The organism is Halalkalibacter akibai JCM 9157 (assembly GCF_000513135.1).
In the GTDB taxonomy this organism is placed as follows: Bacteria; Bacillota; Bacilli; order Bacillales; family Bacillaceae_D; genus Halalkalibacter; species Halalkalibacter akibai.
The window spans coordinates 1-48,222 of the sequence record NZ_BAUV01000034.1; the positions used below are offsets into that span (position 1 = coordinate 1).

At 39.1% G+C, this 48,222-nt stretch carries 53 protein-coding genes and 1 pseudogene; 25 read left to right on the plus strand and 29 right to left on the minus strand.

Annotated features, from left to right (window positions below):
• The first annotated feature begins 368 nt into the window (after window positions 1-368).
• Window positions 369-1,349 carry a metal-dependent hydrolase gene (locus JCM9157_RS16205; RefSeq protein ID WP_035666364.1) on the plus strand — a complete coding sequence of 327 codons (981 nt, stop codon included), beginning with the start codon at window positions 369-371 and terminating at the stop codon, window positions 1,347-1,349.
• Between the two features lie 233 nt (window positions 1,350-1,582).
• Here the strand turns inward: JCM9157_RS16205 and JCM9157_RS16210 are convergent, their stop codons facing one another.
• Window positions 1,583-1,852: a YfhJ family protein gene (locus tag JCM9157_RS16210; protein ID WP_035666367.1), complete on the minus strand. Its 270-nt coding sequence runs from the start codon at window positions 1,850-1,852 to the stop codon at window positions 1,583-1,585.
• A gap of 92 nt (window positions 1,853-1,944) precedes the next feature.
• Between JCM9157_RS16210 and sspK the strand changes: the two genes are divergently transcribed.
• Together sspK and JCM9157_RS24085 are read left to right on the plus strand one after the other, a co-directional pair.
• Window positions 1,945-2,103 (plus strand): small acid-soluble spore protein K, encoded by a 159-nt coding sequence (gene sspK / locus JCM9157_RS24080; RefSeq protein WP_081734216.1) that lies wholly within the window; start codon window positions 1,945-1,947, stop codon window positions 2,101-2,103.
• A gap of 38 nt (window positions 2,104-2,141) precedes the next feature.
• Window positions 2,142-2,306, plus strand: coding sequence for a YpzG family protein (locus tag JCM9157_RS24085; RefSeq protein ID WP_081734217.1), 165 nt, complete (start codon window positions 2,142-2,144; stop codon window positions 2,304-2,306).
• Between the two features lie 20 nt (window positions 2,307-2,326).
• Here the strand turns inward: JCM9157_RS24085 and JCM9157_RS16215 are convergent, their stop codons facing one another.
• From JCM9157_RS16215 to recX, 3 genes are all read right to left on the minus strand, one after another.
• Window positions 2,327-2,650: a YfhH family protein gene (locus JCM9157_RS16215; RefSeq protein ID WP_173401261.1), complete on the minus strand. Its 324-nt coding sequence runs from the start codon at window positions 2,648-2,650 to the stop codon at window positions 2,327-2,329.
• Window positions 2,651-2,718: 68 nt separating this feature from the next.
• Complete coding sequence (locus JCM9157_RS16220) at window positions 2,719-4,377, minus strand: L-lactate permease (protein ID WP_052013199.1); 1,659 nt, start codon at window positions 4,375-4,377, stop codon at window positions 2,719-2,721.
• A gap of 95 nt (window positions 4,378-4,472) precedes the next feature.
• A complete protein-coding gene (gene recX, locus JCM9157_RS16225) occupies window positions 4,473-5,288 on the minus strand; it encodes a recombination regulator RecX (RefSeq protein WP_035666372.1) in 816 nt (271 codons plus the stop codon).
• Between the two features lie 87 nt (window positions 5,289-5,375).
• Between recX and JCM9157_RS16230 the strand changes: the two genes are divergently transcribed.
• The 6 genes from JCM9157_RS16230 (at window position 5,376) to JCM9157_RS16250 (ending at window position 10,035) form a co-directional block, all read left to right on the plus strand.
• Window positions 5,376-6,284 carry a TIGR01777 family oxidoreductase gene (locus tag JCM9157_RS16230; protein ID WP_035666374.1) on the plus strand — a complete coding sequence of 303 codons (909 nt, stop codon included), beginning with the start codon at window positions 5,376-5,378 and terminating at the stop codon, window positions 6,282-6,284.
• 338 nt (window positions 6,285-6,622) lie between these two features.
• A complete protein-coding gene (locus JCM9157_RS16235) occupies window positions 6,623-7,177 on the plus strand; it encodes a GNAT family N-acetyltransferase (RefSeq protein ID WP_035666431.1) in 555 nt (184 codons plus the stop codon).
• 62 nt (window positions 7,178-7,239) lie between these two features.
• Window positions 7,240-7,359, plus strand: a complete 120-nt coding sequence (locus JCM9157_RS24090; RefSeq protein WP_148296901.1) for a YfhE family protein — start codon at window positions 7,240-7,242, stop codon at window positions 7,357-7,359.
• Window positions 7,360-7,701: 342 nt separating this feature from the next.
• Entirely contained in the window at window positions 7,702-8,208 is a 507-nt protein-coding gene (gene ectA, locus JCM9157_RS16240; RefSeq protein ID WP_035666375.1) for a diaminobutyrate acetyltransferase, read from the plus strand.
• 81 nt (window positions 8,209-8,289) lie between these two features.
• Window positions 8,290-9,573, plus strand: a complete 1,284-nt coding sequence (gene ectB, locus JCM9157_RS16245; protein WP_035666376.1) for a diaminobutyrate--2-oxoglutarate transaminase — start codon at window positions 8,290-8,292, stop codon at window positions 9,571-9,573.
• Window positions 9,574-9,642: 69 nt separating this feature from the next.
• A complete protein-coding gene (locus JCM9157_RS16250) occupies window positions 9,643-10,035 on the plus strand; it encodes an ectoine synthase (protein ID WP_035666379.1) in 393 nt (130 codons plus the stop codon).
• Between the two features lie 958 nt (window positions 10,036-10,993).
• Here JCM9157_RS16250 and JCM9157_RS16255 read toward each other — a convergent pair.
• A complete protein-coding gene (locus tag JCM9157_RS16255; protein WP_035666380.1) occupies window positions 10,994-11,950 on the minus strand; it encodes a 2-hydroxyacid dehydrogenase in 957 nt (318 codons plus the stop codon).
• A 20-nt stretch (window positions 11,951-11,970) separates the two neighbouring features.
• Window positions 11,971-12,267 carry a hypothetical protein gene (locus JCM9157_RS16260; protein WP_035666381.1) on the minus strand — a complete coding sequence of 99 codons (297 nt, stop codon included), beginning with the start codon at window positions 12,265-12,267 and terminating at the stop codon, window positions 11,971-11,973.
• A gap of 83 nt (window positions 12,268-12,350) precedes the next feature.
• On the opposite strand from JCM9157_RS16260, the gene JCM9157_RS16265 reads away from it, so the two are divergent.
• Window positions 12,351-13,112, plus strand: coding sequence for a (S)-benzoin forming benzil reductase (locus JCM9157_RS16265; RefSeq protein WP_035666382.1), 762 nt, complete (start codon window positions 12,351-12,353; stop codon window positions 13,110-13,112).
• Window positions 13,113-13,231: 119 nt separating this feature from the next.
• Window positions 13,232-13,495: a hypothetical protein gene (locus JCM9157_RS16270; RefSeq protein WP_035666383.1), complete on the plus strand. Its 264-nt coding sequence runs from the start codon at window positions 13,232-13,234 to the stop codon at window positions 13,493-13,495.
• Window positions 13,496-14,044: 549 nt separating this feature from the next.
• Here JCM9157_RS16270 and JCM9157_RS16275 read toward each other — a convergent pair.
• Both JCM9157_RS16275 and rlmD read right to left on the minus strand, forming a co-directional pair.
• Complete coding sequence (locus tag JCM9157_RS16275) at window positions 14,045-14,956, minus strand: alpha/beta hydrolase (protein WP_035666384.1); 912 nt, start codon at window positions 14,954-14,956, stop codon at window positions 14,045-14,047.
• A complete protein-coding gene (rlmD, locus tag JCM9157_RS16280) occupies window positions 14,957-16,348 on the minus strand; it encodes a 23S rRNA (uracil(1939)-C(5))-methyltransferase RlmD (RefSeq protein WP_035666385.1) in 1,392 nt (463 codons plus the stop codon). It abuts the gene before it with no gap.
• Window positions 16,349-16,481: 133 nt separating this feature from the next.
• Here rlmD and JCM9157_RS16285 point away from each other — a divergent pair, with 133 nt between their 5' ends.
• A complete protein-coding gene (locus JCM9157_RS16285; protein WP_035666386.1) occupies window positions 16,482-16,844 on the plus strand; it encodes a hypothetical protein in 363 nt (120 codons plus the stop codon).
• Between the two features lie 57 nt (window positions 16,845-16,901).
• Here the strand turns inward: JCM9157_RS16285 and pdaA are convergent, their stop codons facing one another.
• From pdaA to JCM9157_RS16305, 4 genes are all read right to left on the minus strand, one after another.
• The gene (gene pdaA, locus JCM9157_RS16290; protein WP_035666387.1) at window positions 16,902-17,705 is read right to left on the minus strand and encodes a delta-lactam-biosynthetic de-N-acetylase; all 804 of its coding nucleotides are present in this window, start codon (window positions 17,703-17,705) and stop codon (window positions 16,902-16,904) included.
• 673 nt (window positions 17,706-18,378) lie between these two features.
• Window positions 18,379-19,920, minus strand: coding sequence for a fumarate hydratase (locus tag JCM9157_RS16295; RefSeq protein WP_035666388.1), 1,542 nt, complete (start codon window positions 19,918-19,920; stop codon window positions 18,379-18,381).
• A 176-nt stretch (window positions 19,921-20,096) separates the two neighbouring features.
• Window positions 20,097-20,738 (minus strand): histidine phosphatase family protein, encoded by a 642-nt coding sequence (locus JCM9157_RS16300; RefSeq protein WP_035666389.1) that lies wholly within the window; start codon window positions 20,736-20,738, stop codon window positions 20,097-20,099.
• An 11-nt stretch (window positions 20,739-20,749) separates the two neighbouring features.
• Window positions 20,750-20,938 (minus strand): SE1561 family protein, encoded by a 189-nt coding sequence (locus JCM9157_RS16305; RefSeq protein WP_035666391.1) that lies wholly within the window; start codon window positions 20,936-20,938, stop codon window positions 20,750-20,752.
• A 163-nt stretch (window positions 20,939-21,101) separates the two neighbouring features.
• Between JCM9157_RS16305 and yfkAB the strand changes: the two genes are divergently transcribed.
• Window positions 21,102-22,214: a radical SAM/CxCxxxxC motif protein YfkAB gene (gene yfkAB, locus JCM9157_RS16310; protein ID WP_035666392.1), complete on the plus strand. Its 1,113-nt coding sequence runs from the start codon at window positions 21,102-21,104 to the stop codon at window positions 22,212-22,214.
• Between the two features lie 54 nt (window positions 22,215-22,268).
• Here the strand turns inward: yfkAB and JCM9157_RS16315 are convergent, their stop codons facing one another.
• Window positions 22,269-23,075: a YfkD famly protein gene (locus JCM9157_RS16315; protein WP_035666393.1), complete on the minus strand. Its 807-nt coding sequence runs from the start codon at window positions 23,073-23,075 to the stop codon at window positions 22,269-22,271.
• Between the two features lie 396 nt (window positions 23,076-23,471).
• Between JCM9157_RS16315 and proC the strand changes: the two genes are divergently transcribed.
• Window positions 23,472-24,281 (plus strand): pyrroline-5-carboxylate reductase, encoded by an 810-nt coding sequence (gene proC / locus JCM9157_RS16325; protein ID WP_035666397.1) that lies wholly within the window; start codon window positions 23,472-23,474, stop codon window positions 24,279-24,281.
• Window positions 24,282-24,447: 166 nt separating this feature from the next.
• On the opposite strand, the gene JCM9157_RS16330 is transcribed toward proC, so the two are convergent.
• From JCM9157_RS16330 to JCM9157_RS16345, 4 genes are read right to left on the minus strand one after another with little or no spacing between them, the layout of a single operon-like run.
• Window positions 24,448-25,146: a YczE/YyaS/YitT family protein gene (locus JCM9157_RS16330; RefSeq protein ID WP_235715039.1), complete on the minus strand. Its 699-nt coding sequence runs from the start codon at window positions 25,144-25,146 to the stop codon at window positions 24,448-24,450.
• On the minus strand, window positions 25,103-26,473 hold the full coding sequence (locus JCM9157_RS16335) for an MATE family efflux transporter (protein WP_035666399.1): 1,371 nt from the start codon (window positions 26,471-26,473) through the stop codon (window positions 25,103-25,105). The genes JCM9157_RS16330 and JCM9157_RS16335 overlap by 44 nt, the downstream gene beginning before the upstream one ends.
• A gap of 37 nt (window positions 26,474-26,510) precedes the next feature.
• Window positions 26,511-27,119 carry a YitT family protein gene (locus JCM9157_RS16340; protein WP_081734219.1) on the minus strand — a complete coding sequence of 203 codons (609 nt, stop codon included), beginning with the start codon at window positions 27,117-27,119 and terminating at the stop codon, window positions 26,511-26,513.
• Window positions 27,112-27,501 carry an OsmC family protein gene (locus tag JCM9157_RS16345; protein WP_035666400.1) on the minus strand — a complete coding sequence of 130 codons (390 nt, stop codon included), beginning with the start codon at window positions 27,499-27,501 and terminating at the stop codon, window positions 27,112-27,114. Before JCM9157_RS16345 ends, JCM9157_RS16340 begins: the two co-directional genes overlap by 8 nt.
• Before the next feature lie 147 nt (window positions 27,502-27,648).
• Between JCM9157_RS16345 and JCM9157_RS16350 the strand changes: the two genes are divergently transcribed.
• The gene (locus tag JCM9157_RS16350; RefSeq protein WP_035666402.1) at window positions 27,649-28,803 is read left to right on the plus strand and encodes an MFS transporter; all 1,155 of its coding nucleotides are present in this window, start codon (window positions 27,649-27,651) and stop codon (window positions 28,801-28,803) included.
• Between the two features lie 106 nt (window positions 28,804-28,909).
• On the opposite strand, the gene JCM9157_RS16355 is transcribed toward JCM9157_RS16350, so the two are convergent.
• The 3 genes from JCM9157_RS16355 to JCM9157_RS24940 all read right to left on the minus strand — a co-directional run bounded on the left by JCM9157_RS16355 (window position 28,910) and on the right by JCM9157_RS24940 (window position 30,518).
• Window positions 28,910-29,227 (minus strand): hypothetical protein, encoded by a 318-nt coding sequence (locus JCM9157_RS16355; protein ID WP_052013201.1) that lies wholly within the window; start codon window positions 29,225-29,227, stop codon window positions 28,910-28,912.
• Window positions 29,228-29,334: 107 nt separating this feature from the next.
• Entirely contained in the window at window positions 29,335-30,297 is a 963-nt protein-coding gene (locus JCM9157_RS16360; RefSeq protein ID WP_052013202.1) for an MBL fold metallo-hydrolase, read from the minus strand.
• Window positions 30,298-30,371: 74 nt separating this feature from the next.
• Complete coding sequence (locus JCM9157_RS24940) at window positions 30,372-30,518, minus strand: hypothetical protein (protein ID WP_162831770.1); 147 nt, start codon at window positions 30,516-30,518, stop codon at window positions 30,372-30,374.
• Between the two features lie 390 nt (window positions 30,519-30,908).
• On the opposite strand from JCM9157_RS24940, the gene JCM9157_RS24095 reads away from it, so the two are divergent.
• From JCM9157_RS24095 to JCM9157_RS16375, 3 genes and pseudogenes are all read left to right on the plus strand, one after another.
• Window positions 30,909-31,055: an FbpB family small basic protein gene (locus tag JCM9157_RS24095; protein ID WP_081734220.1), complete on the plus strand. Its 147-nt coding sequence runs from the start codon at window positions 30,909-30,911 to the stop codon at window positions 31,053-31,055.
• Between the two features lie 454 nt (window positions 31,056-31,509).
• A pseudogene (locus tag JCM9157_RS16370) lies at window positions 31,510-32,843 on the plus strand (cytochrome ubiquinol oxidase subunit I).
• 27 nt (window positions 32,844-32,870) lie between these two features.
• Window positions 32,871-33,905: a cytochrome d ubiquinol oxidase subunit II gene (locus JCM9157_RS16375; protein WP_035666405.1), complete on the plus strand. Its 1,035-nt coding sequence runs from the start codon at window positions 32,871-32,873 to the stop codon at window positions 33,903-33,905.
• Window positions 33,906-33,973: 68 nt separating this feature from the next.
• Here JCM9157_RS16375 and JCM9157_RS16380 read toward each other — a convergent pair whose 3' ends face one another.
• Entirely contained in the window at window positions 33,974-34,693 is a 720-nt protein-coding gene (locus JCM9157_RS16380; RefSeq protein ID WP_035666409.1) for a YebC/PmpR family DNA-binding transcriptional regulator, read from the minus strand.
• Window positions 34,694-35,157: 464 nt separating this feature from the next.
• Here JCM9157_RS16380 and JCM9157_RS24945 point away from each other — a divergent pair, with 464 nt between their 5' ends.
• A complete protein-coding gene (locus tag JCM9157_RS24945) occupies window positions 35,158-35,295 on the plus strand; it encodes a hypothetical protein (protein WP_162831771.1) in 138 nt (45 codons plus the stop codon).
• A 94-nt stretch (window positions 35,296-35,389) separates the two neighbouring features.
• Here the strand turns inward: JCM9157_RS24945 and JCM9157_RS16385 are convergent, their stop codons facing one another.
• Complete coding sequence (locus JCM9157_RS16385; RefSeq protein WP_035666410.1) at window positions 35,390-37,162, minus strand: M3 family oligoendopeptidase; 1,773 nt, start codon at window positions 37,160-37,162, stop codon at window positions 35,390-35,392.
• A 141-nt stretch (window positions 37,163-37,303) separates the two neighbouring features.
• Here JCM9157_RS16385 and JCM9157_RS16390 point away from each other — a divergent pair, with 141 nt between their 5' ends.
• Entirely contained in the window at window positions 37,304-37,753 is a 450-nt protein-coding gene (locus tag JCM9157_RS16390; protein WP_035666412.1) for an Lrp/AsnC family transcriptional regulator, read from the plus strand.
• Window positions 37,754-37,841: 88 nt separating this feature from the next.
• Here the strand turns inward: JCM9157_RS16390 and ggt are convergent, their stop codons facing one another.
• The 3 genes from ggt to rnhA all read right to left on the minus strand — a co-directional run bounded on the left by ggt (window position 37,842) and on the right by rnhA (window position 41,085).
• Entirely contained in the window at window positions 37,842-39,455 is a 1,614-nt protein-coding gene (gene ggt, locus JCM9157_RS16395) for a gamma-glutamyltransferase (protein WP_035666413.1), read from the minus strand.
• A 338-nt stretch (window positions 39,456-39,793) separates the two neighbouring features.
• A complete protein-coding gene (locus tag JCM9157_RS16400) occupies window positions 39,794-40,399 on the minus strand; it encodes a hypothetical protein (RefSeq protein WP_035666415.1) in 606 nt (201 codons plus the stop codon).
• 65 nt (window positions 40,400-40,464) lie between these two features.
• A complete protein-coding gene (gene rnhA / locus JCM9157_RS16405) occupies window positions 40,465-41,085 on the minus strand; it encodes a ribonuclease H (protein ID WP_035666418.1) in 621 nt (206 codons plus the stop codon).
• An 87-nt stretch (window positions 41,086-41,172) separates the two neighbouring features.
• Here rnhA and JCM9157_RS25815 point away from each other — a divergent pair, with 87 nt between their 5' ends.
• Both JCM9157_RS25815 and JCM9157_RS16410 read left to right on the plus strand, forming a co-directional pair.
• A complete protein-coding gene (locus JCM9157_RS25815) occupies window positions 41,173-41,307 on the plus strand; it encodes a hypothetical protein (protein ID WP_268870957.1) in 135 nt (44 codons plus the stop codon).
• A gap of 65 nt (window positions 41,308-41,372) precedes the next feature.
• On the plus strand, window positions 41,373-41,624 hold the full coding sequence (locus JCM9157_RS16410; protein ID WP_035666420.1) for a hypothetical protein: 252 nt from the start codon (window positions 41,373-41,375) through the stop codon (window positions 41,622-41,624).
• A 109-nt stretch (window positions 41,625-41,733) separates the two neighbouring features.
• On the opposite strand, the gene JCM9157_RS25470 is transcribed toward JCM9157_RS16410, so the two are convergent.
• The 4 genes from JCM9157_RS25470 to JCM9157_RS16425 form a co-directional block, all read right to left on the minus strand.
• Window positions 41,734-42,066 (minus strand): polysaccharide deacetylase family protein, encoded by a 333-nt coding sequence (locus tag JCM9157_RS25470; RefSeq protein WP_052013203.1) that lies wholly within the window; start codon window positions 42,064-42,066, stop codon window positions 41,734-41,736.
• 5 nt (window positions 42,067-42,071) lie between these two features.
• On the minus strand, window positions 42,072-42,611 hold the full coding sequence (locus tag JCM9157_RS25475; protein ID WP_052013204.1) for a polysaccharide deacetylase family protein: 540 nt from the start codon (window positions 42,609-42,611) through the stop codon (window positions 42,072-42,074).
• Window positions 42,612-42,708: 97 nt separating this feature from the next.
• Window positions 42,709-43,044 (minus strand): hypothetical protein, encoded by a 336-nt coding sequence (locus JCM9157_RS16420; protein ID WP_035666422.1) that lies wholly within the window; start codon window positions 43,042-43,044, stop codon window positions 42,709-42,711.
• 371 nt (window positions 43,045-43,415) lie between these two features.
• Complete coding sequence (locus JCM9157_RS16425; protein ID WP_035666423.1) at window positions 43,416-44,168, minus strand: YkgJ family cysteine cluster protein; 753 nt, start codon at window positions 44,166-44,168, stop codon at window positions 43,416-43,418.
• Window positions 44,169-44,368: 200 nt separating this feature from the next.
• On the opposite strand from JCM9157_RS16425, the gene glcT reads away from it, so the two are divergent.
• The 3 genes from glcT (at window position 44,369) to JCM9157_RS24105 (ending at window position 47,735) form a co-directional block, all read left to right on the plus strand.
• Window positions 44,369-45,199 (plus strand): glucose PTS transporter transcription antiterminator GlcT, encoded by an 831-nt coding sequence (glcT, locus tag JCM9157_RS16430; protein WP_035666425.1) that lies wholly within the window; start codon window positions 44,369-44,371, stop codon window positions 45,197-45,199.
• A gap of 192 nt (window positions 45,200-45,391) precedes the next feature.
• Window positions 45,392-47,416, plus strand: a complete 2,025-nt coding sequence (gene ptsG, locus JCM9157_RS16435; RefSeq protein ID WP_035666427.1) for a glucose-specific PTS transporter subunit IIBC — start codon at window positions 45,392-45,394, stop codon at window positions 47,414-47,416.
• Between the two features lie 190 nt (window positions 47,417-47,606).
• Window positions 47,607-47,735 carry a DUF2639 domain-containing protein gene (locus JCM9157_RS24105; protein ID WP_081734221.1) on the plus strand — a complete coding sequence of 43 codons (129 nt, stop codon included), beginning with the start codon at window positions 47,607-47,609 and terminating at the stop codon, window positions 47,733-47,735.
• Window positions 47,736-48,222: the final 487 nt, after the last annotated feature.

The window sequence follows — 48,222 nt, forward strand, 5'->3', positions numbered from 1 at the left end:
CACGGTCGGTTTTTACCTATTTGGGTGAACAGCAATGAGCGGAGCCATTGCCCCATACCCAAGCTCGGTTTCTCTACCCTATTTAGCAGCACTTTTTATCTGCACAGTACGGTCGGTTTTAACCTATTTGTTTGAACAGCAACGAGCGAAGCCATTGCCACTACCAAACTTCATTCTCTAACCAGCTCAAAAGAGCTGAATCAACTTGCACCACAGTCGGTTTTCACCTATTAGCTGGACAGCAACAAGCACAACGATTGCCACCACAGCTCACTTTCTACCGACTCACGTACTGAAACAAAGTACCACCAACCAAGCCCATTCTCATCCCACTTGGTAAAACCAAAACAACGAGGAGGTCTTATGCAATGGACACAGGTACTCACGTAGTGATGGGGATTTCTCTTGGAGGTCTTGCCACTTTAGACCCGACAATTGCCAATGATCCATTACTGCCAACATCGATTATGATTGCCACGATTATTGGCTCTCAAGCACCCGATTTTGATACCATTTTAAAATTAAGAAACAATGCAGTGTACATAAGAAATCATCGTGGGATCACTCACTCTATACCGGCAGTCTTATTATGGCCTCTTCTCATTACAAGCGGCATTCTCTTTTTGACCCCTGAGACGAATTGGTTACCTGTCTTGCTTTGGTCGTTTATAGCTGTTTTTCTTCATGTATTTGTTGATATTTTTAATGCGTATGGAACTCAGGCATTACGGCCTTTTTCGAACAGATGGATTGCTTTAGGTGTGATTAACATTTTTGATCCATTTATTTTCTTTAGTCATTTGGCTGCTTTTGCTTTTTGGGCACTAGGTCTTCCACCAGGGAGAACCATTCTTGTTCTTTATCTTGTGTTGATTGCTTATTATATTTGGAGGGTTAGTGAAAAAGGACGCGTTGTGGCTCATGCGAAAAAGCTTCATCCAGATGCTACTCATGTTTTTGTTTCTCCAACAATCAGATGGAATCAATGGCATGTTGTTATTAGAACGCCAGACGTGTTATATGTAACGGAGTCACGTAATCATCAAATTGACTATTTTGAACAATATTCATTTGATCCTATTCCTGATATTCCCGTTATTAATGCGGCTCGTAAAGATCCTAACCTGTCTGCGTTTTTATCTTTTTCACCAACATACCGCTGGGAAATCGAAGAACAGGATGATATCACTGAAGTTCGTTTTGTTGACTTAAGATATCGCAGCAAAGGTCACTACCCGTTTGTCGCGATCGTGAAATTAGACCCTGAGTTAAACATACTCAGCTCATACACAGGATGGGTCTTTAGTGAAGAAACACTTCAGAAAAAGTTAAACATCGTAACAGAATAAAAAAGAAGCCTGTAACTTACCTTGTCGAGAGGTAGTTACAGGCTTTTTCAGTTTTTCCCCTAAACAAATAAAGGATAGATATTAAAATTCCAGCTAGTGGAATGGAGCGGAAGGCACTTGACTCCTGCGGGAAGAGAGGAAAGGGCAAGACCACACTGACGAAGTCGTGGGGGCTTGGCTTTCTCCCCGCGGAAAGCAAGTGCCTGCAGCGCAATGGAACGGAACAGCTTCCTCTAATGATTCACCTGATTATCATCTTTATTTAAATGTGAAAATTTCTCTTTCGTTGGTGCGTATTGATGCAGCCTTGGGCCATATTGCAAAATCCATTTTGCGACAATTTGTTCGGTAACATCTTGCCCTTGGTAGCTCCATCCACCTTTAGCACGTGTCGTTTCAAAATCTTCCCATAAGCTTTCAACCCAAGTTCTCGCTTGAGCTGCACTAATATCTGAATTCACCGAAAGCAATTGTTCCGTTAAACGTTTAAACCTGTCTTCCATTTTTCTTTCCTCCTTTAACAATCTTTACGTCTTATAACTTAATCAGCTTGGTTCATACTATTGTTGAACACGTTGGAAGGGAGGGTTACCAAATGCGGAACAAAGCAAAAGGCTTCCCAAATCACATCAAGTTCGAGGGGAGATCACCAAACGATATTCGTAATAAAAACGAATCAAAACGAGCTGATTTAAGTGTGAATACTCGACCACGAGAGCGCATGAGAAATAGCGACGGTGATACGAGCAATTAGTATGTGTAATTAATCCAACGTTTCTGGAGGTGCCTGCTATGGGTAAGGAGAGAAATAAGTTCAGTTATGACACAGAGTATAAAAGTCCATTTGACTCGCCTCGCGCGAAACCAAAACATGCTTCTAAGCAAATTGGTGGCGAGACACAAATGAGTCAAACGGATATTAAAGTCCGGTTACACAGAAAAGCTGAACAAAGATAACGTTCCAAGGAGAAGTCTAATTAGGCTTCTCCTTCTTCATTAAGAAACAACGAGATCGGAACTCCTTCTAATGTTGGGCTATTATCTCGATATCCCCAGGCGAAGTAGCCATTCATGTAAGAAATCTTAAACGAAGAGCCGCCTTCTATTTTATATTCAGTTCCTGGTTTGAAGTCTTCTGGATTAAGTAAATAAGCTTTTGCTAACAGCACACGGCGTTCGTAAACAGCAAACTCACTCGACATCCCCATCTGTTCGGCTTTTTTCGCTTTTTCATTTAACCTAGCTATTTCTGTTCGCAATTCGAACTCAGTCATTTGGCTAAATCTTTTTTCTGGCTCCATTAAATTCATCCCTCTCTTTTCATCCACCTATATTATAGATGAATCAAGCGTAACAGACAAAGAATTGCTTATAAATAAGCTAATAGTAAGCCAATAACACCTGCAAAGCCTGCGTAATAAAGCATGGGAAGCATTGTCATGCGAATGATCGTCCCTTCTTTTCCAACCAACCCAACAACAGAGGCAGCAGCCACCACGTTCACGACACAAATCATATTACCAGCGTTTGCTCCCAGAACTTGCAACCCTAACACTAATAAAGGATCTAATTGACTTTGATCAGCTACATTAAACTGAAACAGAGAAAACATCATATTACTAAAAGTTGCACTTCCTGAAATGAAAGAACCTAGTGCTCCAATAAAGGGCGCAACGAAAGGCCAAACTCCCCCTAAATAGGATGAAGCTTGATAAGCCAACTCAACAGGCATACTCTCTAACCCGGCTTCATTAACACCAGAATTAATAAAAATTCGAACAAGTGGAACAGCGGTAAATAGCGTGATCGCAGTACCAACAAGTGCCTTACTTGACACAAACAAAGCGTGACCAAGCTCTCCTGCTTTCATTCGGTGTAAAAAGAAGGTTAACAGAACTACGACTAAAAATACCGTGCCAGGTAAATACAATGGTTGAAAATTTGCGCTAATCGTTGTACCAAGAATGTTTTCCCACCCAACAATAAACGTTAACAACCATTGTTTAACCGGCAAGATGTCTAACCGGGTTATCACTAAAATCAATCCTAAAAGTAAATAAGGCACCCATGCTTGTAGCAATGATAATCTTTCTATTTCAAGCTTAGGCTTAATCGTAAATGACCCTAACCAATCTGTATTCCAAGTCGAAGTCTCCCCAAAATCCCAAGATTCAGCCGGCAGAAACCAGCGTTTTTTTAAAGCGAGCAAAACCAAGACTAATCCTGTTAATCCGCCTATGATCGCAGGAAATTCAGGTCCTATAAAAGTAGCAACGACCAAAGCCGGCACGGTAAAACTCAAGCCTGCCAAAATCGCAAATTTCCACATGACCAGGCCTTCTTTCCATGACCTGTTTTCACCAAAAAACCTCGTTAATATCAACACGATGATGAGTGGCATAAACGTTCCTACAATCACGTCTATTCGCATTACTTGAGCTGACACTAACCGTAGAAAGTCTGTGATCTCTATATTCATTAAATAAGCAGCAGCTACTGGGGCAAGAGCTGGCCCTTCTTGTAAGCCTTGGTGAACGCCCACAATAATCGGTGTTCCTACTGCTCCAAACGAAACAGGACTGCTATCGGCAATTAACGCTAGCACTACGGCAGCTAACGGCGGAAATCCAAGTGCTACAAGCAAAGGAGCTGCTATGGCAGCGGGTGTTCCAAAGCCAGCCGCTCCTTCAATAAAGGCACCAAACAACCAAGCGATCAGGATCACTTGCACACGGCGATCATTACTAATTTTTAAGAAGCGGTTACGAATCGTATCAATAGCTCCACTAGCTTGAAGCGTATTTAATAACAAAATCGCACCGAACACAATATATAAAATAGATAAGCCAATTAATAGACCTTCAATAAACGCTGCCATTAACTGAACGAACGGAACTTTCCATAAAGTATACGCAACAAGCAAAGTAACGATTAAACTAATCGGCATTGCCTTCATCGCAGGCATTCGCAAAATGACTAAAAAGAGTAAAACAGATAAAATAGGTGTTAAAGCAACAAGTATTAACATCAGCAACTTCCTTTTGAATTAATCTCTCCCTATCCGTTATCTTGCTCATTTTTACAAATACCACCACAAAAAAAAGAGAACATTCTATGCTCTCTTTACTCTAGTTGATCTATACTATTGATGTAACGTTCGATTAAGTCCATTGGAAATCCTTTTCGGTAAAGGTTTTGCTTCACTCTCTGTTTAAACTCCCAATCTGGATATTTGCCTTCCAATTTTCTTTTCACTTTGTCTCCTTGAAAACAAATAGCTTCCCATTCTTCTTCTTTATCATTTTCTAGATCGACCTGCCTAACCGCTTCTTTTATCGCATCACGACTAAATCCCTTTGATTGCAATTGAATCGATAATTTCTCTTTTAATGCTTGATTTGATTTTTTAGCACTTGTTGTGTTTTGTTTTTCAAGCCACTTTACCATTGCTTCTATTTGGTCACTCTTAGTGAATTGCTCAAGCGCTCTTTCGATGACGGATTCTTGGACGCCTTTTTGAATGAGTTCTTGCTTTAATTTCATCGGGCCCTTCAAGACCGTTAACTGTTTAGAGCGAACATAAGAAGAAGCAAACTCTTGATCATCAAGTAGTTTTTTTTCAAGTAATTCTTTTATAACCTCATCAATGTGCTGCTCTTCTTTTTCCTTTTTTCGAAGATATACTCGAATCTCATCGACTGATCTCATTCGGTAAGATAAAAAATTAATAGCTAAGAAATAAGCTTTCTTTTTTTCATCTTCATTAATAAGCTGAATTAACTTTTCTTCATCTAGCTCAAGTCCTTTTTTCAACCCGTGCTTTAATAGAAGATCTTCATCGACACTTAAGGCATACTCTTCCCCGCGTCCTCTACTGAGAAACAGGTTATAGCGACTCTTATTTTTTTTCTGAACTGTAATTTTTGAAATAACTGCCACTCATGTCACCTCTTTTTCTTTAATTTTGCAATGTCATTTTATTTAGACGTACACTATAGGTAAAAATATCATATTGGAGGAGACAAGATGAAAATTGCGATTGCAGGCGGCACTGGTTTTATAGGGTCTAAGTTAACAACATTACTTACGGCCAAAGGTCATTCCATCTATATTTTAACAAGAGATCCTTCCAATAGACCAGTACAATCAAATGTCCGTTATGTAAAATGGCTTCAACCGGACGACTCGTCGATTCAAGAACTTGAAGGAATTGACGCTATTATCAATTTAGCTGGTGAATCAATCGGCTCTGGTAGATGGACGACGGAGCGCAAAAATCGTATTTTACAAAGTCGCATTCAATCAACACAAGCGTTAACCGACCTTATTAAACAGCTTTCAAAGAAACCATCAGTCCTTGTGAACGCGTCTGCCATTGGGTATTATGGCAATTCTTATACGGAGACATTTAACGAGGCTTCTGCTCCTGTTGAAGACAATTTTCTATCGACGGTTGTTCAAGCCTGGGAAAAAGAAGCTCAAAAAGCAAGTGAGTACGGGGTTCGAGTCGTTTATTGCCGTTTAGGTGTCGTTCTTGATCGGCAGGAAGGTGCACTGCCACGTATGCTTCTTCCTTACCGACTTTTTGCCGGTGGATCTCTCGGTGACGGGAAACAATGGTTAAGCTGGATTCATATTGATGACGCTGTTCGAATGTTTGAGTTTGCCCTTGAAAATCAAGAGATTTCAGGTCCTTTTAACGTAACAGCTCCAGAACCATATCAAATGAGTGAATTCGGAAAAATCATTTCTCGTGTCATCAACCGACCTCATTGGTTGCCTACTCCCTCTTTCGCTTTAAAGGTGTTGCTAGGTGAGATGAGTACGCTTGTTTTAGATGGGCAAAAAGTTATACCTGAGAAAGCAAAAACACATGGTTTCCGTTACTCATATCCTGCTTTAGAACCAGCCTTAACAAACTTATTGAAAACTTGAAAATTTCTTTAAAATCCCTTTAAAATTTGGTAGTTTTTTTCACAAATTTTTTTAAAAAAAGAGGTATCTTTTTTTCAAAAAAACATTTAATATATAAAAGGATTCAAGAGTATTTGAGCGTATTATTAAATGAGCAGATCATTTCATTAGCATAAACACGTTAGAATCCCCAATATCGCTTTATAAACAATTATATAAGCATTGGGAAGGCAATTGGTGCGCCACCAGCAAGGCTGGTTCTAGTGGGTTCGATTCCCACCCCGAATTTGATATGAACGACTATTAAATTCGAGGGTGGTACTATCTTTCTGCCCTCAAAAAAAGGAGGGCTTTTTATGATTTTGAAAAAACGAGACGTCGCTGATTGTCATGCTTTGTTTGAATTGTTAGTGGACCCGGCAGTGTTTCCATTCGTTCGTCAAAAGGCTTATTCATATGACGAATATGTATTCTTAACAAAACAGACAATTGAAGCTGAAGAACGCGGCGAACTCATCTCCCGCACTATTGTTGATGAGTGGGGCGCACCGATTGGGACGATTAATTTATTTGATATCTCAAACAATAGTGGCTTTTTAGGAACATGGATCGGAAAGCCCTACTTTGGTAAAGGGTACAACAAAGTGGCGAAGGATGCTTTCTTTGATGAGTTGTTTTTTTCCTGTGACATTCAAACTGTCTTCATGCGTATTCGTAAGGAAAATGTTCGTTCCTTTATGGCAGCAAGCAAATTACCTTATTGTTCTCTTGCAAATGACTTCAGACGTGATGTGTACGAACAAATAAATGCTAACCAAGATGTGTATAACCTTTTTCAAATTGAAAAAGATCAATATCACCTTCACCTCATGAGAACAGAGCAAGAAGTTTCTCTTGAAATAAAAGAAGCATAGGCGATTAACTTAGCTCACTTTAGACCATAATGATACTACTCTTATTGAAAGTGGTGATCAGTATGGAAAGTAAAAAACGTCGTGCTCAAGATGAACGTAAAACGTTACGAAAAGCTCAAGAAGTAAACTACGGATCAGAATTTAAAGCTGCTGATCGAGCAGCAAATCGTAGCAAATCATAACCGTATTTATCACTTTACTAAAGAAAACAGCCCGATTTAGGGTTGTTTTCTTTTTTTATGTAAAATCTCAACAAAATTTACCAACCGCCAAACCCCCTATTCTAGCAAGGGTTTCATAAGGTTACGATTGGTCTGTCTTTTTCAATTAGTTAGAAAACTTAACCATTCGGAAGCATTTACAGCAATCATTGCCCTAACGAACCTTAATCCCATCTAAGCCTTTCATTTGCTAATTAATCCCTGTTAACCTAAGTTGCGTCGTTTTCTCACTCCCCTTATGATAAATAAAGTAAACAAAACAAAATAAGTTCACAAAAGGGGGACACCGACATTAAAAGTCAAATGACTCCTGCACTCTCACAAACAGCTGCGGTTGAATTTTTAAAACCGACTGTTGAAGATGGTGCAGCGATGTGGGAATTAGTAAACGAGTCAACACTGGATCAAAACTCTGCTTATAAATATATTATGATGTGTGAGTTTTTCGCAGAGACATGTGTTGTCGCAAAAGAGAACGATCAACTTGTTGGATTTGTCACTGCTTTTATTCCTCCAGAAAAACAAGATGTTCTTTTCATTTGGCAAGTGGGCGTAGACGCTTCACAAAGAGGAAAAGGGTTGGCTTCAAAGTTAATTAAAGAAATTGTTCAACGCTCTTTCTGTGATGACGTTACGTTTATTGAAGCAACTGTTACCCCATCAAATGAGGCATCTCAAGCGTTATTTCAAAGCTTAGCCCGTAGTTATCATACTGAATGTGAAATTAGTGAATGTTTTGCAGAGGATCTGTTTCCTGAAGAAGGACATGAAAAAGAATTAACGTTTCGTGTAGGTCCGATAAAAAAGTAACAACAAACAGTAAGACTAGGGATTTGTGAAAAACGATAAATACACTTACTAGTATAGGTATATATAGGAGGAGAAAAGAAGATGAGTCAAACAGACATGACAATTTTTGAGAAGCTTGAATCCGAGGTACGTAGCTATGTACGTAGTTTTCCAACTGTTTTCACAAAAGCAAAAGGATATAAAATGTGGGACCAAAAAGGAACTGAATATCTAGACTTTTTCTCAGGGGCTGGTGCGTTAAATTACGGCCACAACGACCCAATGATGAAAGCGAAGCTAGTTGATTATATTTTAAGTGATGGAATTACCCACTCACTCGATATGGCAACTGCGCCAAAAGCAGAATTTCTAACTAAATTTAATGAGGTTATCTTAAAACCAAGAAACCTTGAATATAAAGTTATGTTCCCTGGACCTACTGGAACAAATACGGTTGAAAGTGCCTTAAAACTGGCTCGTAAAGTGACTGGACGTACCGATATTATTAGCTTTACAAACGGCTTCCACGGCATGACAATTGGAGCTCTCTCCGTTACAGGTAATGCTTTTAAGCGAAAAGGTGCTGGAATTCCATTACAAAATGTTGTAACAATGCCTTATGATAGCTTTGTTAACGACAACCTCGACACTCTGGAGTATCTCGAGCGTTTCCTAGAGGATGGTGGTAGTGGTGTTGATATCCCTGCTGCAATGATCCTCGAGACAGTCCAAGGTGAAGGCGGTATTAATGCTGCAAGTTTCGAGTGGTTACAACGAGTTGAACAGATTTGTAAACGATGGGGAATCCTTCTAATCGTTGACGATGTTCAAGCTGGTGTTGGTCGTACTGGAACCTTCTTTAGCTTTGAAAAAGCGGGAATTAAACCTGATATTGTTTGTATGTCTAAATCGATCGGTGGTTATGGCTTGCCACTTGCGATTACGTTAATTCGTCTTGACTTAGATATTTGGGAGCCTGGTGAGCATAACGGTACATTCCGTGGAAATAACCATGCATTCGTAACCGCAGCCGCTGCCCTATCCTACTGGGAAGATCCAAAATTTGAGAAGAGTATCGAAGAAAAGTCAGAAAAAATCTTCAACTTCTTAGAAGGAATCGTCGCAAAATATCCTGAACTTCAAGGTGAAGCACGCGGACGTGGATTTATGGTTGGGATCTCGACTGAAATCGAAGGTCTTGCTGCAAGCATCGCCGAAGAAGCCTTCCAACGCGGTCTGATCATGGAGACATCAGGTCCTAAAGATGAAGTGTTTAAACTGTTCCCTCCACTTGTGATTGACAATGAAGGATTAGAACAAGGCTTTAAAATTATTGAAGACAGTGTAAAAGCTGTTCTTGGAGCAAAAGAGTTAGTGATCTCTTAAGTGAACTCATATGAGGAGGTTCATCCCCTCCTCTACATACAACTTATAAATTAATAGGAGGTTTTATAGATGAAAGTCGTAAAATTAGCAGATGTTTTAGGAACAGATCAAGAAGTAGATGGTGGCAATTGGGTTAGCCGTCGTCTTGTCTTAAAAAAGGACGGAATGGGTTACTCTGTTCATGACACGATTATTAAAGCTGGTACAGAAACTCACATCTGGTACCAAAACCACCTTGAATCGGTATATTGTATCGAGGGCGAAGGTGAAGTAGAAACGCTAGCAGACGGTAAAGTATGGCCAATCAAAAAAGACGAAATTTATGTATTAGATAAAAACGATGAGCACCTACTTCGCGCAAGTGAAAAAGGCGACATGCGCATGGTTTGTGTATTCAACCCTCCTATTACAGGAAGAGAAGTACATGATGAGAATGGTGTTTATCCGGTGGATGAGGATTAAGAAAATATGAGTAGGAGCACCGCAGTAGGGCGGTGCTTTTACTTTGCTCTCAATATAGAGAGCGAAGCGGTTCTCCTCCTAAAAGTGAAAAATTCACTTAATAGCGAAATCGCAATTTTAATAGCGATCACACTTTTATTAGCGAAACTTTTCAGCTTATTAGCGATCGCAGACACTCCTTAGACTCTCCATGAGTAGCACTAAAGTTCACTTCTGAATAACATTCTTATTAGCCGATATTACTCACGTGACTACTATTTTTTAAAAGGCTGTTTATGAAATGACTGTTACCGTTGTATTTACTCGTAGTGAAATGGAGCGGAATCCACTCGATTCCTGCGGGACCTAGGGATAAGGGCGAGACCCACGGGCCTAGCCGTGGAGGTTTGGCCCCCTCCCCGATGGTTCAGGAGAGGCTACTCTTATCTTTTTAGGGAAAAGGTTAAAAACCCAATCTTATAAATAAGCGGAGAGATTCCCCTTAATTAATAATTAGCAATGAAAATAGCTTAAATAGGCGGAGAGATCCCGCCTATTGATTCAGAAAATCTGAAAATGGGTAACTTTTCTTTGTATAACCGGAAAAACTCCCCCTATTTATGCCTCCAATGAGCTCTATTCTACATTTAACCGAAAAATCTCCGCTTATTCTACTATCACTCATTACTTGATTATGACAAGTGTACTACTCTAATTTTCAAACGGAAGCATTAGTGAATTATCTGCTTATTTTGTATACTAGTTGTAGTATTAATTCGTTTTGGATTGGAGTGTTAAATGTAATGACCTGTGAATTAATGTTTTCCCTCCCAAAACTGAACCCGATACTGAAAAAGGGTGGTTTCCCCTTTTTTTAGTGGCCTTGAAAGCGAGTGGCTGAAGCGCAATGCAACGAACATGTGAAGAACGCGTATAACAATCTTAAAAGGAGCTTGCTTTTATTCTTAATACTTTAGTTTCACTTCACCTGATGAACAAGCGCCCTACCCTCTAATCCATTTACAAGATTTTTAAAAGCAAGACGCGCCATCGCGACTCTCGTCTCAATTGCTGCACTGCCGATATGAGGTAACGCTGTTACATTTTCTAGCTGTAACAATGGGTGTTCCGAGCTAATCGGTTCTACTTCAAATACGTCTAGGCCCGCTGCCCAGATTTCTTTTGCTTTTAATGCTTCATATAAAGCCTTCTCATCTACATTCGAACCTCTAGACGTATTAATGAATACAGCTGTCGACTTCATCATTTTGAATTGTTCCGTACTAAACATATGGTACGTTTCAGGTGTGGATGGTGCGAGCAGAACAACATAATCGGATTGCTGTAAGAGTTCTTCAAACTCTTTGTAGATAGCGCCTACTTCATTTTCCGCTTCTTCATTGCGGCTTCGATTATGGTATAAGATCTCCATCGAAAATCCTTTCGCTCTCTTCGCAACACCGAGACCAATTCTCCCCATCCCGATAATCCCAATCGTTTTGCCATACACTTCTTGTCCCGTTAGAAAAAATGGTCCCCAGCTTTTCCAAGCATCCTCTTTGATCACATTCGCTGCTTCCACCACTCTTCTTCCGGTTGCCATTAACAAGGCAAATGTTAAATCGGCAGTTGCCTCTGTTAGAACACCTGGCGTATGTCCAACAAGTATATTTCTTTTTCTCGCTTCTTCTAGGTCAATGTTGTCATAGCCTACAGCCATTGTGCTGATCACTTTTAGCTGCTTCGCTTTCTCAAACAATTCCTTGTCTATTTTATCAGCAACATTTGTAAATAATCCTTCTGCATCTGTTATTTCCTGAAGTAATTGCTCACGAGGCATCGGTCCGTTCTCGACTTCAGACATCACAACCTCAAACTTTTCCTTAATAGACTTCAGTAACTCTTCTGGCAACTTACATGTGATGACTATTTTCATTTTACCTCTCCTCATCCGCATTAATGGAGAAAAAGCTGTTTAAACGTTAGCTCTTCTTTGGAAATCCCTAACTGCTCTAAAAAATCATACACATCGCTAAATGTGTTCACAGGGTATTGAGTTGAACACATATTCGAAACTTGGCTGACGTTCTTCAGAAACCGCTCATCTTCGGCTAATTCACCATCTAATTTTAATAAAAGAGCTAACACTTCATTGTCTTTTTCAAATGTGACATACCCATCGCTTTTGTTATAATAAACAATTAGTGGGACATGTGTATGTGGATGAATAAAATGAGCTTTATAAAGATCCATATTATCACTCCTTCATTCTTACTACTGATCAAGATTTATCAAATATGTATGTAACGATCATTTACCTATCAAGGGGGTATACGATGAAATATGTTGTGATTACTGGAAGTTCAAAAGGGCTTGGTGAAGCCATTGTTAAACAACTACTAACCGAAAAAGAGATTGCTGTTTGCTGTATTGCCCGCTCTCGTAACGTTGAACTAGAAGAGTTAGCAAAACGTCATGATGTACCTCTTTACTTTTTCGCTTATGATTTAGAAAACGTCGATCACATTGACGAGCTAATGAAAGATGTTTTCTCCGTTATTAAAGATAACGTTGACTCCATTCACCTCATTAACAATGCTGGCATGTTGAACCCAATTAATCCGATCGACAAGATCACTTCAAGCGAAATCATTTCAAATCTACATGTAAACCTTCTCTCACCTATGATTATAACATCCGAATTTATGAAACATACAACTGATTTCTCTTGTAAGAAGCGAATCATTAATATCTCGTCAGGTGCCGGCAAACGTCCTATCTACGGATGGAGTTGTTACGGAACGTCCAAAGCAGGACTAGATCTTTTCAGTCAAAATACAGCAGTTGATCAACTACAAGCAAAGCATCCTGTTCAAATTTGTTCGTTTGGACCTGGAATTATGGACACACAAATGCAAGAACAAATTCGCTCAACAGATGAAAGCAACTTTGTAGATGTTGAAAAATTCAGAGCTTATAAAAACGACGGACATTTGCTTCCACCTTCTGTAGTAGCAAAGGTTGTAGTTGATTTGTTAGAGAACGAATCATTTCCGAATGGAAAAGTCGTTAGTGTTCAAGACTATTTGACTTCTTAATAGGATCAAAAACTAGATAGCAGAAAACCTCGCATCTCCCTAGTAAATTACCGTCATGTATTCTCTTTTTCTGTAATACGTTTAGGATGAGGGTATTAATTATAAGGGGGGTCACACACATGTCAACTGGTCCTATTCAGCCTCTTAAAAATGCTGGTTTAGCCGCTGTCTTAAGTGCTCTTTGGTGCGGATTAGGTCAAATCTATAACGGACAAATCGCTAAGGGAATTGCCTTTATGATTATTCAAATTATTAACGCCATGCTCATGTTTATTATTATTGGTTTTATTACTTACCCAATAATGTGGATTTGGGGAATGATTGATGCGTATCGACAAGCTGAGGATATTAACAAACAAAGAGCCCGGGGGTATGATGATTAGAACGTTATAAGTAAAAGGCTGGGACATAACTACTTGTTCCAGCCTAGTGGTATTAGGGGTGGTTTGGGGTCTTTCTAACGAATCCGTTCCATTACGCTGCAGGTACTTGCTTTCCGAGGGGTATTGCCAAGCCCCCACGACATTCGTCTGAAGGTCACTGAAAAAGGTTTGTTTTCTCACCTTTTTCAGTGGCCTCTTAGCAATGAGAGGAACCGTTGCATGCTCTTAAGCCTGCTATGATTGGGTTTCTCATAGCAGGCGCGCAACGTGTGGAGCCATTGCTACTTCTTTGAATTAGCTGCTCTGTGGTCTTGCCCTTTCCTCTTTTCCCGCAGGAGTCAAGTACCTTCCGCTTCATTTCACTTTGGTTTTAACTTAAATTAAGGCTTCTAACATTTTTAACGCATAACCTTAGCGGAGGAAATATACGTAGACTCCTGCGGGATCAAAGGCAAGAGTGAGACCCCACAGTGCGAAGCACGAGGAGGCTCACCAGCCGCCCGCGGAAAGCGAAGTATATTTCCGGAGCGATAGCCAGAAAGCATCTCCTCATTTCTCTTTTAAATAATTAAGCAAGATAGAAAACGTCTGCTCTCTAATAACACGGCTCTCGTTTAATAGTTGATGATGACCATTATCCATTAGGATGATTTTACTTTTCGGATAATAATATTTCACTTTCTTTAACCCATGCTTTAGATCAACGGTTTTGTCTAAATTCCCCTGTATCATTAGAAAGGAAAGATCATCTCTCCTTCTCAGCTTGAGAGTTTTCAACCATGCTTGCAGAGCATAAAGCCAGGTAACTGGTAACTTCTTCTCTTGTAATGGATCTCTTTTTGTAAAAGTTAGATATTGTTGATCATGTGAATTAATCTGAAAAATACGTTTTAACTTTTTACTAAAAGGCTTTGTTATAAATAATCCGACCTTTGAAGCCGTCCATAAATAAGGACGAAATAAAGGAGCAATTAAAGCGACTTTAGCAAAAAGATGTTTGTTTTCGCTAATAAACTCTAAAGCAATCAAGGCACCCGTGCTATGTGCAACAAGTAAAGGTCGTTTCTCTAAATGACTTAGCAACTTATCAGAAAGATCTTTCAAAGCTTTTATATAATCTTCGAAACTGGTGATGGTTGCTCTCTCTCCACTTGATAATCCATGACCTGGCAGATCATAACAAATGACTTCATAGCCATTTTTCACTAAGTGATTGATCGTTTTATTTAAAGAAGCTGCATGATCTAGGTAGCCGTGTATCAGAAGTACCGTCTCAATAGAATTGATTGGCTTAAAACGTTGAACAAATAAGTTATAGCCATTCGCTTCTATATATCCATATTCATGGGTGCATCTATTTACTTGTAAATTGTAAAACCTTCTATAAGCTTCAATATAATTCGATTTAAAACCAAAAGGGAGACACTCTGCTTTTATCATCGTTAAAGCTTTTTTGATCATTTACACCCTCACTAACTCCGTTACACTTTCAACTTGTGCGGTCCACGGAAACATGTCAATTGGTTGTACAGATTTCACTTTATAACCTTTTTTAGATAAACGGTCTACGTCTTTTGCTAGAGTCGATGGATTGCAAGAAACGTACACCATACGCTTCGGTTTAACCTCAATAATCGTCTGTAGTAACCTTTCATCACAACCTGTTCGAGGTGGGTCTACAATCACGACATCAGGCTTCCATCCTTCTTTTTTCCAACGTGGTAACAATTCCTCAGCTTTTCCTACTTCATAGCTAGCATGAGTGAAACCATGTTTCTTTGCATTTTCTCTCGCATCATCAATCGCAGCTGGAATGATGTCCATTCCACGGACTTCTGCTGCTTCTTTAGCAAGCCATAATCCAATCGTTCCAACTCCACAATACGCATCGACTATTTTTTCTTTACCTGTTAACTCCGCTGCTTCTTTTACAACATTGTATAATTTAACGGTTTGCGTTGGGTTTAATTGAAAAAATGCGCGCGCTGATAAAGAAAAAGATAACTCACCTAACTTTTCTTCAATCGCTTCTTCTCCAGCTAAATGAATCGTTTTTTCTCCGAAGATGAGCGAGGTTTTCTGACTGTTTACATTTTGAACAATAGAGTTCACTTCTGGTAACCGTCTTTTTATTTCTGCAACGATCGCTTCTTTTTTAGGGAGGTTCTCTTCCTTCGTGACAAGAACCACTTGAACTTGTCCAGTTTCAAAACCAACTCTCGTTACAACCGTGCGAACAATTCCTGAATGCTTTCGCTCATTATAAATCGGAACATTAAGATCCGCTAAAATTTGTTTTACTACTTGTGTTACTTTATTCGTTGATTCGTGTTGGACTTTACAATCAGACAAGTCAATTAAGTGATGAGAATTTAACGCATAAAGCCCTGCTATAACATCTTTACCCTTTTTTCCTAATTGTAACTGACTTTTATTGCGATAATCCCACGGATTTTCCATTCCAATCGTTTCCCGGAGCATTTCATCGGTTAAAGCGATCTTCGTATGACGTTCAAATGCTTGCTTAACAATATCTCTTTTCTCACGCAGCGTCGCTTGATAATTCATATGTTGAAGCTGACACCCGCCACATTCTTGGTAAATCGGGCAAGGCGGTTTTATTCGTTCTTTTGACTGCTTACGTATTTTTATCATTTTCGCTTCAGAAAAACGTGGACTTGCTTTTGTCACTTCAGCAACGACCTCTTCGCCAGGCAGTGCTCCAGGAACAAAAACAACTTGTCGCTTATAATAACCGACGCCTTCCCCGTTAATTCCGAGACGTTTAATCGTTAAAGGAAATTGTTGGCCTATTTTCATGTTTACTGTATTTGTTTCATGTTTTTGTTTCATTTTTTAACTCCGTCCTTTCATTAGCGCCCTTATTATAGCATGTTCGAACATTTCTTCCTAAACTTGCTAGAGCTTATGTGACATGAAATCTGCTAAAATAGGACACAGAAGTACGAAAAGAGGAGAGATGATTTTGTCTATACCTACAGATGTAGCATCATTACAAATTATGGCCCACGTGTTTAAAAGAGAAAGTTTAAAGTCTATCTTTGACAAGACGGTTGAAAGTCTAGTTGAACAAGTACCTTACATTGATTGGGTTGGCATTTATATGTACGAAAATTTAGATCATAAGTTAGTTGCCGCTTCTTCTTTTGAAGATGATTTAAAATGGGAATGTAATGGAGAACTTAAATTTCCTATTAAGAACTCGATGGAAGAAGAAATCGGCATGATGATCGTACGAAGCAGACAACCAATTGCATTTGATGTGACTGATGTAACAACATTAGAAACGATTGCATCAGCTATTGGACAAGAAAGTTATGCGAACTAATGAAAAGAAGGCTGAAACATGAGGATTCCTCTGTTTCAGCCTTCTTTCTTATGGTTTTTATGGAAACGGAATCTCCTGCATATGTTTTGAAAAAAGGAGATCATCTAAACTTTTGAATTCATAGCCTTGTTTTCTAGCTTCATCAATTACGCGTGGCAATGCTTCTGCATTATCACTCGAAACAGAATGAATAAGCATAATAGCGCCAGGATGGATTCGCTTCATGATCTGATTATAAGCATAGTCTCCGCCTTTTTGCTTATCAACTTCCCAATCCTTGTACGCCATCGACCAAAACACATTTGTATACCCAAGTTTCTCTGACAACACTAAAGTGCGCTCGCTAAACTGTCCTCTTGGTGGTCGTAAGTACTTCATTTCTTTGACCCCAGTTATTTCTGTGAATCGCTCCTGAACTTTAGTTAACTCATTCATTAGTCTACCATCACCAACATCAGGTAAGCTCGGATGATGCCAAGAGTGATTTCCAACAATATGGCCTTCCTCAACCATACGTATCACAAGATCGGTTGCATTATCCAAATAATGACCTGTCACAAAGAAAGTAGCTGGAACTTCTTTTTCCTTAAGAACATCAAGCACTTTTTCTGTATATCCGTTTTCATAGCCATTATCAAACGTTAAGTACAATTCTTTCTTAGTCGTATCACCAATAAAATACCCATTTGTTTGTTCAAGTAACTTCAAGAATTCAGGTTCTGTTGTAACCGGCTTATTATCTTTTTCCGGTTTATAGCTCCAATTATGAGTTGTATTATCATAAGCGAACGCTACAGAAGTTAAACAACAAAAAAGAGTGACTACGAATAAGATAGTAAGGACTGGTGTTTTTTTGAACATATGTGCATCATTCTCCCTCTCTTTTTTCTAGCTTTTACTTATAATACCTTTATGTAGGGTGACCCATTTTCTTTGATTTCATGTGTTGAGTTTTTGAAAAAAGAGCTGTTTGTATACTCAGTTTTAGAGCGTCCGTTTAACTTTAGCTCTCTTCGGACCTCAGATACCTTATTTCATTCAAATCGCCTATTCCCACACAGGTTTCGGACCTCAGTTCCTCTATTTGACTAAATAAGCTCTCGTTTGACCTCCATTTTCTCTAATAAGAGCTCTCCTGTCCGCTTAACACACTACACTTGCTGTTTTCTCACAAATAAGGAACCTGATGTCCGCCTCCTCACACACGCGGACCTCAGATACCTTATTTCACTCAAATCGCCTATTTCCACACAGGTTCCGGACCTCAGTTCCTCTATTTGACTAAATGAGCTCTCGTTTGACCTCCATTTTCTCTAATAAGAGCTCTCCTGTCCGCTCAACACACTACACTTACTGTTTCCTCACAAATAAGGAACCTGATGTCCGCCTCCTCACACACGTGGACCTCAGGTTCCTTATTTCATTCAAATCGCCTATTCTCACATGCGCACACACCTGCCCTACCCCAACCTTATCAATCAAAAAAAACCGTCAAATCCACATACAATTTGACGGTCTTAACGTTATATTACTCTTATTTAAACACAGGCTCTTTAAACTGCGCTAACTTCTCAAGCGAAGACTTATCAACATCAGCGTGTAAGCTGTTACCATGAGAGTCCATCGTAACAATCGCTGCGAATCCTTCTACTTCTAAGTGCCACATGGCTTCTGGAATTCCGAATTCCATTAAATCAACGCCTTGGACTTTCTTAATACAGTCAGCATAATACTGTGCTGCACCTCCGATGGCATTTAAGTAAACTCCACCGTGCTCTCCAAGTGCTTTAAGTGTTTTTGGTCCCATGCCACCTTTTCCGATAACAGCGCGGATTCCAAACTTCTTCATGATGTCTCCTTGATAAGGCTCCTCACGAATACTTGTTGTTGGTCCAGCTGCGTTGACGTGCCACTCCCCTTGCTCATCTTTCGCCATAACCGGTCCACAGTGGTAGATTACTTGTCCATTTAAATCAATTGGAGCGTCATGATCCATAAGGTGATGATGAATTGCATCTCGACCTGTGTGCATCATTCCGTTGATGATGACTACATCTCCGACTTTAAGTTCTCTGATTTGCTCTTCCGTAATAGGCGCTTCAAGAACTACTTCTCGAACTTCACTTGCTTCTTCTGTTCCGGCAGCTACCTCTTGTTCTACATTAAGGTCTACTTTTTCGCCGTCTTTATAAAGCCATTCTTGAATCGCTCCTGTTTCTTGATCAAGCACGACACCTAAGCGGCGGTATGCCCAACAGTTATAAGCTACTGAGACGAAGAAGCTTGCTGGTAAGCGGTTCATCGCCCCCACTTTACAGCCAAGTAATGTTGCTTCGCCGCCAAAGCCCATCGTTCCGATTCCAAGCTTATTGGCATTTTCCATTACATAATCCTCAAGCTTTTGAAGATCAGGGTTAGCATTAACATCGTCCACCGTACGGAAAAGTTGCTCTTTCGCTAGTGAGTAACTTGTCGTTCTGTCTCCACCGATTCCAACACCGATAAAACCGGCACTACAGCCTTGTCCTTGCGCTTGATAAACAGAGTGCATAATACATTTTCTAATTCCGTCTAAATCACGCCCTGCTCGGCCTAATCCTTCTAATTCTGCTGGTAAGCTGTACTGAATGTTTTTGTTTTCACAGCCGCCACCTTTTAAGATTAAACGAACATCAATTACATCCTTTTCCCACTGTTCAAAGTGAATTACAGGTGTTCCGTCACCAAGATTATCCCCCGTATTTTTCCCCGTAAGAGAATCAACCGAGTTAGGACGTAGTTTACTATCTTTTGTTGCTCTAGCGATTGCCGCTTTTATTACTTTCTTCATTTCAATTTGATTAACTCCAACAGGTACTTTCACTTCGAATGTCGGCATTCCTGTGTCTTGACAAATTGGTGAAACGTTCGTGTCGGCCATTCCTATATTTTCTGTAATGGTAGATAATGATAATGCTGCTCTTGTTCCCGCATTCTCTTTTGCTTTTGCTTGAGCAATCGCACGTCTCACGTCATTTGGTAGATTAGTAGATGTTTCAACAATTAACTGATACATGCTTTCTTCTAAGTTCTTCATTTCATCCAACTCCCTTTACGTACTTTTATCCTACTCACAATTTCTTTATCATATCTATTATAATGCTAGTCCAAACATTCCGAAAGAGAAAAGTGGAAGCGCGTACAGACCAAGAAAAGGAAATGGTTATATTCAGATAAAATTCCATTAAAAAAAGCTCCTAATAAAAGGAGCACTTAAAGCAAACCATGATTTTTCTTTTTATCAACAATTGGATCTAAATGACTCACTTGATTAACAAAATGAATCAATGGCTTATCTTGCTTTTTAGGCCATTCAATAAAACTCACACTCGTATTTCCAATCTGAAACGGACGATGAAGAGTGTGCCACTGATCTCCAGCAATCAAGTACATGAGAAAAATACTGATGAAACCACCGTGCGATATAATCGCAACATCATGATTTCGATGAGCAAGCTGAAGCTGTTCTACTATGTACTGACATCTAGCAGTCAACTCGTCTACTGACTCGGTACCTTCTACTCCCGAAGTTAAAATCGAGTTCTCCACCGTCTCTGGAAATTTCATTGTAATTTCTGCTCGTGTTAATCCTTGTAACGGTCCAAGGTGAACTTCTCTTACTTTATCCCATTCATTGACAGTTTGATTTTTCTTCCGCGCAATCGCCTTTGCTGTATCAGAAGCTCGTGTTAAGTCACTGCTATAAATAAAATCAAGATGAATGTCACTAAAATAATCAGCCACATACTCAGCTTGTTGTTTTCCCAACTCGGATAATGGGTAATCGTCTGTTCCTTGGATTCTCCCTGCCAGGTTCCCTGTTGATTCCCCGTGTCTAATCAGATAAAGTTTCATCATTTACTCCTTTATTCAGACCAGTCGTGACGGAATTGCTTACACTTTGTTTCAATATCATCCAGCATACTTAAAAGTCGATCAATTTCTTCTACTCCAGCTTCTTCTGGATCCATTGTATCTAATACGTCCATTACTAAATTCAATCTATTATGCAAATAGTTCATTTGTTCTTTTTTATCGTGAATCGCTCCACCCATTGCAATCTCTCCTTTTGAATACAGTTGTGCTCAAATAGAGTGTAACAGATAATAACAGTACACACAATTCAGCCAGAATTAGAATAAAACTCACTCTTTTGTAAGGATGCGTTTTGCGTTATGATGTTACAAGTGAAACTGAAGTTAAAGGAGCACGAGTTTTGTGATCGAGACATCCCTTACTATTTCGCCAACCCATGATCCGTGGGAGGCATATGAAGACATAATAAAATTCGGGAAACCGATGTTAACCAATATTGAGTTTACAACGACAACCTTGTGCAATATGCGTTGTGAGCATTGTGCGGTAGGCTACACCCTTCAACCGAAAGACCCAAACCCGTTACCTTTAGACTTGCTTCTCAAAAGGTTGGACGAAATTCCGACGTTAAGAGCTTTTAGTATTACAGGTGGCGAGCCCATGCTTTCCAAAAAATCTGTTGATAACTATGTGGTTCCACTTCTTAAGTATGCACATGAAAGAGGTGTGCGAACACAAATTAACTCAAATTTAACGATTGATTTGAAACAATATGATAAGATCATCCCTTATCTTGATGTGCTACACATTTCTCATAACTATGGAAGTGTCGAAGACTTTGCTGAAATTGGCTTCGCGGTTATGGATCGCAAACCTAGTTTTGAACAAAGAGCATCCTTATTTTATAAGATGATTGATAATGCTAAAGCTCTAACAAGTCAAGGTGTAATAGTATCGGCCGAGACGATGATCAACAAACGTACGCTCCCACACCTTGAAAAAATTCATGAACAAATCGCAGAAATGGGCTGCCAAAGACATGAAGTTCACCCTATGTACCCAAGTGACTTTGCACGCAATCTGGAAGTAGCTTCATTAGAAGAAATTCGTTCAGGTATTCACCGCTTATTAGATGTAAAGAAAAAAGACATGTGGATGCTTTTTGGAACACTTCCGTTTTATCCTTGTAGTGATAACGATGAAGACTTACGCCTACAAAAACGTTTATATTCAACCGAGAATGTCACTGTTCGTAATGATCCAGATGGCAGATCCCGTTTAAATGTCAACATTTTCGATGGCGACATTATTGTTACCGATTTTGGAGACACCCCTCCACTTGGGAATGTTCAAACGACCACTTTGCAAGAGGCCTATGATCAATGGATGAGATCCGACCTCGCAAAATCATTGAACTGTCATTGCCCATCTGTGAAATGCTTGGGCCCAAATGTTCTCGTAAAAGATGCATACTATCCTAATGTTAACTTCCAAGAAAGAAAAACAAATATTTAGCTTTAAGAAAAAGCACTTGAATAGGAGTTATTCTCCTTTCAAGTGCTTTCTGTATTATTTAGGTTGATTTGCTGCAACGAAACTAAAAGATAAATGATCTTGAACAGGAATCCAAGCACCAATTCCTTGTTGCGTTACATTTTTAACCTCAATTTTTCGTTTGCCACCCTTGAACGTTAAATATACTTCCCCGTATGTCACTTTCCCTTTTTCATTCGCCGCTGGTACAAAGCTATTTAAGTATCCAACTTGCTTAGGAGCGATATTGTACGTGTTGCCTTTTTTCGTTCCCTGACCAATAACGGTTTCAAAAGCTAAAGGCAAGTTCGTATGTTCTGCGGCTTTAATCATCATCATTTTCTTAACCGCTTCACTATTCGGGATTTTAGCCGTTAAGCCCCCACTTACTTTCTTTTGCTGTTCTTGAAAGTACGTCAGTTTTTGCGGGGAACGTCCGCCACGATTGTCTAGATAATTTGTATTAACCTTTTGATATTCCCAATTTACTTCTGTTCCATCTGATTCATAAGCTAAAGGCCACTCTCCTAAATAAATGGAAGCTCTGAATCCTAACGCCAGCTTTGAATCATTAATAGTGGACTCATTTAAAATCCGAATGAGATCAGGGTTCTCAATTTTAATGTCGGAAGAGCCTAGCAATTCTTTTGCTAACTCGCTTGGTTGAAGATACGGCAAATCCTGTGTCGGATTTGTATACGTATTTTCCTTAGATATTTTCACAACAGAATCTGGTACTGTAAATCCTTTTTTCTCTTCTTTCTTCCCATCTTCAGCAGCTAAAACTGGGATGGCTGTTGCTAATAAGAATATCGCAACCATTGCTACGATGATTCGTTTCATCTTGATACCCTCCTCAATTCATTTAGAGACATTTGGTTATCCATATTGTTATCTTTCCTTTAAAATTTATCCATTGCTTTCGGATAAAGGAGTTTTTTGGTAACGTAGAGGAAGGGGAATTAAAATCATTATTTTTGAGTTCTTTTTATAAGGAATTTTTGCGCGTTTAGGTACACTTTCTTACCTGGACCGTTCCATTGCGCTGCAGGCACTTGCTTTCCGCGGGGAGGATGCCAAGCCCCCACGACTTCGTCTGTGTGGTCTTGCCCTTTCCTCTTTTTCCCGCAGGAGTCAAGTGCCTTCCGCTCCATTTCACTATAGTTGTAATCCTAATCAATCGAAACAACCTTGCGAAAAGAGCCACATTTTTTACCGACATACAAAAGGAGGAACCACATGAACAAATCCATACATATTTTATTTATTGGCGCAGGTCGGATGGCTGAGGCGATCTTCTCTGGCATACTTCAGAAGGAAAAAAACTTCGCCATTACGGTAGCGAATCAGAAAGATGCTGAGCGGCTCACCTATTTGAAAGAACAATATCAAATTGAGGTAACATCAGATTGGAGTAAATCCGTTGAAACTTCTGATATTATACTTCTTGCTTGTCCACCTAGTGCCCATGAAAAAGTTTTAGCAACATTAAATCCATTAATCAAACCAAACCAACTTGTTATCACAGTGGCAGCTGGGATTGGCCCCTCTTACTTGGAAAAAGCCCTTCCAGCAAAAACGTCAGTTGCGTGGCTGATGCCAAATACTGCTGCTGACGTAGGAAGATCCATGTCCATTTATGCACTAGGAAATTATATGACAGGTGAACAAACTGAACTTTTCACAAAAATTGTAGGTGCCATTGGCCCCGCTGAACAAGTAACAGAACAACAGGTTCATGATTTAACCGCCATCACCGGAAGCGCACCTGCCTTTCTTTATTATTTTGTAGAAGCGCTAGAAGCAGCCGCATTGTCATACGGAATTACAAAAGAACAAGCGAGAAAGCTTGTTCTTGAGATGGTAATAGGTAGTGCTGCCATGCTCGATAAACATCGCGATCCCGCTAAGTTAAGAGAACAAGTAACATCACCCGGAGGCGCAACAGCAGCTGGAATTGCAACTTTAGATGAGCAACACTTTTTTAGCTTATTAGAAAGTGCTGTCACAGCCACCAATAACCGAGCGAAAGAACAAGGAAAAGCATAAGCGAAGTAAACAGGGGATCGACCTGTTGAGTGCCTGCTACGAAATAACCTGCTTTAAATTACAGAGGCGACTGAATAAGGGGAATTAACCTTTTTCAGTCGCCTCTTCTATATCCTGCAAGTGTTGAGTGAATAAAACAAGTTAACTCTCGTCCTGCATCAACCAATCACAAAAACTCCTTCTCCCCAGCCTCTTTCCAATGAATCCTCTTTTTCATCCTCGGAAAGAAAAATTGAATTAATGGTCCAATTAAAAACGTGATTAACAGCGTTCCAATTCCGATAGGCCCTCCCACGATTAGCGCAGCAACAAGCGCAATTAACTCTGTAATCGTTTTGGCCACCATTAACTTAACCTTTAACAAATCTCTTAACGCAAACATGAATCCATCAATTGGGATAATGGCAAATTCAGCTTGCAGGTAGATAGAAGCTCCGAACGCAATGATCACAATACCTACTAACAACACAAACACTTTTAACATCAGGCCACTAAACAAAAGGTCATTAAACACAATAATCAACCAAAAATCGATTAAATATCCTATTAACACAATCGTTAATAATGAATGAATTACTGGTTTTGATCTTGTTAACAGCGCATTTAAAATAATCAGGAGCATACCAATGAAAATAACCCAGTTCCCTACAGAAAATGGTGTAATCATCGCTAAACCAACATTTAGCGCGTCCCACGGGCCTGCACCAATTCCTGCTAATATCGTCATGGTTACTCCAAAAGAGAGGATAAACAATCCTCCGAGATAACATAAAGTTCTAATCAACATAATTCTTTTCCATTCTCCAATCCTACGATCAATTTCAACTTTTTTCTTTACTTCTCGTTTTTTCGGCAATATCTTCACTTATTTTCCGCCAATTTCCGCGGAAATAATATGCGGTTGCTATTACACTACTAATGACAAAACTCAGCCCCATCCCTAGTGCAATTCCCTGTTCCCCCAACCACTTCGCGAAAATTGCTGTTAGCGGGTATCTTAAAATCCAAAAGGAAATAATGTTCAATACTAAGATTGGAAACATTGCCCCAGCTGCTCGCACGATTCCGTTTAAAACAAAATTAATGCCCAGAAAAGGATAGAAAAAAGCAATTGTTTTCACATACGTAACTCCAAATTGAACGGTTTCCGGGTCTTGAATAAAGATTTTAATGAATCGTTCTGCTCCAAAGAAAATAATCGTACTGATCAAGACTGATACAATAATAATTAAAATTATCGCTTTTTGAGCGATTTCATTAACTCTTTCCCACAGTTTAGCGCCAATGTTCTGACCAGCCATACTATTTACAGCAGATCCTAACGTTAAAGCTGGCAGCATAATTAAACTGTCTAAACGTTGCGCAGCCCCAAATCCAGCTACCACTTCTTCTCCAAAGCTAGTTACAACCGTCATAATAGCTAAGATTCCTGCAGAGATAGCCATCATCGAAAGACCTGCCGGAAGGCCGAGCTTAAATAAAACGATAAAATAGCTTTTCTCTGGTAAATAAGGAATTTGAAAAGGAACTTTTGCTTTATAAATCGAGTAAAGCAAACCGTAAACAAAAGCAATTCCTTGAGATAACACCGTTGCATAAGCGGCCCCGTCGATGCCTAATTGCAACACATAGATAAATAAAGGATCTAATATAGCATTTAATAAAACAGCAATAACAATAAACTGTATCGGTGTTTTACTATCGCCTAAAGCTCTTAATACGGTTCCGATAAAATTGTACCCAAATAAAAACAAAATCCCTATGAAATTAATTTGTAAATAAGATTGGGCCAGCGGCAGTATTTCACCGGGTGTTCCCATAAACCGTAAGATCGAACCAGAAAATACATAACCCAATAAGCCGAGTAATAAAGCTAGAGTCCCTAATACAAAAACAAAGGCATTTAAAGATTCCTTCAAACCTTGTTCATCCTTGGCGCCTCGCCTTTGACTTATGACCGTCAATGTCGCACCATTTAATCCAATAATAAAAGATAGAATGGTAAAGACGACTGTTGCCGAAATCGTAATTGCCCCTAACGCATTAGCTCCAAGTAAATTCCCCACCCAAATTGAATCAATAAGTTGATAGGAAGATTGAAGTAAATTCGTTAAGAAAATCGGCCACGAAAACAGAATCATTTTTTTCAAGATTGGTCCTTCAGTGAAATCTAATTGTTTAGATACTGACATTTCCCTCTCCTTTTAAAAAGAAAAAATGAAGATAACACTATGCTGACATCGCCGTGTCGTCTTCATCTCTTTGAACTTGGTATGAAACAACGTAATTGATTACTTTTGTAGCAATCCACTGTACCAATACTGCGCCAAAAATTAATGTCCAGTCAATGACGTAAGCAATTAGAGAAAAGACAACCATATTCATCCAAAACATGCTTTTACCAGGTAACCATTTAAACAGCACAAAGAAAATATGAGCAATAATTGCTAAACCACCTGACGACGCTCCGTTCCGAAAAAGAATTCCTACCCCTATGCCAAAAACTACAGCACCTAAAAGGAAACTAACGTAAATCGGCGGGAGCATGTCTAATCCGATTGAAAAAGATTGAAGGACGAAGATCGTAAGTGATGTGAAAGAAACCGTATAAACGGTTTTCAAACTACTAAGTACTCCTATCCAACGCACCGCAAATAGCAACAGGATGATATTCAATCCCCAGATTGTATAAGCATGAGATAGGTCGAACCATACTTCAAACAAGATCGCAATGCCCGCCGCTCCACCCGAGGCAATATTAAAAGGAAATAGAAACAAAGCCATGGCGATTCCCTGAAGAATCGCGCCTATTGCTAAGTGAAGAAATTGTTTACGCATGTTTTATTTGTTCAAATGTCTCAGTAATACGAATAGACTTGTTCACGGATTGCACAATCGGACAATTTTTCGCCGTTACTTCTAACGCTTTTTGAATCTTCTCATCGGTTGTGTCTGCACCGATAATGGTAAAGTGAAGATGAATGTCCGTTACTTCGTTTACACCAGCAGCGTTGCGTGTTACATCCGCTTTAATCTTAATATCTGTATATGTAATCCGCTTTTTTTCTAACACTTTTCTTAAAATCCCACCACTACAAACTGCTATCGATGAAACTAACAATTGAAATGGTCGGAACCCATAGTCAGAGTTACCTGATACCTCTAATTGACCGAATTCAAGCTCTGTAACAAAACTGTTTTCTTTCATTTTAAATTCCATCAAACTGCCTCCTTCATGTTTACGCCTTTTATTGTACCAGTCTCTTTGATTGACGTCATGTTCTTTTCCACTCTTACATATGGCTAATAAGGATAAGAGCAGGTAAAATAGAACAGGCACAAATGTGAAAGTGAGGACTGAAATTGAATGGATCGTTTACGATTTTGGATATTAGTTAGTATTGTGGCGATAAGCGGGTTCAGCCAAGGAATGCTCTTACCACTGATCTCAATTATTTTTGAACAAGATGGTGTCTCTGCTGCTTTAAATGGCTTAAATGCTACAGCACTTTATATAGGGATTTTAATTATCTCTCCTTTTATGGAACCACCACTGCGAAAATTTGGTTATAAACCTATTATTTTGACGGGTGGGTTAATGGTTGTAATAGCTCTTGCTCTTTTTCCTTTATGGAAAACGTTTTGGTTTTGGTTTTTCTTACGACTTTGCATAGGAATTGGCGATAATGCGTTGCATTTCGGAACGCAAACGTGGATTACTTCTACTTCTCTAAAAGAACAAAGAGGACGAAATATAAGTATATATGGATTGTTCTTCGGAATTGGGTTTGCAGCTGGGCCTTTAATGACCCCTTTAATTTCGATTAACGAAGCACTTCCATTCATTATTTCGTCTAGCTTATGTTTAGTTGCTTGGTTATTTTTATTGTTATTAAAAAATGATTTTCCAGAAAAATCGGTGGAACTTGCTGGGTTCAGGGATACTGCTAGTCGATTTAAGAAAACACTCAAGTATTCCTGGGTCGCCTTGCTACCAGCTTTAGGCTATGGTTTTTTAGAAGCTTCCTTAAATGGTAGTTTTCCGATATACGGGTTACGAATAGGAATTGATGTCACGAATGTTTCTTTATTGCTCGTTTCTTTTGCGATAGGAGGAATCGTTTTTCAATTACCATTAGGAATTCTAAGCGACAAATTAGGAAGGAAGAAAATCTTATCATTGATCCTTTTTTTCGGAGGGGTTACCTTTCTCTTTGCTAGTTTTTTAGAGCAAGCCGTGATCGGTTTAATGATCTGCCTTTTTATTGCTGGTATGATTGTTGGTTCTCTGTTCTCGTTAGGAATAAGCTATATGACCGATTTAACTCCAAAAGAACTATTACCTACTGGCAACATTCTATGCGGAATTGCCTTTAGCCTCGGAAGTTTAGCAGGTCCTTATTTAGGCGGTTTATTTATTGAATTTAGCGAGGGCATTAGTTTCTTTATGATTATTAGTTCAATGTTGTTTCTTATTTTTGTAGCTGTTAGTACGTACAAACAACCTGCAACTCAATATTGAATCGAAAAAAAATGGTTCTTCCAAAAGATGAGTCACTACCTTTTGGAAGAACCATATTAATCATCGTTTTTTATAGAGACACTATGTAAATTCTGCTTTAACGTTTTCATCTCTGTTGCGGCTCCTCTTGTTGCTTCATGATTTCTTCAGAGCTCTCTTTTAAATGTGACGCCGTTTCACCAATTTTCTTAACATCATTTGTGATGTCACGAACGACTGAAGATAATTCGCTAGCAGTTGTGCGAACCTGTTCCACAATTTCTTCCCGATTATCCCTTATAAAGCCAATGGTCTCTTCTGTCGTTTCTTTTACTTGTCTTAATTCATGTAGAAGCCTTGCTCGCCATTCTTTTTTTGCTAATACAACTGAAAGAAAAATTAAAAGCAATAATACTATTAGTTTCAGAGAATTCATTTTTCCCATAGTAAAGTCTCCTCCTCTTTCATCTTTCTTTATATTCTATCAAGAAATGGCAACGAAAGGAAAGTAAAGACTGATATAATCTACTTTAGATAAAAATGAATGAGTAATCACTCATTATAAAAGATGAAAATGCCATCTTCTTTGCTCATCTTAACTTCATTTCGTTCTAATAAAAGATCAAGGTGACCAAATGTCTCTGAAAAAGTTAATTCTGGCTGCTTCACATGCTTTTCTTTGAACAACTGGTAACTTATTTCATGAGCACTCCATCTATTCGTACTGAGTATTTGTTTAATAAGCTGCGCCCTGTCTAGATGGCCCTTTAATCGTTTGTCAATTAATTGATCAACCTCATTAATCGTTTCTCCGTGCCCTGGCAGTACGCTTGATACACCTAAGCTTTTCATTAACTCTAATGATTTTCGATACTGCAACAGCGTTTTAGGGCGCTCTGCTCCCTCTTCCATTGGCGCTTCTAATAGTGCATTTGAAGAAATAGTTCCTATTAAAACATCTGCTCCTATTGCTAACTGATCTTGTTCTCGAATAAGCATAATGTGATTTTGAGCATGGCCAGGTACTTCTAACACTGTCCAATCTGGATGTCCCGGTAATTGATCTCCGTGCATGACAATAACATCGAGGTCCGTTGGCTCTATATAACTCATATAGACTGAACTAGCATGAAGAACTTTTTGTATAGTCTCACCTGGAACACCGTGCTCACGATAAAATTCTTGGAAAAACTTCCTATGCTGGTCAAAGAAACTTTTATCTTTTTGAAGCCAAGGGCGTAAATAACGGTGACCGATTAATACAGATGAGTGAAAGAGTCCCGCTAGTCCGACATGATCGGGGTGATGGTGCGTTAAAACGACTTGATCAATATCTGCTAATTGGTAGCCTAAAGCTTTCAACTGCTCTATTAACGTTTTTTCACCCTCTTTAGTTAATGGCCCTGTATCAACAAGTGTTAACACCTCTCCACAAATCAAATAAACATTAACAGGTCCAACTAAAAATGGAGTTGGAATGGTTATCTTGTGGATTGTTTCCGTATGCATCTTCATTTTTACCACCTCTTTATTCTATTTTACGAGAAAAAAAGAATGCCCCAAATAATCCCAGGCACTCTTATTATAAGTTAATTATACGCTTGTGTTAAGAAGTGATCTGTTTCTAATTTTTCAAAACCATCATGACCCGACTTCTTCAGTTCATTTAATTCGTTTGCTAAGCGGTCTAATTTTTTTTGCATTTCTTCAATCATTTTTTTCTCTGATACTGTCATGGTACTCTCTCCCTTTTTTTCTCTTTTTATTTTAGTTGATTGAGCAGTCGCTCACTCCAAGGACGTTGTAACGGTTGCTTTTTCTAATTGTTAAAAATATTCTAACAATAATGATTGATCTTGTAAATACTTTTTTTCAAGGACATGCACATTTTTTATCCACACAGTTATCCACATAATTGTTGATAACATTAAAATATTTGTGGGTAACTAGATTCATAATGTGGATACCTTTGAAAGTAGCAATCTTCTATACCTTTCTTGTAAAATTCGACAAAATTTGCTAATGTGAATCTATTTGAAAAATTGTAACAATTCTTTACTTTATTCACGGTTTATCATGATACAATAGTCTTATCATCTCGTTATTAAAAAAGGTGGGATACTAAAATGAGAAGACAGGCAGCCTCCTTTGAGGATTTAGTCTTAGAGAATAAAAAACAACTGCTTAATGATCCAGAAGCATTAGCAAAGATTGAAGAGCGTATCGACGAACGATCGTCTCAACCTTCTGAAATAGAAAAAAAGCAATCATAAATAAAAAGAGCGAGTTTACCAACAGGTAAAACTCGCTCTTTTTATTTGGCTGTTCCGGATACTTTGTTATTTGGGGTTACTCGCTCTCCGTATGTTCGTTCCATTCCTCTCCAGCCACTCGCTTTCCGCGGGGAGGTGCCGAGCCTCCACGCTTAACGCCTGTGGGGTCTCGCCCTTACCTCTTTTTCCCGCAGGAGTCGAGTGGCTTCCGCTCCATTTCACTAAGAGTAAAATCTTCTTTACAGCTATACTCATTTTGAAGAATGCCTTTTATTTTATTAAATTTGGTAATTAAGACGAATATTACTAAGGTTCTTAACGCACAGTAAAGCAGATGGAAACACTCGAACAAAGTGATTAGCTGTCATGACTGCTTTTTTGAGTTGCTGCTTGCATCTTTTCGAATAGACAAGCCTCACATCAAAATTACATCGTTTGGAAAGGAAGTTCGAAGATGGATAATGTTTTGTTGGCCCGTACTATTTTTGGTTCTTCTATTGCTTTTCACATTATCTTTGCAACACTCGGCGTCGGGATTACGTTAATGATTTTACTTGCTGAAATTATGCGCCTCATTAGAAAGGATGAGGATTACGGTACACTGGCAAAACGTTGGACTAAAGGGGTTGCTATTTTACTTGGGGTTGCTATTCCTTCGGGTACGATTGTGGCTGTTATGCTTAGTCTTTTGTGGCCTGGTTATATGGAAATTGTTGGGCAGGTTATTGCTTTGCCTTTCCAAATTGAAATTTTTGCTTTTTTCCTTGAAGCTTTGTTTCTTTCGATCTACGTATATGCCGCTGACAGGTTATCCCCAACTATGAGAATTGTCAGTGTATTTTTCGTTGCCTTAGGTGCAACAGCCTCTGCAGTTCTGATAACTGATGCACACGCTTGGATGAACACCCCTAGAGGATTTGATATGGTTGACGGTCAAATCACGAATGTTGACCCCATTGCTGCTGTTTTTAACCCTAGCTTTTTCATTACTTCTCACCACGTCGTTAGTAGTGCTTATATGACTGGTGCCTTTATTTTGGCCGCAGTTGCTGCTTACAAGTTATTTCGCGGAGGTTTGAGCGAAAGAGAGATTTCTTATCATAAAAAAGGCTTATCTCTTTCCCTTGCTGTTGCTCTAATCATGTCTGTTTACACGTCTAATAGTGGTCACAGTACGGCGATTATGTTACATGAGCATATTCCTGTGAAACTGGCTGCGGCAGAAGGTTTATTTGTCACTCAATCTAACGCTCCTCTAGCGATCATGGGAACTCCTGATCCAGAAGCAGGACGAGTCGTTGGCGGAATTGAAATTCCCGGTATGTTAAGTTGGCTGGCTACTGGTTCTACTGACGGCGTTGTTCGAGGTCTCTATGATTATCCGCAAGAAGAGTGGCCACCCCTATTTGTACATACGCTATTTAACGTAATGGTTGGTATCGGGACATTGCTCCTCGGTCTCGCAGGGTTATACTGGATATTTTGGTTCTTTTCGCGGAAAAAACAGAAGCCATATCCAAAATGGCTTTTAGCCGGGATTGTCGCATCAGGCCCACTTGCATGATTGGTATTGAAACGGGATGGATTTTCAGTTGTACAGGAAGACAGCCCTGGACGATCTACGGCTATCAGTTAACAAATGAAGCCGCTACAAACTCTGGTAACTTAGGAATGCTCTTTGTGTTATTTATATCTCTATACGTTGTTCTATTAGTTATCACAGCTCTTGTTATGCATTTCTATTTTTATCGTAATCCTGTATCGAAAGATCTACACACTATCTCTTAACTATCTTTTTTTCGAAAGGAGTTCTACATGGAATCTGTTTATATTGCGATTACGATTTTATGGATCTTTCTTTTCATGTATGCAATTGCTGGGTCCATTGACTTCGGCGCTGGATTTTGGGCGATGTTTTATCGAAAAAGAACCGATACAAAAGCCGCTAGTATCGCGAATCGCTATTTATCCCCTTCATGGGAAGTAACCAATGTATTTTTAGTCTTGCTTGTCGTGGCTCTCGTTAGCTTTTTTCCAGGGGCTGCGGCTACACTTGGAACGTTAATGATTGTTCCTATCTGCCTTGTGTTGTTTTTATTAACCATCCGTAGTGCCTTTATGGTCTATTCTTATACCGTGCAAAAGTATACGAATATGCTTGTGATTATTTCAGGGGTAACCGGGCTTTTAATTCCTGCTTTGTTGATTAGTATTTTACCAGCTGCGATTGGTGGCTTTGTTGAAACGGTTGGCGACAGACAATATATTCTGCTTAACCAGTTATTCACAAGCCCTACCTTTTACACTCACCTAGGGTTCGGCCTTAGTACAGAGTTATTTTTGTCTTCGTTGCTATTAAGTGATTATGCACGCGAAGCCAATTCAGAGGAAACTTATCATGTTTACCGTAGAAATGCGATTATCTTAGGGCCGATCACCCTTTCCTTTGCTGTTGGGGCGATCTTCACTTTAATTCCTGAAGCATTTTGGATGTTTGAAAATATGGCAAATGAATGGTTGCTCTTTACCTTGTCACTTCTTGCCTTTGCTGTTGGATACAGTGCGCTCTGGTGGCCCTCTAAAAAAGTCGATATCGGTCAGCCCAGAGTTGCTGTTTTATTAATCGCTTTACAGTTTGGTTTAGCTAGCTTTGCATACGGCTCTGCTCATATGCCGTACTTTCTTTATCCAGATGTCACCATTTACGATGCCTTCACTAACGAGATTATGTTCAGGTCTCTTTTAATTGGCTATGGCGCAGGAATGGCGATTTTAATACCAGTCTTTATTTGGTTCTGGCGATTGTTTATGAAAGATAAACGTTATTTAAGAAAAGAAGCGCCTCATTAAAGCCTGCAAAAAAGCCTGTGCTATAACTATCTTAATTAGATAGTCGAGCACAGGCCTTTTTCAACCAATTATCCTTCTAAATCTACATTATGATAAACTTGCTGAACGTCCTCTAGATCCTCTAATGCATCTAGTAATTTCTCAAATTGATCTTGATCTTCTTGAGAAAGAGTCACTTCACTTTGAGCTAACATTGTTAATTCAGCTACTGTGAACTCTGTAATCCCAATATTTTTAAACGCTTCTTGAACAGAGTGGAACATCTCAGGGTCAGCATAGATAATGACCGTGTCTTCTTCTTCTAGAATATCACGAACATCCACATCTGCTTCCATTAACATTTCTAACACTTCATCAGCTGTTTTGCCTTCAAGACCAATAACGGCAGTCGCATCAAACATAAACGCAACAGATCCGCTATTCCCCATATTCCCACCGTTTTTCTTAAAAGCGGAGCGAACTTCAGCAACTGTACGATTTACATTGTTCGTCAACGTATCGACGATAAGCATCGAGCCATTCGGTCCAAAACCTTCATATCGCAATTCATCGTAGTTCTCTTCTGCTCCTCCTTTTGCTTTTTCAATCGCTCGATCAATAATTGCTTTTGGTACACTGTATGTTTTCGCACGTTCAAGAACGACTTTTAACGCACGGTTTGATTCTGGATCCGGTTCCCCCTGTTTGGCAGCAACGTATATTTCTCGTCCAAACTTCGCATATACTTTACTTGTACTGGCATCCTTTGACGCCTTTTTTTCTTTAATGTTGTTCCACTTACGTCCCATACTTTTCACTCTCTTTCTAGATTTTTTATAAGGGCTTGAATCATTTCTCTAATTCTACTGAATTTTTACGACACGATTTATTATACCTTAAGTTTACTAATGATTTCGAGTTAAAAAGAGCTTGAGGGTTGTAACGTTTGGTTAGGCTTTCTTTGCATGTTCGTTACATTCCGCTCCAGTCACTCGCTTTCCGCGGGGAGGTGGCAAGCCTCCTCGGCTAAACGCCTGTGGGGTCTTGCCCTTACCTCTGCATCCCGCAGGAGTCGAGTGACTTCCGCTGCATTTCACTACGAGGAAAAACTTTGCTATAGCATCTCTCTATGCAAAAACAGTTTTTTAACGTTTCTTGTAAAAACATCTCATCTTCTAAACTAAACAAAAACCTATTGACTTACACTCACTCTGTTATATAATAATTAATAATAAATAATATTGTTATACTACAGATGAAAGGAAGATCTTTTATGGAAATGTATCAAGAAGCTTATGAGCAATATCGTTTAAAATGCAGGCTATACGGAGTCTCTCCGATTGATTTAATTGATTTTATCCAAACTGTAACAAAAGAACAAGCGAAATTAATGATTAAAAGCTTAAACTAAATGGAGTGGAAAATTTGAAGGTACAAACTGATATTATAAAAAAATAGCTACCTGTTTATTCAACATTGAATAACAGGTAGCTATTTAGCGCTAATTATTTATTCGTTAGTTCCATAAACTCTTCAACATCTACTAAGATCAGGTCAATCGCTTCTTGCCAGAAGTCTTTGTTTGTTAGATCAATTTGAAGATGTTTCTGTGCTAGATCTTCTACTGTCATGCTTGCTGTGTCTTGAAGAAGAGCAATATAGTCGTCTTCAAATGAACGGCCAGCTTCAAGAGCTTTTTTATAAATTCCAAGGCTAAATAAGAAGCCGAATGTATAAGGGAAATTGTAAAAAGGAACTCCCGTAATATGAAAATGTAGTTTCGATGCCCAGAAAGTTGGTGAATAAGAAGTTAGTTGATCTCCATAAGCTTCTTTCTGTGCTTCTTCCATTAATGTGTTTAGTTCTTTAACCGATAACATCTTATTTTTACGAGCCTCATAGAATCTCGTCTCGAACAAGAAGCGTGCATGAATATTCATGAAAAATGCTAAAGAACGCGATATTTTATTTTCAAGTAAAGATAGTTTCACATCTTCAGAAGGAGCTTCTTTTACTAACGCATCAGCAATAATTGTCTCCGCAAAAGTCGAAGCTGTTTCGGCTACATTCATTGCATAGCGCTGCGCTAATGGATCCATATCTTTCAGACAATGTCCGTGATAAGCATGACCAAGCTCATGAGCTAAAGTAGCCACATTCGCCATTGTGCCATCATAGGTCATGAAAATACGAGATTGTTTCGACAATGGAAATGACGTACAAAATCCGCCTGGACGTTTACCAGCTCGGTCCTCTGCTTCAATCCAACCATCGCGAAGAGCTCCTTCTGTAAATGAAGCAAGTTTCGGACTGAACGTTTTAAAATGCTTAATAATGAGCTCACAAGCATCTTCATAGGAAATGGTTGTATCTCCCTCTACCGGTAAAGGAGCATGAACATCATGCATCGCAAGCTTCTCTACACCTAGAAGCTGAGCTTTTCGATCCATAAATTCATAGAATCTCGGCTTATTATCTGTAATCGTTTGCCACATCGCATCTAACGTTTCTTCCTTCATGCGATTAATCGTAAGTGGCTCTTTTAATACATTATCCCAGCCTCTTGCTTTATATAGATTCAGTCTGAAACCAGCAAGATGATTTAACGTTTGCGAAAATAAATCTGCTTCTTTTCCCCATGCCGTTTCATTCGCTGCAAATGCTTGCTCACGAACGGAGCGATCTCCACTATTTAAGCGATTTTGCAACTGACCTGCTGATAATAATTTTTCTTCGCCATCTTCTTCGAACGGAATCTGCATGCGACCAACAGCACTGTTATAAACATTGCCCCAAGCGTGATACCCATCTATCGCAAGCTGTCCTGCTAATTTTTCTTCAGCAGACGAAAGCTTTTCTTGCGCTTGTTGACGACGTTCTTCTAAGTTAAAGCTCACTCCTGATAAAGAAGGACGGTCGATTACCTCTTGCCATTGTTCATCCGTTAAAGCAACTAAAATGTCTTCAAGGACACCCCAAATGCTTTGAACTTGAGTCATCTGTTCCGTTATTTTTCCAAGCCATAAAGAAGCCTCTTTGTCTTTTACATCCTGGGCCGTTAAACAGCTGATAAACGCCGAAGCCTCTCTTGTTCTTTGCATATATGCTTGAATATCTACTATGTATGTTTCTAATTGGTCGATTGTAAACTCTTTTTCTAGTTCTTGATCTAATGTCTTTAAAAGTGCATCCGTTTCTTCTGTAAACTGCTTAAACTCTTCAGACTTACTTCCACCTTTAAAAATAGAATCAATATCCCACACTTCTGGAAATTTCATGTTTTTACCCCCTCGTTATTTCGTTACCCGTAATAATATTATCAGAATTTTAGCAAATATACTAGATGTTTAACGTTGCGTGTTTAATAAAACAAAATGTCTTATAATAGATTTATCTAAGTTACCTAAAGGTGTGGTGCAATGAAGATTGATGCAACCGATAAGAAGATTTTAGAATTATTAACGATTAATGGACGAATGTCTTACGTTGATATCGCAAAAGAATTAGGGCTTTCTCGAGTTGCTATTCGCGAGCGAATTAATCAGTTAATGGAAGAAGAAGTGATTGAGAAATTTAGTGTTGTCATTAACTCTGATAAAATCGGAAAAAAAGTTTCTGCTTTTTTCGAAGTAGACTGCGAGCCAACCTCTTTAGTGTCCGTTGCCGAAACATTAGCGGAAAATCCTAAGGTTGCTAGTTGTTATCAAATGACAGGCCCAAGCACCCTTCACATGCATGTTCTCGTTGAAGACTTCGATCAACTTGAACATTTTATTAACGAAGAATTATACGCTTTAAAAGGCATTACGAGAGTTGAAAGTCACATTTTACTAAGACGATTTAAAAGTCGAAGTGGCATGAAGTTATAACGAGAATGTCTCATAAGGAAGTTCTCTTAACCTGTGAGACATTCTCGTACCTCACCTCACCCCTCTTGCATGAACTCAAAACGCAACCTTACCAAACTGCGATGTGACCATCCGTTCTTGACTCTGTCCCACCAGCTAACACCCCAGTTTTCGGATCGCGCCAAATAATCTGTCCTCTTCCGAAAGGACCTCCATTTGCTTCAACAGAAATTACATGACCTTTTCTTGAAAGTTCGTCGACGATATGAGCAGGCAGAGCCCGTTCAACATGCACTTTCTTCCCCTCAGACCACATCCAGCGCGGAGCATCTAAAGCTGCTTGCGGGTTTAGATTGAAGTCAATTGTATTCATCACTACTTGAACATGCCCTTGTGGCTGCATGAAGCCACCCATCACTCCAAACGGACCAACTGCTTGATTTCCTTTTGTTAAAAATCCTGGGATGATTGTGTGATACGTTTTCTTGCCTGGTTTAAGAGCATTGTCATGACTAGGATCGAGCGAGAAATTATGTCCTCGGTTTTGCATCGCGATCCCAGTCCCTGGGACAACAACGCCTGATCCAAAGCCCATATAATTACTTTGAATAAATGAAACCATATTTCCTTCTTCATCAGCTGTCGCTAAATAAACCGTTCCACCTTTTTGAGGGGTACCAGGCTCAGGTAAAATCGCCTCTTCCCCAATAAGCTGCCTTCTTTTCTCTGCATATTCATCAGATAACAACTCTTCTACTGATACACTCATTGATTCAGCATCTGTTATATACTTTAGTCCATCAACAAAAGCGAGTTTCATTGCCTCAATCTGTTTGTGATAGGTATTAGTAGATTCTTTTTCTGGAAAATCAAAACCTTTTAGTATATTCAAAGCTTCAAGCGCAATTAAGCCTTGTCCATTAGGAGGAATTTCCCAAACCTGATATCCTTTGTAATCAACACTGATTGGATTCACCCACTCAGGCTCGTACGCTGCAAGGTCTTCTTTTCTTAAAAAACCTCCATGCTTTTGGAAAAATTGGTCAATTTGATCGGCAATTTCCCCTTCATAAAAGGCTTTACCATTCGTTTCAGCAATCAAACGTAACGTATAAGCATGTCCCGGAGATGCCCACATCTCTCCTACTTCTGGTACTTTGCCATTCGGAGCAAACGTCTCGAACCACGCTGTAAATTCCTCACCTTGTAATGCCTTAGAGTAACCTTCATATGCGCGTTTCCAGTAATAAGCAAGCGTTGGTGACAGTGGGAAACCTTCTTCCGCATATTTAATAGCAGGCGCAAGTACATCTGTTAAAGGAAGCTTCCCAAACTTTCGAGATAACTCTGCCCAAGCACCAGGGGTACCAGGAACCGTAACCGGAATCATTCCAAACTTAGGTAACTCTTTTTCATATCCTGCTTGTTGAACCGCTTCTATTGATAATGCTTGCGGCGCTTGGCCACTCCCATTCAAACCATGTAACTCTCCATTGACCCACACTAAAGCAAAACAATCTGACCCAATCCCGTTTGATGTCGGCTCAACAACCGTCAAGCAAGCAGCTGTTGCGATAGCTGCGTCAATGGCATTTCCACCTTGTTTCAAAATATCTAAACCAGCTTCTGCCGCTAACGGCTGTGACGTGGCGACCATCCCTTTACGGCCATATACGACATTTCTTTTCGACTCATAAGGATATACATGTGCATTCGAACTCATTGCTCTTCCTCCTATATCAACCATTTATTTCGATTAACTAAACATATCTAGTTAAATTATAATAGATAACAACAAGGAGCGTCTATGAATGATTTCATTTTTCCGATTATTTATGTAATTCGAAAGCTTTATTATTTGGTCTTCGCTATTAAGTGAATCTTTCACGGTACTGGAAGGAAATTGAGGGACTTTGAATTTGTGTGGAAATAGGGGATCTGTTTTTAACCTTATAAGAAAAGGAAGGTCACACACTAAAATAGCAAGTGCCTTCCTCAACATACTACTTTTAAACCAGAAACAACGTTTAATCAAACGCTTGATTAACCGTTGTAACAGCTTTAACATATGAAGAAAAACAAAAATGCAATGGGGATCGCAACAGTAAACAAGCTCATTAAGCCCTTATTAAATGTTTGCTTCGTAAACTTCTGACCTGTCCTTACTAAACGCAAAGCATCTACGATTTGACTATGCAAATAAGCCGCATCTTCTATTTTCCTTCTTCTTTGAAACTTAATTCTAATATCTTTTCCTTCATCTACTTCTTCAGGGTCTTGAGGCCAGACAAGTTCAATTCTAGCGCGAGGATCATTATTAATATGAAACTGATAAGAATGAGATTCTGTTATCTGTGTTTTCTTCTCCATTTCCGTGTATTCATATCCTAAATGATCTAACACCTTTCGTACTGTGTTCACAGTGAATACCGAATCAACTTGATAAACCGTTATTTTTGGTAGCCGGTAATAGGTAATTGCCGTTATCAATAAAGGGATGATGATAGCAATTAAATAAAACAACGGATCACCGTTAGCTGGGTTAATAAAAAATGGCAACAATGCCATAACGGACGTTGTTAGTAAATAATAAATAGGTGACTCTACTTCAACACCATTTTGATTTTTCTTTGAAAAAATTTCTCTTATTGATAAAAAAGACAGCAAAACTAATAGAATAAACCCACCAACGCTATTTGCATCGGCTTCCTCCTCAGCTCAACTCTTGGGGCCTACTTTCTACCATAGTCAGCTTTTATTTCTCCCCAACTTTCGGTTTGCCATTTTGCAATTTTATTAGGGTAATCATTTGATTGTAACCATTTTTCAGCTCGGTCCATCAACGACCATATGTAAGCCGTTTTCTCATTTCTTTCTAACGTTGATTTTGCTTTTCGTTGTTTCACCCATTTGATCGCTGTCATTGAGTCAGAGTAAATCGTTTTGGAACTTCCTTGTTCTTTTAAATATGCTAAACCATGAACAATTGCTAGGAATTCGCCCATATTATTAGTCCCGATATGAATTTCATCATGAGCAAATAGCACCTCACCTGTTTTCGTATCAACACCTTTGTATTCCACTATCCCAGGGTTGCCACGACAACCTACATCTACTGAGATACTATCCCATTCAACCTCTTCTATTGATGTTGTTCCTTTTTCTTTTATGGGGGCAGTGGATTTTTTCACTTGCTTTTCTCCTTTAAAAGCTGCTTCCGCTTCTGCTTTAGAAGGAAATGATTTAAAGCGTGCACCTGTGAATCCTTTAACTTGCGCTTCACATTCTGCCCACGTTGTAAAAATACCTGTCTTTCTACCTTTCCAAACTACATAAAACTTGTTTTTTGCCACATAACCACCCACTCTTTGAATAAGTTTTCGATCTAAAGAAATAGTAACAGTAGAACCAAATTTAAACAATCAGAAGGAGGATTTTTTATGAACAAGCGCAATCCACAAAAAGGCAAAGCATTAACGAACAACCAAACACCTAAAGAGAACTTGTTTAATGAAGAAGTGGCAAGTGAGATGATTGATAATGGTACAAACAAAGCAAACAACAAAAGAAAATAGGCAAGTTTGAATAATCTTTTTTGTTTCTGGCGATAATGGTGCTAAAAACGAGGTGCAAGCCAGTTATGAATGTAACCATCAACCGTAAGCGTTCAATTAAAAATCCTGGTGACCTTATTAGCACAAAAGGAAACAAAATTTATGCGATCATTGAAGACAAGGGCGAAAAATACCCTTACCATCTTCTCTGCCTCGAAACATTCACAATCGTCGAAAGCTACGATACCTTACCAACAAACGAGGAAATCGAAGAAGACATTGGCGATAAACTCGAAGGCATCTATCAACACCGCGACTCACATATAACGCTTAACTAAAAGGCTTGCTGTATTTCTAAAGTAGAATGAAACGGAGTCGAGATGTAATTCCATTATAAAAGGGTGACTTATAAGGATTCTTCCTTGTTAAGTCACCCTTTTTTCATCCTTACTCCAGTTCATAATCTTCTAGTAAAACAAACGAAAAGCCCATCTCCCTCAAATCATAAACGGCTTTTTTCACCCCTTCCGCTGTCCCACTGCTAGGCTGATTCATATGCAAAAGAACAATCGAACCACTCTTTGCCCCAAGCAATGCCCGATGAACTTGTTCCACAGAAAAAGTGGCACCAGCATCTCCTAACACATTAAAATTAACTACCTCTAACCCTAACTCATTGACGATCTCCACTGCAATTTCATCATAAAAAGCTGTCCCCGAACGAAACATGGTTGGAGCTTGTCCTGTTAACCGTTTAATCGTCTCTTGATTACCGAGCACCTCATCTACAACCTCTTCAGGCTACTTGTCCCTTTTATGCCCCAAGCAGAATGACCAGTTACAGATAAAGGAACATGTGCCGTTCCATGATTCTCGATTTGAAACAAAGGGTCACTTGCTAACTCTAATAATAAATCTTCATGCTCTAAAATCCAACGCTCATTAAAGAAAAGAGTAGCTGGAATCTGCTCTGTTTGTAAAAAAGTGATTAACTCCTCATCATATCCATTGCCATAAGGACCACCACACGCATCAAATGTTAGAGCAATCACTTTTTCATCAGTATGTAATCTTGTTTTGACGCCACTCACCGTCTCCGCCCATTGATTAGGCTGACGATTAGCAAAGGATGTTAAGTCAACATCCAACAGTTCTTCTTCCTCTTGAACCTCATCTCTTTCCCTCAACTCGTTACTAGCCTCTTCATCTCTTTCTTGCGTCCCCTCATCATCTACAGGTTGCGGACTTGTTTCTTCCGTTTCAAATGCTGTTTGACAGGCTGTAACAAAGGTAACCAGAATCAGGAACACGGCAAATAACCTCAACTAAACACACTCCTTACACAAATAGAGGATGCCTCAAAAGGTTCCTATCGCCTTTTGATACATCCCCCGAAATCATCGTTTCTTTTAATCTGTAAATTTACTCATTTTTAGAAGACTCTGTTTCTAGCTTTTCTTGTTCTTCATACCAATCATCTAGCACTTTCGCATCTAGCACTCTTCCTTCAACAAAAGAAGCTTGTTTATCTAGGAAAAGCGTTCTCCAATTAACATCCATGTCTTCAGCTATTTTGACAACTGTGAGTAACTCCTGCCAAGCTACGTAACGCTTATACCAGAAAAATTGAGGTTGCTCTGTCATATACGGGTATAAGTCATCAAACTCCGTGTGTTTACAGTCTACAGTTCGTTCAAATTGAACTTTCGCCTCTGACACTCGCTCTTCAAAATACGTACGAAATTCTTTCTCTTCCACTAGTATCCCTCCCTGAAAAGCATTTCTATCTAGGTTAAATTTTATTAGTGAGTAATGCTAGCCTATGCAGCAATCTTTATAAAAAGAATGGCGATTCGACTTATTTTAATAATACCACGAGTGCTGTTTTTACTAAACGGAAAATAAATAGAAATTTTTAGATAATTTCTGTGAAGTTAGTTAGTTGGTAGTCATTCATATACCCTCGGATCCGTTACATTGTGCTGCAGGCACTTGCTTTCCGCGGGGAGGTGCCGAGCCTCCTCGGCTGCGCCTGTGGGGCCTCGGCTCTACCTCTATTTCCCGCAGGAGTCAAGTGCCTTCCGCTTCATTTCACTTTGGTTATACCAACAATTCTTTTTTAAAAGCACTTATAAAAAAGCAGCTAACTCTTCTTCTAAAAGTATAGGAAGGTAATGGACGTCGGCTGCGTCTTTTGGATAGGAGAAGCCGAGGTCTTTGTCTTTTACGACCTCTAGTATTTCGACTATTATTTCATTCATTCCTTGCACATAGTAATGATGAAGGAATTCAAAGGTTACGGGTCCTTCTGGTAAGTCTTCTTTTTCACATACATTTACATCAACATAATTTACATAGGTTCTGCATGAGACTGGTCTAATGTCATACGCTGTACACTTTTTTGACTTTTCATCTAGAAACACACAAGGCAACTTTAGATTGATATATTTCATTTTATAGGATTCGTCCGTTTTAAAATTAATTTGTTTAACATCCTCTAACTTAGCCGAAAATTGCTTACTATAAGATTTAATCTGATTCAACAGCTTCTCTTTTCTTTCTTTGGGCAACTGATGAATAAACATCAACATCATTTTCGCTTCAAGTCTCGTACTTAAGACGGGAAAATAGCAGCAGTGAGCACACCCTGCTTTGCATGAAGGAGTCAAACTCAACTCTTGTTCAATGATATTCATTTCCGTACTCACTTGAGTCAACATTCGCTCAAATGACTCTGTCAACAGCTTAGCTACATGCTTTCCTTCGCTTTCGTCTAATAATTGATCGACTGCATCAAAGAAAGGTTGTTCATAATCATAATTTCGAGTATTAATCTCTTCAACTTTACTGATCATTTCTTTATAATTTAATGGTTGTTTCAATTGTAACAGCTCCTACTTATCATTCACCCTTCATACTAGTGGATATTTAGTGGAAAAGCGACCTATTCTTTTCGAATCCATTTACTGACATTCCTATATGAGAAGATCTTAATTGACTAGAAAACCTTTACAAGCTAAGATTAAAACAAAAAGAGTAACTTTCGACAATTTTCGTCAAGCTGCTAGAAAGGAGGAAGTTGATGCTGAGCGTTAAAAAAGTGTTAAATAATAATGTACTCGTTGTCGAGCATCCAGATTACGAAGAAGTCGTTTTAATTGGTAATGGACTAGGCTTCGGGAAAAAACCAGGAGATACTGTCGCAGGAGAACAAGCGGAAAAGTTTTTCGTGCTTAGAGAAGAAAAAGATCAGGAACAATATAAGCAGCTTCTTGATTATGTTGATGAAAACTTTATTGGTCTCATGAATGATATTATTGAAATTGTTGAAGACAGATTCTCGATCCGTCTGCATGAGCATATTCACATCACTCTTACCGACCATCTTTTCTATGCGATTAAAAGAGTTAAGCAAGGGTTGGACATAAAAAATCCTTTTCTATCAGAAACAGAGTTGGCCTATCCTAAAGAGTTCTTAGTTGCTAGTGAGCTCATTGAATATTTAAATAAACAACTGAACTTAGAAATCCCGCCTGGTGAAATTGGATTTGTCGCTCTTCACATTCACAGTGCTTTAACGAGACGTTCTTTGCAGGAAGTGAATCGACATACCCAATTAATCGCTGAGCTTGTACAAGTAATTGAACAATCTCTTTCAATAAAAATGGATCGCGAAGACATCAACTACCTTGGACTTGTTCGCCACCTCCATCTTGCCATTGAACGGATAAATAAAGAACAATTTATGGAAAATCAAGAACCGCTAAAAAATGTGTTGCAAGCAGAATATCCAGTGTGCTACAATTTGTCATGGAAATTGATGAAGATTATGCAACACACTTTAAAAAAGACCATACCAGAAGCTGAAGCCGTCTACTTGACCTTGCACCTTCAGCGACTTTCTAAGCAATAGATAAATGCTATTATATTCTTTTTTACGTGTTACTGGTAAAGCAGGCATGAGTGGAAAGGAAGCGATTGCAGATTTTGGAAGGAAGAGAACCAACTCTTCTGACAGGACCTGCATGTTTCCCCTTTTCGCTCATGCCTTTTTTGTTGCATAAACATCATTTATTTTTAGAAATAACAACTAGGAGGAAGTTACATGTTTAAGAATTCGTTCGGCGTGTTGCAACGTGTTGGTAAAGCATTGATGCTACCAGTTGCCTTATTACCTGCTGCTGGTATTTTATTAGCTTTCGGTAATGCATTGCAAAACCCTGATTTAGTCGCGCGTATTCCAGCGCTTGAAGCGAGTTGGATTGTTATGCTCGCAAGTATTATGGAAAGTGCCGGTGACATTGTTTTTGCAAACCTTGCCTTGCTATTTGCTGTAGGGGTTGCAATTGGTCTGTCTGATGGAGACGGTGTTGCTGGACTAGCTGCCCTTATTGGTTACTTAATTATTAATGTGACCATGAGTGTTATCGGTGGCATTGAAGCAGATATGGTTAATGCTGCTGAAGGAACTGCTTTAGTCCTTGGGATCCCTACTTTACAAACGGGAGTATTCGGAGGAATTATCGCTGGACTTCTAGCCGCTTTCACCTATAAAAAGTATTTTAATATTGAATTACCATCATACCTTGGCTTCTTTGCCGGGAAACGTTTTGTACCGATTGCTACAGCCTTTTTCGGTTTATTAATCGGTATTGCTTTGTATTTCGTTTGGCCGACTGTTCAAGCTGGCTTAAACAACGTGTCTTATTTAATGGTTGAATCAAACCAAACCGTTTCTGCGTTTATCTTCGGTGTGATTGAACGTGCTTTAATCCCGTTTGGTCTTCACCACATTTTCTATTCACCTTTCTGGTTTGAATTTGGATCGTATACAAACGCAGCTGGTGATATTATTCGCGGAGATCAACGTATCTTCTTTGCTCAACTTCGTGATGGAGCTGAGTTGACTGCTGGAACATTCATGACAGGTAAATTCCCATTTATGATGTTCGGTCTTCCTGCTGCAGCATTAGCTATTTATCACTGTGCACGTCCAGAACAAAAGAAATTAGTTGCCGGAATCATGGGTTCAGCTGCTCTAACTTCTTTCTTAACAGGTATTACAGAACCAATTGAATTCAGTTTCTTATTTGTGGCACCAGTTCTTTTTGCCATTCATGCTGTTTTCGCTGGATTCTCATTTATGATTATGCAATTACTCGATATTAAAATTGGTATGACTTTCTCTGGAGGAATTATCGACTTTTTACTATTCGGGGTGTTACCAAATCGTACAGACTGGTGGCTTGTTATCCCTATAGGTCTTGTTTTCTCAGTTATATACTACTTCGGGTTCCGTTTCGCGATTAAAAAGTGGAACTTAATGACTCCAGGTCGTGAAGAAATTACTGAAGATGCAGGCACTTCAACAACAAATACGTCTGAACTTCCTTATCAAGTATTAAAAGCACTTGGTGGAAAAGAAAACTTAACAAGCTTAGACGCTTGTATCACTCGTTTACGCGTTAGTGTTGCCGATGTAGCAAAAGTAGAAAAAGAGACATTAAAGAAACTTGGAGCTTCAGGTGTCATGCAAATGGGTAATAATATCCAAGCCATTTTCGGTCCAAGATCTGATCAGATTAAAACTCAGATGAAAGATATTATTAGCGGCCGTACGCCTGTAGCAACAGAAGAAACACCAGCTAACGAATCGGTTGCAGTTGCAGGAGATATCTCATTCGTTTCTCCTTTAGCAGGAAAAGTAATGCCGATCACTGAGGTGCCAGATCAAGTATTCGCTGGCAAAATGATGGGCGATGGTTTTGCTATTGAACCTACTGAAGGTGTTGTTAAATCACCTGTCTCAGGTAAGATTGTAAACTTATTCCCAACAAAACATGCAATCGGTATTTTATCTGACGAAGGAAAAGAAATCCTTATCCACGTTGGATTAGATACAGTAAATCTAAAAGGTGAAGGCTTTGAAGCTTTAGTAAAACAAGATGATACGATCACACAAGGCCAAGAGCTACTACGCTTTGACCTAGACTTCATCAAAGCTAATGCAACTTCAACGATCACACCAATTGTATTTACAAACCTTGCTGAAGGCGAATTTGTTCAAATTAACAAACAAAAACAAGTTGGTTTAACAGAAACTGCTGTCATTTCAATTAAACAAAACTAAGTTAGATTTAGAGATAGAGCTTAACAGGGGTGTTCCCTCATGTTAAGCTCTTTTTTTATTATTGTTTTCTTTCATCTTCTCACAACTGATTGCATATATGTGAGAGTGCGGGGATTCACTCCTACTGAAACAGAACAAGTAGTGTTACTTACTTGTTCTGTTTATTTTTTTCATGAGAGGGTGTTGATTAATGTACACTGGCAGCAAAGGTTGGTACGTTCAGAAATTAAAAGAAAAAGGTGTAAGGTATTACGAGGGGAAAAAGATTGAAAAATTTAAAGCCCATGTTTTAGCAAACTTACTTAAAGAGAAACAATAGGTATTGGTTGTTGCGGTCTGAGAGGACCTTATCTCCTTTTAGATTATAGGTTTAGTGGTATTCGAGGACTCAGGTGACCCTATTGATTGAAGTTCTAGTCGTTCCAACTGCTTTTTATTGAATAAGAACTCCTGAGTCCTCCAACCCTTGAGGAATAGGTTTTTTGATACTAATAAGGGCCTCTGTGTCCTCTCACCCTTGGATCCCATACTCTTCCGGACTGAGAGGACCTTATCTCCTTATTAATCATAGGTTTAGTGCTGTTCGAGGACTCAGATGACCTTATCTACCAATATTCAAGTCGATTCACCTGCTTTTTCATAGAATAAGGGCTCCTGTGTCCTCCAACCCCTCCCAAACAAGGTTTTTGAAACTAATAAGGGCCCCTGTGTCCTCCCGATATTCAGACCCCATACTCTTCCGGACTGAGAGGACCTTATCACCTAAAAAATCAAGGTTTAGTGCTGTTCGAGGACTCAGATGACCT

Excerpts from the sequence above, each read along its gene's own strand:
- JCM9157_RS16205 (WP_035666364.1), top strand. The coding sequence starts at position 369 with ATGGACACAGGTACTCACGTAGTGATGGGGATTTCTCTTGGAGGTCTT.
- JCM9157_RS16210 (WP_035666367.1), bottom strand. The coding sequence starts at position 1,852 with ATGGAAGACAGGTTTAAACGTTTAACGGAACAATTGCTTTCGGTGAAT.
- sspK (WP_081734216.1), top strand. The coding sequence starts at position 1,945 with ATGCGGAACAAAGCAAAAGGCTTCCCAAATCACATCAAGTTCGAGGGG.
- JCM9157_RS24085 (WP_081734217.1), top strand. The coding sequence starts at position 2,142 with ATGGGTAAGGAGAGAAATAAGTTCAGTTATGACACAGAGTATAAAAGT.
- JCM9157_RS16215 (WP_173401261.1), bottom strand. The coding sequence starts at position 2,650 with ATGGAGCCAGAAAAAAGATTTAGCCAAATGACTGAGTTCGAATTGCGA.
- JCM9157_RS16220 (WP_052013199.1), bottom strand. The coding sequence starts at position 4,377 with ATGTTAATACTTGTTGCTTTAACACCTATTTTATCTGTTTTACTCTTT.
- JCM9157_RS16230 (WP_035666374.1), top strand. The coding sequence starts at position 5,376 with ATGAAAATTGCGATTGCAGGCGGCACTGGTTTTATAGGGTCTAAGTTA.
- JCM9157_RS24090 (WP_148296901.1), top strand. The coding sequence starts at position 7,240 with ATGGAAAGTAAAAAACGTCGTGCTCAAGATGAACGTAAAACGTTACGA.
- ectA (WP_035666375.1), top strand. The coding sequence starts at position 7,702 with ATGACTCCTGCACTCTCACAAACAGCTGCGGTTGAATTTTTAAAACCG.
- ectB (WP_035666376.1), top strand. The coding sequence starts at position 8,290 with ATGAGTCAAACAGACATGACAATTTTTGAGAAGCTTGAATCCGAGGTA.
- JCM9157_RS16250 (WP_035666379.1), top strand. The coding sequence starts at position 9,643 with ATGAAAGTCGTAAAATTAGCAGATGTTTTAGGAACAGATCAAGAAGTA.
- JCM9157_RS16255 (WP_035666380.1), bottom strand. The coding sequence starts at position 11,950 with ATGAAAATAGTCATCACATGTAAGTTGCCAGAAGAGTTACTGAAGTCT.
- JCM9157_RS16260 (WP_035666381.1), bottom strand. The coding sequence starts at position 12,267 with ATGGATCTTTATAAAGCTCATTTTATTCATCCACATACACATGTCCCA.
- JCM9157_RS16265 (WP_035666382.1), top strand. The coding sequence starts at position 12,351 with ATGAAATATGTTGTGATTACTGGAAGTTCAAAAGGGCTTGGTGAAGCC.
- JCM9157_RS16270 (WP_035666383.1), top strand. The coding sequence starts at position 13,232 with ATGTCAACTGGTCCTATTCAGCCTCTTAAAAATGCTGGTTTAGCCGCT.
- JCM9157_RS16275 (WP_035666384.1), bottom strand. The coding sequence starts at position 14,956 with ATGATCAAAAAAGCTTTAACGATGATAAAAGCAGAGTGTCTCCCTTTT.
- rlmD (WP_035666385.1), bottom strand. The coding sequence starts at position 16,348 with ATGAAACAAAAACATGAAACAAATACAGTAAACATGAAAATAGGCCAA.
- pdaA (WP_035666387.1), bottom strand. The coding sequence starts at position 17,705 with ATGTTCAAAAAAACACCAGTCCTTACTATCTTATTCGTAGTCACTCTT.
- JCM9157_RS16295 (WP_035666388.1), bottom strand. The coding sequence starts at position 19,920 with ATGAAGAACTTAGAAGAAAGCATGTATCAGTTAATTGTTGAAACATCT.
- JCM9157_RS16300 (WP_035666389.1), bottom strand. The coding sequence starts at position 20,738 with ATGAAACTTTATCTGATTAGACACGGGGAATCAACAGGGAACCTGGCA.
- JCM9157_RS16305 (WP_035666391.1), bottom strand. The coding sequence starts at position 20,938 with ATGGGTGGAGCGATTCACGATAAAAAAGAACAAATGAACTATTTGCAT.
- JCM9157_RS16315 (WP_035666393.1), bottom strand. The coding sequence starts at position 23,075 with ATGAAACGAATCATCGTAGCAATGGTTGCGATATTCTTATTAGCAACA.
- proC (WP_035666397.1), top strand. The coding sequence starts at position 23,472 with ATGAACAAATCCATACATATTTTATTTATTGGCGCAGGTCGGATGGCT.
- JCM9157_RS16335 (WP_035666399.1), bottom strand. The coding sequence starts at position 26,473 with ATGTCAGTATCTAAACAATTAGATTTCACTGAAGGACCAATCTTGAAA.
- JCM9157_RS16340 (WP_081734219.1), bottom strand. The coding sequence starts at position 27,119 with ATGCGTAAACAATTTCTTCACTTAGCAATAGGCGCGATTCTTCAGGGA.
- JCM9157_RS16345 (WP_035666400.1), bottom strand. The coding sequence starts at position 27,501 with ATGGAATTTAAAATGAAAGAAAACAGTTTTGTTACAGAGCTTGAATTC.
- JCM9157_RS16350 (WP_035666402.1), top strand. The coding sequence starts at position 27,649 with ATGGATCGTTTACGATTTTGGATATTAGTTAGTATTGTGGCGATAAGC.
- JCM9157_RS16355 (WP_052013201.1), bottom strand. The coding sequence starts at position 29,227 with ATGGGAAAAATGAATTCTCTGAAACTAATAGTATTATTGCTTTTAATT.
- JCM9157_RS16360 (WP_052013202.1), bottom strand. The coding sequence starts at position 30,297 with ATGAAGATGCATACGGAAACAATCCACAAGATAACCATTCCAACTCCA.
- JCM9157_RS24940 (WP_162831770.1), bottom strand. The coding sequence starts at position 30,518 with ATGACAGTATCAGAGAAAAAAATGATTGAAGAAATGCAAAAAAAATTA.
- JCM9157_RS24095 (WP_081734220.1), top strand. The coding sequence starts at position 30,909 with ATGAGAAGACAGGCAGCCTCCTTTGAGGATTTAGTCTTAGAGAATAAA.
- JCM9157_RS16375 (WP_035666405.1), top strand. The coding sequence starts at position 32,871 with ATGGAATCTGTTTATATTGCGATTACGATTTTATGGATCTTTCTTTTC.
- JCM9157_RS16380 (WP_035666409.1), bottom strand. The coding sequence starts at position 34,693 with ATGGGACGTAAGTGGAACAACATTAAAGAAAAAAAGGCGTCAAAGGAT.
- JCM9157_RS24945 (WP_162831771.1), top strand. The coding sequence starts at position 35,158 with ATGGAAATGTATCAAGAAGCTTATGAGCAATATCGTTTAAAATGCAGG.
- JCM9157_RS16385 (WP_035666410.1), bottom strand. The coding sequence starts at position 37,162 with ATGAAATTTCCAGAAGTGTGGGATATTGATTCTATTTTTAAAGGTGGA.
- JCM9157_RS16390 (WP_035666412.1), top strand. The coding sequence starts at position 37,304 with ATGAAGATTGATGCAACCGATAAGAAGATTTTAGAATTATTAACGATT.
- ggt (WP_035666413.1), bottom strand. The coding sequence starts at position 39,455 with ATGAGTTCGAATGCACATGTATATCCTTATGAGTCGAAAAGAAATGTC.
- JCM9157_RS25815 (WP_268870957.1), top strand. The coding sequence starts at position 41,173 with ATGAACAAGCGCAATCCACAAAAAGGCAAAGCATTAACGAACAACCAA.
- JCM9157_RS16410 (WP_035666420.1), top strand. The coding sequence starts at position 41,373 with ATGAATGTAACCATCAACCGTAAGCGTTCAATTAAAAATCCTGGTGAC.
- glcT (WP_035666425.1), top strand. The coding sequence starts at position 44,369 with ATGCTGAGCGTTAAAAAAGTGTTAAATAATAATGTACTCGTTGTCGAG.
- ptsG (WP_035666427.1), top strand. The coding sequence starts at position 45,392 with ATGTTTAAGAATTCGTTCGGCGTGTTGCAACGTGTTGGTAAAGCATTG.
- JCM9157_RS24105 (WP_081734221.1), top strand. The coding sequence starts at position 47,607 with ATGTACACTGGCAGCAAAGGTTGGTACGTTCAGAAATTAAAAGAAAAA.